This is a genomic window from Streptomyces sp. NPDC101165 (assembly GCF_044768135.1).
In the GTDB taxonomy this organism is placed as follows: domain Bacteria; phylum Actinomycetota; class Actinomycetes; order Streptomycetales; family Streptomycetaceae; genus Streptomyces.
In genome coordinates this window covers 54,024-111,694 of sequence record NZ_JBIWPG010000001.1, presented here as the reverse complement: position 1 = coordinate 111,694, position 57,671 = coordinate 54,024, and the positions used below count along the sequence as shown (strand labels likewise).

Sequence of the window (57,671 nt, the reverse complement as noted above, 5' to 3'; positions counted from 1 at the left end):
GGCGTCGCTGATGACGTTCGGATGCAGCAGGGAGTGGTACAGCGCCGTGTAGAAGGTGGTGCGTTCGGCGTCGGTCCCGCCGCCGACCCGGACCGCGCCCAGCCGGTCGCGCCAGGCCCGCCGCGCCGCGTCCGCGACGGCGTCGAAGGAGCGGCCCGCCGGGTTCTCCGCGGCGAGGTTCGCCGCGGCGCCCGCCTGGCTGACGTAGGAGATGCCGACCTTGACGTTCACCGGGCCGGTGCCGGGCGCGAACTGCACATACCCTCCGGATCCCTTGCCCGCGACCGGCCGGCCCCCGTGCGAGAAGCCGCCCGTGCCGCCGGAGGCGTGCAGGGAGCCGGGGCTCAGTTTGTCGTCCTGCCAGGTGCCGGTGGCCGTGAAGGCCCGGTCGAAGCGGGCGGTGAAGTACAGGGTGTAGTAGGAGCGTTGGCCCTCGGGGTCGAGGTAGCCGCAGAAGTTCCCGGAGGTGACGGAGCCGGAGACGGTGCGGGTCGCCGGGTCGACGGTGACCGTCGAGTCCGCGGAGCCCACCTCGGAGTTGGCGGTGCGCACGAGCAGCGAGGCGGGCTTGTCCGCCGGGTAGGTGAAGCGGGCCGAGCCGGTGCGGGTGGTCGCGGTGAGGTCGGCGGTGACGCCGGAGGCGAGGCCCACCTTGTAGTGACCGGGCTCGGCGGTCTCGTCGGAGTGGCGGAAGTCCGCTGCGTAGACGGCGTCCTTGGTGTCGCTCGCCGGGGAGGAGGTGACCTCGCCCGCGTACGGGAAGAGCGGGATGTCGCCGCTGCCGCCCGCGCAGCCGGTGCCGGACATGTGCGTCAGGCTGAAGCCGCGGATGCGGGTGGCGTCGTACTGGTAGCCGCCGGGCGCGGCGGTGCGGGTGGCGTCGCCTCTGGTGTTCTCCGGGCTGAAGGAGAACATGCCGAACGGCACGACGGCGCCCGGGAAGACGTTGCCGCCGTTCCTGGTGCCGATCAGCGGATCGACGTACGGGGTCGGGTCCTTGACGAGGCCGGGGGGAGCTGCGGTCGCCGCGAGGGCGGGGGTGGCGCCGCCGGTCGCGAGCACCGCGGCCAGCAGCAGGGACGTGGGACGGAATCGCATGACGCGGCCCTTCCTGACGGACGGGTCGCGCACCACAGGTCGCACAAGCCGCAGGGACAGTAACGTGCGCCACCGGTAACACGGAAGACCGCGTACGCCCCGGCAGACGCACGCCTGGATCACTCGGTCGGGCTACCCCAAGTACCTTGACATCGTTGTCGGTTGAGGCGGTAGAGTCATGTACAGACCATAAGACAACGTTGTCGCGCCCCACACGGCAGAGGCCCGCCCACGGCCTCGCCACCACAAGCCAGCACCACCCGGGCAGGGACTCACCCCCCTCGCCTGCCCGGCTCGCGGACCCGGTGTGCACGGCCACCGGGTCCGCCCAGAGCGACTCGACCGACCCGACAGGGAAGAACCGCGGAGTCGCCACCGCCGGAGCCCTGGACGACGTAGCCGAAGGTCATGCCCTGCCCCGGACTCGGCGAACCGGTCTCCGTGCTGTCCGAGCGCTGCCAGACCCTGGAGGTGATGTGCCGCCCCACCGCGAACCAGAAGGAGGGCCCTGCCACGGGCGGGGCGCGGTAATCGCGGCGCTTCGGGAGGCGCGCGTCTATTGTCATAGGCATGACGCACCTACCTCCGGGTGCTCTCAGTCGTACCGTAGGAAGACAGGGCGGGAGCGTCCGCGCGATCCGGGCGGGTTCCGGTCCACCCGGGCCGCGCCAGGGCCCTCGGGACCTCTGGGAGCGCTCCCACCCCTTGCGCGTGAAGCTAGCGCGCACGGGGTCAGGTGTAAACGCCTGCCGCAGGCGCTGCGACACACGGACCGGCATACCGGCCGGAATGTGATGTCCATCGCTTGGACCAGCCATAGTCACCCGGAAAGGCCGGTGCTAGAAATATCGCATGTGGGACCTTTTCGCCCGATTCAGGCACCTCTCAAGGCGTGCGATGGTCGGCAAGAGCCCCCGTAGCGTCGCCGGGCAGGTCTTCGTCCTCCAGGTGGCGCTGGTGGTGGTGCTCGTGGTGTGCGCCGTCATCGCCCTTGTCCTGCAGTCGGAGCGTGACACCAGCACGGAGGCCAAGCGGCGGTCCATCGCCGTCGCGCAGACCTTCGCGCACTCGCCCGGCGTCCTCCAGGCCCTGCAGACCGCCGAACCGTCGAAGGTGCTCCAACCGCTCACCGAGGCGGGGCGCAAGAGCGCGGGCGTCGACTTCATCGTCGTCATGGACACCAAGGGGATCCGCTACACCCACCCCATTCCGAGCAAGATCGGCCATAGGTTCGTGGGCCGGATCGGACCGTCCCTGGCCGGGAAGGTCTACACCGAGAGCGTCCACGGCCCGCTCGGCCACGAGGTACAGGCGACCGTGCCGATAAAGGACGACCACGGCAAGGTGGTCGCCCTCGTCTCCGCCGGCCTGAAGGTCAAGAACGTGACCAGCGAGGTGAACCGGCAGCTGCCGATCATCCTGGCCGCCGGGGCCGGAGCACTCGCGGTGTCGACCGGCGGGACGGCCCTGGTGGGCAGGCGACTGCGGCGGCAGACCCACAGCCTGGCTCCGGCCGAGATGACCCGGATGTACGAGCACCACGACACAGTGCTGCACTCGGTGCGGGAAGGCGTGCTGATCGTCGCGGACGACGGGCATCTGCTGCTGGCCAACGACGAGGCCAGGCGGCTGCTGGAGCTGCCCCCCGAGGCCGAGGGGCGCAACGTGCGGGAGCTGTCGGCCCTCGACTCGGAGATGGTGGAGCTGCTGGTCTCCGGGCGCGAGGCCACCGACGAGGTGCACTTCGCCGGCGGATGGCTGCTGGCGGTCAACCAGCGGCCGACGGACCGCGCGGGAGGCCCCAGGGGAACCGTGGTGACGCTCCGGGACTCCACCGAACTGCAGGCGGTGTCCGGCAGGGCGGAGGCCGCCCGGGAGCGGCTGGAGCTGCTGTACGACGCGGGACTGGGCATCGGCACCACCCTCGACGTGGTCCGTACGGCCGAGGAGCTGGCGCAGCTCGCCGTCCCGCGCTTCGCCGACTTCGTCACCGTGGACGTGGCCGACGCCGTGCTGCACGGAGAGGAGCCGGCCCGCACGGCGACGGACATGCGGCGCGTCGCCGTGAACGGCATCCGGGACGACCACCCGCTCTACGAGAAGGGCCGGCTGATCGACTTCCTGCCCTCCACCCCGCAGGCGCGCGGCTACGGCGCCGGCCGCTCCGAGCTGGTGACCGACCTGTCGGCCGCGCCGGGCTGGCAGGCGCAGGACCCGAAGCGGGCCCGGCAGATCATCGACTTCGGCATCCACACGCTCATCGCCGCGCCGATCAAGTCCCGCGGTTCCGTGCTGGGCATGGTCAACTTCTGGCGGTCCAAGCGGGACGCCTTCGACGAGGAGGAGCTGTCGCTCGCCGAGGAGCTGGTGGCCCGGGCCGCGGTCAGCATCGACAACGCCCGCCGGTACGCCCGCGAGCACGCCCTGGCGGTCACCCTCCAGCGCAGCCTGCTGCCGCGGGCGCTGCCCGAGCAGAGCGCCCTGGAGGTCGGCTACCGCTACCTCCCGGCCCAGTCGGGTGTGAGCGGCGACTGGTTCGACGTGATCCCGCTGCCGGGGAGCCGGGTGGCGCTGGCCGTGGGAGACGTGGTCGGGCACGGTCTGCACGCGGCCGCGACGATGGGCCGGCTGCGGACCGCGGTGCACAACTTCTCCACGCTCGACCTGCCGCCCGACGAGCTGCTCAGCCATCTGGACGATCTGGTGGGCCGCATCGACCAGGACGAGTCGTCGTGCGCGGAGTCGGCCGGGGAGATCGTCGGCGCCACCTGTCTGTACGCGATCTACGACCCGGTGACGCGGCGCTGTGTCATGTCGCGGGCCGGGCACCTGGCGCCCGCGCTGGTCCACCCGGACGGCAGCGTCACCTTCCCCGACCTGCCGGGCGGGCCGCCGCTGGGCCTCGGCGGCATGCCGTTCCGGACGGCCGAGCTGGAGCTGGCCGAGGGCACCCAGCTCGTCCTCTACACCGACGGGCTCATCGAGGACCGTACGCGCGACCTGGACGTGGGCATGGAGCTGCTGCGCCGGGCGCTGGCGGGGCACCCCGACCGGACGCCGGAGGACAGCTGTCAGGCGGTGCTCGACGAGCTGCTGCCCGAGCGGCCCAAGGACGATGTCGCCCTGCTCATCGCGCGCACCCGGGCGCTGCCGCCCGACAACGTGGCCGACTGGGACGTGCCGCGCGACCCGGCCGCCGTCTCGGGGATGCGTGGCGCCGTATCCGAGAAGCTGGAGGAGTGGGGCCTGGCCGAGCTGGGCTTCGGCATGGAACTGGTGCTGAGCGAGCTGATCACCAACGCCATCCGCTACGGCTCCGACCCGATCCATGTCCGGCTGATCCGTGACCGCACCCTGGTCTGCGAGGTGGCCGACGGCAGCAGCACCTCGCCGCATCTGCGCTACGCCGCCATCACCGACGAGGGCGGCCGTGGCCTGTTCCTGGTCTCGCAGATGACCGAGCGCTGGGGCACCCGGTACACGCCCCAGGGCAAGGTGATCTGGGCCGAGGTGGCGCTGCCGGACTTCACGGAGCTCTTTGAGGAGTGAGGGGCTCGGCGCAGAGCGGCCGAGCGGGCGCGGGGAGTTCGACCGTGAACTCGGTCCGGCCCGGGGCGCTGGTCACACTGATGCCGCCGCCGTGTGCCGCGGTGATCCCCGCGGCGATCGCGAGCCCGAGGCCCGAGCCGCCCTGGGAGCCGGGCGCCCGGGAGCGTGAGGTGTCGGCCCGGGTGAAGCGTTCGAAGACGGTCGGGAGCAGATCGGGCGGGATTCCGGGGCCGTCGTCGCGGACGCGGATCAGGTGGCGGCCGGCGGTGGACTCGACGGTGGCGGTGACGGTCGTACCGGGCGGGGTGTGCGTGCGCGCGTTGGCCAGCAGGTGGGCCACCACCTGGTGCAGCCGGGCCACGTCGCCGGTGACCGGCGCCGGGGTGTCCGGTCCCAGTTCCAGCCGCCAGACGTGATCGGCGCCGGCCGCCCGGGCATCCCACACGGCCTCGGCGACCACGGCGGCGAGGTCCACCTCGGCGGTCTGCAGCGGGCGTCCCTCGTCGAGGCGGGCGAGCAGCAGCAGGTCCTCGACCAGGTCCGTCATGCGGGCCGACTCGGCGAGGACGCGGCGCCAGGCGAGGTCGGGGGCGACACGGTTCATCAGCTCCGCGTACCCGGCGATGGAGGTGAGCGGGGTGCGCAGTTCATGGCTGGCGTCGGCGACGAAGCGGCGCATGCGGTCCTCGCCGCGCCGGCGCTCGGCGAGCGAGACCTCGACGTGGTCGATCATCCGGTTGAGGGCGGCGCCGACCTGGCCGGCCTCGCTGCCCGGGTCGGTGTCGCGTGCGGGCACCCGGGGCAGTGCGGTGACGTGGCCGTGGCCGAGCGGGACCCGGGAGACCTCCACGGCGGTGGCGGCGACCCGGTCGAGCGGGCGCAGCTGCCTGCGGATGACGACCGCGCAGACGCCGCCGGCGAGCGCGAGTCCGGTGGCCCCGACGATCGCCTCGATCTCGACCAGCCGGCCGAGCGTGGCCCGGACGTCGTCCATGGGCAGGCCGGTGAGGACGCGGATGCCGCTCGCGTCGAGGGCGGTGACGCGGTAGGTGCCGAGTCCGGGCACCGTCCGGGTGTGCACCGAGCCGTCGGCCCGGATGCCGGTGAGGGCGGCGCGCTGGGCGGAGCTGAGGGTGCGCGGGGCCGCGTCCCGGGTGACGACCGCGGCGGAGACGAGGTGCCCGGCCGCGTCCGGCCGGGCGGCGAGCAGCCCCTCGGTGTGGCCGCCCTCGCGGAGGAAGGCGAGGTCGGCGGGGAGTCCGGGGTGGAGTGCGGCACCGCCCACGCTGCGTTCGGCGGCGGCGTTCACCCGGTCGTCCAGGGTGCCCATGAGATAGGCGCGCTGGGCGAGGACGGTGGTGAGGGCGAGCGCGGCGCACACACCCACGAGGGTGACGGTGATGAGGACCAGCAGGCGTGTGCGCAGCGAGCGGGCCCACGGGCGGCGGCTCATGTACCGATCCTGTCCCGGTTCGCTGGGGGAAGCCTGTGTTCCGTCTGAGGGTGGGTGATGACCTTCGTGACGCCCTTCGCCGTGGCCGGCCGGGGCACGGCGAAGGGCCGCACCCCCGTCACCGGGGATGCGGCCCTGTACCGCCGTGCGCTGCCGCTTACTTGCGGATCAGGTTGCGCAGCACGTACTGCATGATGCCGCCGTTGCGGTAGTAGTCGGCCTCACCGGGGGTGTCGATGCGGACGACCGCGTCGAACTCGACGCCCGTGTCGGTGGTGACCTTGACCGTGCGCGGCGTGGTGCCGTTGTTGAGCTCCTCGACACCGGTGAAGGAGAAGGTCTCCTCGCCGGTCAGACCAAGGGACTCGGCGGACTGGCCCTCCGGGAACTGCAGCGGCAGGACGCCCATGCCGATGAGGTTCGAGCGGTGGATGCGCTCGTACGACTCGGCGATGACGGCCTTGACCCCCAGCAGCGCGGTGCCCTTGGCGGCCCAGTCGCGGGACGAGCCGGAGCCGTACTCCTTGCCGGCCAGGATGGCCAGCGGGATGCCCTGCTCGATGTAGTTGCGGGAGGCGTCGTAGATGAACGACACCGGGCCGTCGGCCTGGGTGAAGTCGCGGGTGTAGCCGCCCTCGGTGCCCGGCGCGATCTGGTTGCGCAGGCGGATGTTGGCGAACGTACCGCGGATCATGACCTCGTGGTTGCCTCGGCGGGAGCCGTAGGAGTTGAAGTCACGACGCTCGACACCGTGCTCGGTCAGGTACTTGCCCGCCGGGGTGTCGGCCTTGATGGCGCCGGCCGGGGAGATGTGGTCGGTGGTGACCGAGTCGCCCAGCTTGGCGAGCACGCGGGCACCGGAGATGTCGCTGACCGGGGCCGGCTCCATGCCCATGCCCTCGAAGTACGGGGGCTTGCGGACGTAGGTCGACTCGGTGTCCCACTCGAAGGTGTTGCCGGTCGGGACCGGGAGGGCCTGCCACTGGGCGTCGCCCGCGAAGACGTCCTGGTAGGACTTGTTGAACATGTCCTCGCCGATGGCGTTGGCCACGACGTCGTTGACCTCGGCCTCGGTCGGCCAGATGTCGGTCAGGTAGACCGGGTTGCCGTCCTGGTCGGTGCCGAGGGCGTCCTTGGTGATGTCCACCTTCATGGAGCCCGCGAGGGCGTACGCGACGACCAGCGGCGGGGAGGCCAGGTAGTTCATCTTGACGTCGGGGTTGATCCGGCCCTCGAAGTTCCGGTTGCCGGAGAGGACCGAGGTGACGGCGAGGTCGTGGTCGTTGACGGCCTTGGAGACCTCCTCCGGCAGCGGGCCGGAGTTGCCGATGCAGGTGGTGCAGCCGTAGCCGACGAGGTTGAAGCCGACCTTGTCGAGGTACGGGGTGAGGCCCGCCTTGTCGAAGTAGTCGGTGACGACCTTCGAGCCCGGGGCGAGGGTGGTCTTGACCCACGGCTTGCGGGTCAGGCCCTTCTCGACCGCCTTCTTGGCCACCAGGGCGGCGGCGACCATGACGTACGGGTTCGAGGTGTTGGTGCAGGAGGTGATGGCCGCGACCGTCACCGCACCGTGGTCGATGGTGTAGGTCGTGCCGTCGGGGGCCGTGACCTGGACCGGGTTGGACGGCGCGCCGTTCGGGTGGACGGCCGGGGCGTCGGAGGCCGGGAAGGACTCCTGGCCCGCCTCGTCGGCGGTGGTGACGTAGTTCAGGACGTCGGTCTTGAACTGCTCGGCCGCGTTGGCGAGGACGATGCGGTCCTGCGGGCGCTTCGGGCCGGCGATGGACGGGACGACCGTCGACAGGTCCAGCTCGAGCTTCTCGGAGAAGTCCGGCTCGGCCTTCGGGTCCAGCCAGAGGCCCTGCTGCTTGGCGTACGCCTCGACGAGCGCGACCTGCTGCTCGGGGCGGCCGGTCAGGCGCAGGTAGTTCAGGGTCTCGTCGTCGATCGGGAAGATCGCGGCGGTGGAGCCGAACTCCGGCGACATGTTGCCGATGGTGGCGCGATTGGCCAGGGAGGTGGCGGCCACACCCTCGCCGTAGAACTCGACGAACTTGCCGACCACACCGTGCTTGCGGAGCATCTCGGTGATGGTGAGCACGAGGTCGGTGGCGGTGGTGCCGGGCGTGAGCTCACCGGTGAGCTTGAAGCCCACGACGCGCGGGATGAGCATGGAGACCGGCTGGCCGAGCATCGCGGCCTCGGCCTCGATGCCGCCGACGCCCCAGCCCAGCACACCGAGGCCGTTGACCATCGTGGTGTGCGAGTCGGTGCCGACCAGGGTGTCCGGGTAGGCCTGCCCGTTGCGCACCATGACGGTACGCGCGAGGTGCTCGATGTTGACCTGGTGGACGATGCCGGTGCCCGGCGGGACGACCTTGAACTCGTCGAAGGCGGTCTGGCCCCAGCGCAGGAACTGGTAGCGCTCCTTGTTGCGGCCGTACTCCAGCTCGACGTTCTGCTTGAAGGCGTCGTTCGTGCCGAACTTGTCGGCGATGACGGAGTGGTCGATGACCAGCTCGGCCGGCGCCAGCGGGTTGATCTTCGCCGGGTCGCCGCCCAGCTCCTTCACGGCCTCACGCATGGTCGCGAGGTCCACGACACAGGGCACGCCGGTGAAGTCCTGCATGATCACGCGGGCCGGCGTGAACTGGATCTCCTGCGAGGGCTGGGCCTGCGAGTCCCAGCTGCCGAGGGCGCGGATGTGGTCGGCGGTGATGTTCGCGCCGTCCTCCGTGCGGAGCAGGTTCTCCAGCAGGACCTTCAGGCTGTAGGGAAGGCGAGCGGAGCCCTCGACCTTGTCCAGCCGGAAGATCTCGTACGACTCGTCGCCCACCTGCAGCGTGCTGCGGGCGTCGAAGCTGTTCGCCGACACGACAGTCTCCTTCATTGATGTGCGCGTACCACCGCAATCCTGCCGCCACGTCGTCTTGGCCGATCCGCTAAGGTAAGGCTAAGTTAGGTCACCCTTACTGGGGTGGCGGCTGCGGTGCGCCTCGGCAGATATCTCGATGTCGAGATAACTCTAGTACATGGGGGCTGGCTGGTCATGTCCGGCCGGGCCCGGCCCTGCCGTTTTTCGGTGGCGTCGACCACAGGGCGATGGGCGAAGATCGCCACATGCCACTCGATACCGCACTGATCGGCCACTGGGACAGCTCCCCCTTCGACTACGGAGTGATGGAGGCGTCGGAGCTGGCGTTCCTCGACGGCGGGCGGGGCACCGGCACGCTGGCCAACGCCCTCGGGGAGGACGTCACGGAGTTCGCGTGGCACTGCCCGGAGCCGGGAGTGCTGGAGGTGCACGACGAGCACGGCGGCGTCGAGCGGGTCCGTTACGTCGTCGCGCCCGCCGTGCCGGTGCACGCGACGGACCCCGTGCCGACGGTCCGCTTCGAACCGGCACTGCTCTTCGCCCGGGAGTACGCGAGGATTTGTGCTGCAACCGTGTGATTGTGAGCAATACCAGGACAGTGGACAAGTACCGGGCGAATCCCCCACATAGTCCCATATAACCCGCATCTTCGCTGGTCATTGACGTCCCGTCACCCGAATGGGCCCCCCAACAGGCGCCATCTCATATCTGAGATAGCCTCAACCTCATGGCAGACGACTACCTCGTACGCATCGGCAAGCTCATCCGTGACGCCCGGCAACACCGTGGCTGGACACAGACGCAGCTCGCGGAGGCCCTCGGCACCAGCCAGAGCGCGGTCAATCGCATCGAGCGCGGGAACCAGAACATCAGCCTTGAGATGATCGCCCGCATCGGTGAGGCCCTCGACAGCGAGATCGTGTCCCTGGGCTACGCGGGTCCGATGCACCTGCGGGTGGTCGGCGGCCGTCGGCTCTCCGGCGCCATCGACGTGAAGACCAGCAAGAACGCGTGCGTCGCCCTGCTGTGCGCCTCGCTGCTGAACAAGGGGCGCACGGTGCTGCGCCGGGTGGCCCGGATCGAGGAGGTGTACCGCCTGCTGGAGGTGCTCAACTCCATCGGCGTGCGCACCCGCTGGATCAACGACGGGGTCGACCTGGAACTGGTGCCGCCGGCCGAGCTGGAGATGGCGGCGATCGACGCGGAGGCGGCCGTCCGCACCCGCTCGATCATCATGTTCCTGGGCCCGCTGCTGCACCGCATGGACGCCTTCAAGCTGCCGTACGCCGGTGGTTGCGACCTCGGCACGCGGACCATCGAGCCGCACATGATCGCGCTGCGGCGGTTCGGTCTGGACATCGCGGCCACCGAGGGTCAGTACCACGCGCAGGTCGACCGGACGGTCCGCCCCGACCGTCCGATCGTGCTGACCGAGCGCGGCGACACCGTGACCGAGAACGCGCTGCTGGCCGCCGCCCGGCACGACGGCGTGACGGTCATCCGCAACGCCTCCTCCAACTACATGGTCCAGGACCTCTGCTTCTTCCTGGAGGCGCTGGGCGTCAAGGTCGAGGGCATCGGCACCACCACGCTCACCGTCCACGGCGTGCCGAACATCGACGTCGACGTCGACTACTCCCCCTCCGAGGACCCGGTCGAGGCGATGAGCCTGCTGGCCGCCGCGGTCGTCACGGAGTCGGAACTGACCGTCCGCCGCGTCCCCATCGAATTCCTGGAGATCGAGCTCGCGGTCCTGGAGGAGATGGGCCTCGACCACGACCGCAGCCCCGAGTACTTCGCGGACAACGGCCGCACCCGGCTGGTGGACCTCACCGTCCGGCCCTCCAAGCTGGAGGCGCCCATCGACAAGATCCACCCCATGCCCTTCCCGGGCCTGAACATCGACAACGTCCCCTTCTTCGCGGCCATCGCGGCGGTCGCGCAGGGACAGACGCTGATCCACGACTGGGTCTACGACAACCGCGCGATCTACCTGACCGACCTCAACCGCCTCGGCGGCCGTCTGCAGTTGCTCGACCCGCACCGGGTCCTGGTCGAGGGCCCGACCCGCTGGCGCGCCGCCGAGATGATGTGCCCGCCCGCGCTGCGGCCCGCCGTGGTCGTCCTGCTGGCGATGATGGCGGCGGAGGGCACCTCCGTGCTGCGCAACGTGTACGTCATCAACCGGGGTTACGAGGACCTCGCCGAGCGCCTGAACTCGATCGGGGCGCAGATCGAGATCTTCCGGGACATCTGAGCGCGCTTCGGCGGAACGCCGCCGCACCTTGGCCGACCTGCGTGAGTGCGGGCCTTGCCGGGGTGCGGCGGCGCCTGTGGGACTTGCCGGGATCTTGGACCTGACCCGGAGCGCTCCCGCTCGGACCGGTCTACACGGCGATGTGTCACGGCTACACCGACGCCGAGTACACCCGTATCCGCGCGAACCTCGCCGGAGCACTCGCACGCGAAAGCCCCTGCAACTCCGCGCTGATGCTTGCCGCTTGGAAGTCAGAGGCCTGGCTCTTACTCTTCCCGGACGCCTGCCCCGCCGCCCACTCCAACCGGAAGGTGCCCGCGCAGCTCCAGGGCCGCGACAACCGAGGCGGCGGCGCCCGCCCCCCCTGCTCGTACGCCCCGATCATCGACGGCGAGTACCCCCTCCGCGACCCGAACTCGGCGCGCTCCAGTCCTGCCCGTAATCGGAACCGCTTCAGTTGCCGGCCGAACATCCGGATGGGCTCAGGCGGCTCACCCTCGCCCCTAGAGGCAGAAGCCTTGGCCGCCGCCCCGCTCCACGCACGAAGGCCCGTGCAGCCACCGGTGCCGCCCGAGATGGTCGCCGGCATCGCCTGGCAGGAGGTCGAAGGCGACCCCGGCTGGCTCGACGACGTAGCCTTCGAAGGACGGCAGATCCTTCCCGGACAAGAGGACCCCGACGACACTTCGATGGGTCCGCTGTCCATCCAGGTGCGCCGCGCCGCCGAGGTGCTCGGCTACGACCCGCACCACCTCACCGACATCCAGCGGGACGTCGTCGTGGGCGCCGTCAAGGACCCGTCGAAGAACATTTTCATCGCCTCGGAGTACCTGGCCCAGCTCAAGGCGGAGAGCGGTTTCGCCGACGTACCGCCGGAGCAGATGACCCGAGCCCAAATGCAGGAACTGGCCGCCCGCTACAACGGCGGACCCTACTACGAGGACCCGGACGCCCAGGGTTACGGTCGGGGCTTCGACAGGAAATTGGACGACGCGAAAGAGGCGCTGCGGTGAGCTCAGGCGCAGATGCGACCACCGAGGTAAGCGAGAGTCGACGGCCAGGGGTCTCCAGCCGGATCGGCACCGGTGTGTGCGCGGTCGTCCTCGCCCTTGCAACCTTGGTCACCGGCTACGTCGTGCTCACGGCTTTCATGGTCGAGCCAGACGGCCCCTGGGACCGACAGGCCGTCACCAACTCTCATGTCGCGGCCGTCGTCGGCTTGGCCTTCTGCTGTGTGATGGCACTGCTGACGTGGGTATTCGTCAAGGGCGCGTGGCTCCGCAGGTGGTGGTACGCCGTCCCCTTGTTGCTGGCAATCGCCGCACTGCTGCGGCTGACCGTGTTGGCGCCCAATCTCTGATCACACGTCTCTGACGAATCAGCGGCCCCCTCGCCACGCGGACCGTGACCTGCGATGACACGGTGGTCGTCGTGACGCCTCCCCGCCAGACTCTGCTGCTCAGCCGACGAAGAACCCCGGTGGCACTGACTCGCCTACATCAAAAACGGATCCCGTACGAGTGCCAGTTCACTATGGTGCGGTCGCCGCGGCCATGAACATGGGCAGGGCCAGGAAGAGGCGGTCGGCCGCGGCCCGCGCGCGCTGTTCTTCGAGCCAGGTGTCCGCCTGGCCGCGAGTGACGGCGGCGGTGGAGCAGGCGCCTTCGGCGAGCCCGGTGAGAAGGGGCAACGCCGCCGGTCCGTTGAGGATGCCGGTGTGCACCTCGACCGTCACGTCGGTGAAGCCGGCGTCCAGGAGCAGGGTGCGGTACCGGCGGGCTGCGCGGGGGGCGATGGTCAGGTCTGCGCGGGCGTGCACGATGGTGCGGGTGAGGGACGGATCGGCGGAGTCGACGACGATGGTGTCCCAGTCCTGGCCGACCAGCACGATCCGCCCTCCGGGCGCGAGAACCCTGCCTGCCTCCGCCAGTGCCCGCTCCGGCTCGGCCAGTTCATGGAACACCTTGTCGGCCCGGTACCCGTCCACCGAGGCACCGGCCAGCGGCAGTGCATACGCCTGCGCCACCCGGAAGTCCGCGTCGGGCCACCGGCCGTGCGCGATGGCGATCATCCGCTCGCTCGCGTCCACGCCGACGGCCTGCACGCCGCGTCCGGCCAGCTCCGCGACCGCACGTCCGGCACCGCAGCCCACGTCCACCGCGGATGTTCCCGGTTCGGCGCCGAGCAAGTCGTAGGACCGGGCCCGCAGTTCGCCTGCGCCCGGCAGCCGGTCGGCGGCGTCGAGCAGCGCGACGAGGCCGTCCGTCGCCTGGTGTGTCTGGTCCGTCTTCCTGGTCATGCGCGCCAGACTGCGACTTAATGTCGGCATGAAGTCAAGCGAACACAGGACGTCTCGCGGCAGCGAGCTCGAAGCGATGAGCATCGGTGCCCTCGCGCGACGCTTCGGTCTGGCCACGCACGTCCTGCGGCACTGGGAGGCGATGGGGCTGCTCACGCCCGCACGCGACGCCGCCGGCCGCCGCCGCTACGGGAGCGCCGACCTCACGCGCGTCGCGGTCATCCTGCGTGCCAAGGAGGCAGGGCTCTCCCTCGACACCATCCGCACGCTGACCGGCGCTGCCGACCCCGCCGAGCGCCGGGACATCCTGCGTGCGGAGGCCGAGGCGCTTCGCTCCCGTATCGCGGCCGCGCAGGCATCCCTCGAACTGGTCGAGTGCGCCCTCGGCTGCGGACAGGAGGATTTCACCCGCTGCGCCCACTTCCGGCAGATGGTGGCAGATCGGATCGGCAGGCACGACGCGATCCACATCCCCGTTCCGTGACGGGGCGCCGTAGCCCGGTCGGCGGGCGGTTGTCAGTGGCCGGTGTCACGCTGGGGGCACACAGGATCCACGGAAGGCGGCCATCGCGATGATCACCACGGACTTCGCCCCCGGTTCCCCCTGTTGGCTCGACCTCGGCGCTCCCGACGTCCCTGCCGCCGCGGCCTTCTACGGCGCCGTGCTCGGGTGGGAGTACGAGTCCATGGGCGAGGGGGAGGACATGGAAGGCGGCATGTTCCGGAGGGACGGCAAGGTCGTCGCCGGGCTCGGCAAGCTCACCGAGGAGGGGGCGCGCTCCGCCTGGATGATCTACTACAGCGTCACCGACGCGGACGCCACGACCCAGGCCGTGGAGCGTGCGGGCGTCACGGTGCGGGTGGCCCCGACGGACCTCGGCGACTGGGGCCGGATGGCGCAGTACAGCGACCCCCTGGGGGGCCAGTTCGCCGTCTGGCAGCCCGGGACGGACAAGGGCGTCGAGCTGGTGGACCAGCCGGGCTCACTGTCCTGGACCGAGCTGTTCACGAGCGACGCCGCGGCCGCGAAGGAGTTCTACGGCGGTGTCTTCGGCTGGCAGTTCAGCGACATGAAGCTGCCCGGCGACCCGGGCACGTACTCTCTCATCACCCCCGCCGGGCTTCCCGAGGACCGCATGCAGGGCGGCCTCATGGAGCTCCCCGCGGAGCATCTCGGCCTGGCGCAGGGACGGCCGTACTGGCACCCGGTCTTCCATGTGGCCGACTGTGACACCGCGGTCGCCGCGGTCACCGAGAACGGCGGCAGCGTGCAGATGGGGCCCGAGGACGTGGCGGGCATCGGCAGGCTGGCCATCTGTCTGGACCCGTCGAACGCCGACTTCGTGGTGCTCACCCCGGCCCGGAGCTGAGCCGCAGCAAGGAGGCGTCCGATGGTCTACGACGAGGGGCTGGCCGAGCGGATCCGCGAGCAGCTCGGTGCTGACCCCGACATCGCCGAGAAGCGCATGTTCGGCGGGATCGCGTTCCTGTACCGGGGCAACATGGCCGTCGGCGTGACCGGCGACGACCTCATGGTCCGGGTCGGCCCGGACGCCACCGACGTGGCCCTGGCCCGGCCGGGGGCTCGGCTCTTCGACATGACGGGCCGGCCGATGCGCGGCTGGGTCGCGGGCTCGGCCGTCGCGGAGGACGACGTCCTGGGCGAGTGGATCGACGAGGGACGCGCCTTCGCGGCAGGCCTGCCGCCCAAGTAGGGGTGCGAGTCGTTTCACCGGGAGGCCGGTGGGGTGGCCCGGGTTCAGCAGGCCCGGGCGAGGAGGTCGGCGACGGCTTCGAGGGCCTCCTGCCAACCCTTCAGCCCCATCACGCCACGGGTGTAGCTGTTCTGGTAGTCGATCAGGATCAGCGTGGCGTCGGCCGGCGAGGCCGGGGTCTGGTCGAGTCCGTTGAGTTCACGCGGGCTCGACACGACGCCGACGGAGTACCGGAGCCGGTTCCGGCACTCCGTCCAGTACGCGGGCACGTCACCCGGCCGGCACCGGGACCCGGTCCCGCCACGGGATCCGGGTGGCGGCCAGGGTGACGATCAGGGCCGAGGCCGCGACCGTGGCCATGCCCAGGGTCAGACCGCCCGCGACCGCGACGAAGCCGATCACGGCCGGGCCGGCCAGCAGTCCCGTCGTCCCCATCGCGGCGACCAGGGACAGCGCGTCCGAGCCGCGTTCGGCGGCGGCGACGTACACGCACGGCGTCACGGCGGCCGCGCCGAGTCCGACGCAGGCGAACCCGAGCAGGGTGGGCACCACCCCGCCCGCCGGCAGGGCCAGGGCCAGGCCGAGGCCGGCCACGGCGCTGCCGGTGCGCACCACGCGTCCGTCGCCCCAGCGGCTGCGCCAGCGGTCCGCGCGCACCCGGGCGAGCAGCATCATGACCGAGACGACGGCGATGCCCAGCGGCGCCACCGTCGAGGAGGCCTTGACGACGTCCCGCATGTAGAGGGTCGACCAGTCGTTCATGGCGCCCTCGGTGATGGTGCCGAACGCCATGGCGCAGCCCATCAGCAGGGTCTTTCCGGACGGCAGGGTCAGGTGTGCGCGCTGTTTCGGTGCCGTCTCCGGGTCGGCGGGCCCGGATTCCGGGTGCGGGAGGAGGCCGGGGCGCGCGTAGCCCAGCAGGAGCAGCAACAGCGCCGCGGCCACCGCGAAGTGGGCCGGAACGGACGCCGTCGCGGCGGTGATGCCGGAGGCCAGCAGGGCGGCGGCGAGCAGGCCCGCGCTGAACGTGGCGTGCAGCTGGGACATGGCGGTGCGGCCGTACGCCGTCTCCAGGGCGGCGCCCTGGGCGTTCATGGCGACGTTCAGGCAGCCGACGGCGACACCGTCACCGCAGATGACCAGCAGGGCGAGCGGGTAGTTCGGCACCACCGAGAGGGCCGCCAGCAGCGCCACCAGGCACAGCGCGGAGGCGAGGGACAGCCGCCGGGAGCCGAGCCTGCGCATCAGGACGGCGACGAGCGGGAAGGAGGCCGCCGCGCCCGCGCCGCAGGCCATCAACAGCAGCCCCAGTTCCCCGGCGCCCAGGTCCAGTCTGGTCTTCAGGGCGGGCAGCCGGGCGGCCCAGGTGGCGTACTGGAGGCCGAGGAAGCAGAACAGCGCCGCGATCGCCCACTTGGCACGGCGGAAGTCGGAGTACTCCATCAGCTCGCCTCCTGGTACGCGGCCACCCGGGCCGACATGTACACCGCGTCGCTGCCGTAGCTCGACGGCAGCCGGGCCTCGCGGTGCGCCCGGTAGCCGTTGGCCCGCCAGAAGGGCTCCTTGCCACCGACCGCGATCAGCGACATGGTCCGGAAGCCGCGGGCGCCGGCCGCGTCCGTCAGGTGGCGCACCAGCCGGCTGCCCAGCCCCCTGCGCCGCAGCGGCGCGCTGACGACGAGGTCGTGCAGGTGGAGGTTGGCCGAGTGATGGGTCACGGGCTCCGGCCGGGTCAGGTCCGGGTAGCGGAACATCGGGTACGGCAGGGCCAGGACGTAGCCCGCGATCCGGCCGTCGAGGTCCAGGACGAAGCAGGTGCCCGCCGCGGCCCGGGACCGCAACGCGGCCTCGCCCTCCGTCAGCGCGGTGTCCGCGTACGCCGCGGCCTCCAGGGCGGCGACCTGGGGCCAGTCGGTCTCGGTGATGTCCCGTACGAGGTCTCTCATCTCAGTGTCGTCCTTCCGGGCCGCGGGTGCAGACGCACGGCAGCGGGCGGATGCCGTTGAAGCCCTGGGTCGTGTAGCTGGTGGCGTAGGCGCCGGCGGACAGGATCCAGACCGGGTCGCCGGAGGCGAGATCCCGGGGGACGCGCACCGGGTGCCGGCCGCCGCCGTAGGCGTCGTCGCTGTCGCAGGTCGGCCCCGCGACGACGGCACAGACGTACTCGCCGTCGCCCTCCGAGTCGTCCTCGTCGGCCTGGCCGGGAAAGACCAGCCGGTAGCTCAACTGGTCCATCTCGTAGAGGCCGTTGAACTTTCCGACGCTCAGGTACAGCCAGCGGGCGTGCGTCCCGTCCGGCTGCGCTCGCCCCGTCAGCCGGTACACATGGGCGCGGACCGCACCATGGTCGGCGACCAGGTGCCGCCCCGGTTCCAGGACGAAGCCGAGCGGGGCGGCGGTGAGGCCGCTCAGGCGCTCCATGCCCTCCCGGATCACGGTGAAGATCTTGTCGAGGGGCGGGTCGAGGGGGTTGCCGTGGCGGTCGAGGTAGCCGAGCGCGGGCAGGCCGCCACCGAGGTTGACGTGGTCCGGTACGACCCCACGCCCCTCCAGTGTCACCAGCACCTCGGCGATGGAGTCGAGGGCCTGTTGCCAGGCCTCGCCCGTCAGCTGCTGCGAGCCGACGTGCACGGACAGGCCGGCCGGCACGAGTCCGCACGCGCGAGCCGTGGTGAGAACCTCGACGGCGTCCTCGGCCGAGCAGCCGAACTTGCGGCTCAGGCCCCACAGGGCGCCGTCCCCGCTGGTGGCGAGGCGGCAGAACACCCGGGCGCCGGGGGCGTGTTCGGCGATGGCCCGGACGTCCTGCACGCTGTCGGTGGCGAAGGTGCGCACGCCGAGCCGGTGGGCCGCGGCGATGTCCGTGTCGGACTTGACGGTGTTGCCGTAGTGGATCCGGTCCACGGGCACGCCGGTGTGCAGGGCCTGGACGATCTCGGCGGGGCCGGCCGCGTCGAAGCCGGCGCCGCGGTCCGCGAGGCACCGCAGCACCTCGTCCACGGGGCAGGCCTTCAGGGCGAAACGGACCTGGACGCCCGGCAGTTCGGCCAGCAGCCGGTCGTACTGGGCCTCGATGCCGTCGAGGTCGTAGACGATGCGGTCCGCCGGGGCGGCGGCCAGTGCGGCGGCCAGCCGCGAGCTGATCTCCACGCTCACCAGCCCTCGTGTCCGGCCGCCTCGACCAGCTGCGGCCAGGCTTCGGTCATCAGGGCGAAGTCCTCGATGTCCCGGCGGGCCTCGGCCAGCAACTGCAGGCGGCGCCCGGCCAGTAGCTCGGCGAACTCCTCGTAGCGGCCGCCCAGTTTGCGGTAGGCGGTGTCGACGCGGTCCAGGCGCCACACGTTCTCGGCGTGGTCCAGGGCGGCGCTCTCACGCAGGAACTCCACGATCCGGTCGGCCCGTACGTGCTGCCGGTCGTCGAGGAGCCGGGCGCCCTCGGCGGCCATCCGGTCGTAGACGTGGTGGAAGTAGTGCATCGACAGCAGGAACTTCACGAACCGGGTCTGGTAGGCCAGGAAGCCCGCGTCGGTACGGCGTTCGGGGGTGTAGAAGTTCTCGATGTGCCGGTTGTGCAGGATGCCGGGGAGCGTGGCGTCGTGGACGAGGTGGATGAGGAAGTAGTCGCTGCCGATGGTGTCGGTGGCCGGGGGCAGCGGAATCCGCTCGTACACGTCGCGGTGGAAGGCGATGTTGCACATGTCGACCCGCATCGGGTCCACGAGGGTCAGTGTGGCGTGGTCGCCGGCGAAAGGGGCGGTGCCCGCTCCGGTGAAGGACTCCTCGACCAGCTGCCGCCGGTCCTCCGGTGACGAGTCGGCGGGCGCCCACAGGCCGACCACGTCGTGGTAGACGCCCTCGTCCAGGCGCCGTATCTCCGCTATGTCGACGGAGAGTTCACCGATGAAGGAGGCACCGGCCAGCGACACCGGACGCTCCGTGTGCGCCGGGTCGAGGTCCGTGCGGGTGACGGAGGACGAGGCCTGCGCGGCGGGCCTGCCCAGCCACGGGAGTTCGTGGTGGACGGGGAAGACCTGCTCTGCGTCCAGGAGTTGGTAGGTGCTGTCGGAGTCCCTGCGGTGCACCGAGTGACAGCCGAGGGCGGAGGCCAGCAGGAAGGCGCGGTCGGTGCAGGAGCCGTAGGAGACACCGGCGGGGAGCAGGAGTGCGAGCACCCGGTCCGGGTCGGGCACGCCGGCCCGCCGGATCACCCGGCGCAGGAAGTCGCGCTGCGGGTCCTCGCCGAGGTGGTGCACGGTGACGTTCGCCGCCGGGGGCAGTGCCGCCGCGACGCGGGCGTGCTCGGCGCGGGTGTAGTCGTCCGAGGAGTCGAGGATCAGGAGCTGGACGTCCGCGCCGAACCGCTCGGCGGCGTAGGCGGCTTCCCGGTGGATCGCGGTGATGGTGGCGGAGCAGGCCCGGTTGGTGGGCAGGCACAGGCAGATCCGGTTCACCGCGCCGCCCAGGGGTCGAGGCCCAGCAGCTTGCGGCCCAGGTCGTCCAGTTCGGCGGGGCCGTACCGGAGCGCCTCCGGCCTGCGCGCGTCGCCGAGCAGGGTGCCGTTCCAGTCGGGGGTGCCGAGCGTGCGCCAGGACTCGACGCGCGACCTCCGCAGCTCCCTGTGCTCCTCCAGGGCGGGCATCATCGACAGGTACTGGACGGCCCGGACAGCGCCCGCGGAGTGGTTCGGTGCCACGCCGTGCGCCAGCAGCCCGTTGAAGATCAGCAGGTCGCCGGCCTGGAGGTCGGGGCGGACCACGGGGAACGCGGCGCGGTCGACCGCGGGCCGGATCGGGTCGCGGCCGGCCGGCTGGGCGATGCGCCACTCCTCGAAGCGGTGGAACAGCTCCGGTGCGCACTGGAAGCCGCCGAGTTCGGGCCGGGTGTCGCCCAGGGCGATGATGCCCTGGACCCGCTGCGGCAGCACGGCGAGGGTGGTGTCGACGTCCCAGTGCAGCTCGATGTCGAAGCCCTCGTCGGTCGGCTCGATCAGGGAGCGCGAACGGGTGCGGATGTTGGGCGGGTTGAGGTTGAGCCGGTCCAGGGTGACCCACAGCTCCTCGCAGTCCCACACGTCCACGAAGGCGTCGTAGACGCGCTGCGCCTGGCGGCTGTCCCAGATCAGCTGGTGGTGGTACGCCTCCACGAAGCCGTAGATGAACAGGTGCTGGTCGAGTTCGGAGCGGAACTCCGGTTCCTCGTACCAGGTTTCGGGGCGGTCGGGGTCGAGGCCCTGGAAGTCCCAGGCGAATTCGAGCAGGCTCTTCGCCTCGCCGGGGGTGATGGCCTCCCGGACGACGACATAGCCGTACGTCTGCCAGAAGGCGAAGTCCTCCTCGGACAGCACCCGCAGGGGGCGGGACTTCTCGAGGTCGCGCAGGGGGGTCGGGGCGAGGTACGTCTCGCCGTCCGCGCTGAAGTAGGGGCGGCCGGACGCCGCTCGGTGGAGGTAGGGGGTGGGCTTGTGCATGCCGTCACTCCGTGGTGATCGAACTGAAGCGCCCTCCCAAGCTGGACTAGACCAATTGGGGGTGTCAACGATTACCGGTCGGTACCCCCGTCAAAGTGCCGCCCAACTGCCGCCCGAATGCCGCCGGTTGGACAAAGCAGAGGCCGACACCGGTGAGGCTTCCGGTGCCGGCCTGAGCGGGTGACGTGTGAGGTTCAGCCTCTGACGACCGCCTCCGCCGCCGCGATCCCGCAGACGCGGGCCGCGCCGTGGGTGGCGATGTGCAGGGCGCCGCGCGGCGGGGCCTGCGGTACGCCCATCTCGACCACGACGGTGTCCGGCCGGGCCGTGAGCAGCGTGTCGAGGGCGGATCCCATCCAGGCGTGCCGGTGCTCGTCGCGGACCACGGCGACGACCCGGCGCCCGGCCGCGGCCGCGAGCGCCTCCCGGCCCGCGTCGGGCCCGCTGGAGGAGCCGGCGGTGCTGCCCGGCAGCAGCCGCAGCAGCTCGGCGGCCACGCCCCAGGGAGTCTCGTCGCCGACGGCGATGTTCGGGGCCGGGTTGAACCGGGCGACATGGACGGGCTCGGTGACCGGCGCGGCCGAGCCGTGACGGCTCACCGTGAGGGCTCGGCGGGCAGCGACGAGCCCGATCTCCGGTTCGGGTACGACGGTTTCGGCGTCCTTCTTGGTCTCGGCCGTCCATCGCGCCAGCGCCCGCACCCGGGCGGCCGCGTCGGCCAGGCGCTCCTCGGGCAGCTCGCCGGAGCGTACGGCGGCCACGAGCGCGTCCCGCAGCTTCAGCACGGTCGTCTCGTCGCACAGGCCGCCGCCGACGCAGATCGCGTCCGCGCCCGCCGCGATCGCGAGGACCACGCCGTGCTCCAGGCCGTACGTCCCGGAGATGGCGCGCATCTCCATGCCGTCCGTGACGATCAGGCCCTGGTAGCCGAGTTCGCCGCGGAGCAGCTCGGTGAGGATGCGCCGGGAGAGGGTGCCGGGGCGGTCCGGGTCGAGGGCGGGGACGAGGATGTGCGCGCTCATCACGGCCCGGGTGCCGGCCGCGATGGCGGCGCGGAAGGGCGGCAGTTCGCGTGCGTACAGCGTCTCCGCGTCCACGTCGATCCGCGGGACCGCGTGGTGGGAGTCGACGTTGGTGTCGCCGTGCCCCGGGAAGTGCTTGGTGCACGCGGCGACGCCGGTGGACTGCAGGCCCTCGACCCAGGCGGCGGTGTGCCGGGCCACCAGCGCGGTGTCCGCGCCGAAGGCCCGCACGCCGATGACGGGGTTGTCGGGGTTGGCGTTGACGTCGGCGGACGGCGCCCAGTCGAAGTTGACGCCGCAGGCGGCCAGCCGCCGGCCCAGCTCCCGGGCCACGCCCCGGGTGAGGCCCGGGTCGTCGACGGCACCGAGGGCGTGGTTGCCGGGGAAGGAGGAGCCGGTGCGCACGTCCAGGCGGGTGACGTCGCCGCTCTCCTCGTCGATGGCGACCAGCAGGTCGTCCCGCTCGGCGCGCAGCTCGGCGGTGAGTGCGGTGACCTGCTCCTCGGTGACGACGTTGCGCCCGAACAGGGCGACGGAGGCGAGTCCTTCGCCGAGGCGGCGGCGCACCCAGTCCGGCGTGGTGGTGCCGTCGAATCCCGGCTGCAGCACCGCGAGGGCGTCCCGGGTGAGGGTGTCTGAGCCAGTGGCGAGCGTTGTCATCGGCGGTGTCATCCCTTCACGGCGCCGTCGGTCAGACCGCTGACGGCCTTGCGTTGCAGGAAGATGAAGAGGATCAGGATGGGCAGCGCGAACAGGGACGAGGCGGCCATCGTGGCGCCCCAGTCGTCGCCGAAGGCGGTCTGGAACTGGGAGAGCCAGAGCGGCAGGGTCTGCTTCTCGATGTCCTTGTTGAGGATCAGGACCAGCGGGAACTCGTTCCAGGCGGTGATGAAGCCGAACAGCGAGGTGGCCATCAGACCGGGCGCCAGCAGCGGGAAGATGACCTTGACGAAGGCCTGGGTCCGGGTGCAGCCGTCGACCATCGCCGACTCCTCGAGCTCCTTCGGCACGGCGGCCACATAGCCGCGCAGCGTCAGGATGGTCAGCGGCAGCACCATGATCGCGTAGAAGACGGTGAGCGGGACCAGGCTGTCGAGCATGTCGTTGTCGCGGACCAGCATGTAGATGGCGATGACCATGACCTCCCAGGGCGCCATCTGCGCCAGCATGAAGGTCACGATGAAGCCGCGCCGGCCCTTGAACCGCATCCGGGCGAGTGCGAAGGCGGCGAACAGGGCGATGACGAGCGACAGCAGTACCGCGCTGACCGTGACGGTGACCGAGTTGAGGACCAGGGTCCAGAAGTGGTCGGCGTCCACGGCCTTGCCGAAGTGACCGAGCGTGAGGTTCGTCGGGAACCACACCGGGTTCTCGGAGATGATGTCGCCGGTCGGCTTGAAGGCCGTCGCGAACATCCAGTAGACGGGGAACACGAAGCCGACGAAGAGGATGACGGCGGTCGCGTTGGGCCAGATACGGCCGAAGACCGAGCGCTTCACAGCTCGTCCTCCTCTTGCTTGAGCACCATGCGCAGGTAGTACGAGGTGATGACGAGCAGCACCAGGACGGTCAGGAAGGAGATCGCCGCGCCGACGCCGAAGTGCTGGTTGCCGACGCCCTCGACGAAGGCGTAGATCGGCAGGGTCTCGGTGAGGTGGTCGGGGCCGCCCTCGTTGATCGCGAAGATCTGCGGGAACGCCTTGAAGACCCAGATGACTTCGAGGAACGTCGTGGCGTACAGGAAGGGCCGCAGGAACGGGAAGGTCACCGAGGTGAAGCCCTTCCAGGCTCCGGCGCCGTCCAGGGACGCGGCCTCGTACAGCTCCCTGGGGATCGTGGTGGTGGCGGCGTACAGGTTGATCGCCACGAACGGGATCGACTGCCAGACGATCAGCAGCGTGATCACGGAGAAGGTGGAGAACTGGGAGCCGAACCAGTTGTAGTCGGCCATGGAGTGCCAGCCGAGCTTGTCCAGAACCCAGTTGACGACGCCGAAGCGCTGGGCGAACAGCCACTGGTAGACGGTGGTGGCCGCGATGACGGGCATGGCCCAGGCGAGGACGAGGCCCAGCATGAGCAGCAGCCGCATCTTCGTGCCGAGCCGGGCCAGCAGCAGCCCGACCAGGGTGCCGACCAGCATGATCAGGACGACGTTGACCGCGGTGAAGACCACCGACCGCTCGACGACGTGCCAGAAGTCCGAACCGCTCAGGACCTCCTTGTAGTTGTCGCCGCCGTTCCACTCGGTGAGGTGCTGGATGAGCTGCCGCGGGTTGAGGTTCTGGAACGACAGCATGCCGTTCTTCACCAGGGGCCAGCCGAGCAGGATCAGTGTGGCCAGCAGCGCGGGCAGCAGGAGCAGATAGGGGGCGGCGGCACCGCGCCGGGACGGGGACCCGGAGCCGTGGTCCTCGCTCCTCGGCGGCCCTGGTGTCCGGGCCTTGCGGACAGCGGGCTCCCCGGCCGTGTCCGTGCCTTCGGTCTGCACTGACATGAGTTGCCATCTCTTCCGTGGCGGTACCGGCCTTGCCGGCCGTACGAACGACTGAGCCGGGGGCGTCCGCCGACGCCCCCGGCGCGGGTCATCAGTTCTGCTGGGCCAGGCGCTTGTTGATCTCGCCCTCGACCTGCTTGGCGGCGTCCGCCGGGGACTTACCGTTCAGCACCGCGGTCATGTAGGACTTGATCGGGTTCGGGGTGTTCTCCACCGCGGCCCACTCGGGGATCAGCGGCGTGGTGCCACCGACCGAGGCACCGGGCGCGGCGGCCTCGGCGACGGCGTTGCCCTTGAGGTTGGTCTCCAGGGACTGCTTGTTCGGGATGACGCCGTTGAGCTTGGCCAGCTCGCCCTCGAACTCGTCGGACAGGGCGACCTTCAGGAACTCCTTGGCCAGGGCCTGCTTCTTGCTGCCCTCGGCGACGGCGAGGTTGGAACCGCCGAGGAAGACGCCCTCGGGCTTGTCGGCCGTGGCGCCCGGGATGGTGAAGTAGCCGAGGTCCTTCTCGATGGCCTTGTTGGCCTGGACCGCGGTGCCGGCCTCCCAGCCCATGCCGATGAAGGCGCCGGTCTTGCCCTTGGCGAACACCTGGGCCTGCTGCGGGGTGGCCTCGTCCTTGTCCTTGGGGGCCTTGGAGTAGGAGGCGTACTTCTTGTAGGTCTCCATGGCCGCGGCGACCTTCGGGTCGCCCAGGTTGGAGACGTACTTGTCGCCGTCCTTCTTCACCAGGTCGGCGCCCTGGCCGATGGTCAGGCCGTCGAAGAAGTACCAGTTCTGGCCCGGCATGTAGAGCGGCTCGGCGTCGGTCTTCTTGCCGATGGTGTCCAGATCCTTGAAGAACTCGGCCTGGGTCTTCGGAGTGTCCTTGATGCCGGCCTTCGCCCAGATCTTCTTGTTGTAGATGACGACGCGGTTCGCGAAGTACCACGGGGCGGCGTACTGCTTGCCGTCGTACACGGAGGACGCGGAGACCGACGGGGTCCAGTCCGAGCCGATCTCCTGCTTGAGGTCGCCCAGTTCGGCGAGGCCGCCGGTGGCGGCGTAGGCCGGGGTCTGGGTGTTGCCGACCTCGATGACGTCCGGCGGGTTGGACTCGGAGAGGGCGGTGGTGATCTTCTGCTGGATCCCGTCCCACTTCTGGATCTCGAACTTCAGCTTGGCGCCGGTCTTCTTCTCGAAGGCGGCCTGCACGTCCTTGGACCACTGCGGCGGAGCCGAGCCGTCCATCGTCCAGACCGTCAGGGTCTGGCCCTTGAAGCTGTCAGGACCCGCGTTCTTGCCCGTGTCCTTCCCGTCGTCGCCGCCGCACGCCGAGACGGAGACCATCATGCCCGCGATCACGATCGCGGCAGCAAGCTTGCGCTTCACGCCACCCTCCTCAGGGATGCCACTTATCCCCCCACGCCCTCGGCGGTGACCTGCGTACGACGCTGTTGCACGTAGGGCTCGGGACCTGGCCACTAATGGTGTAGACCAGTACGGTGGAGCTTGGCCTAGACCTTTTGAGGTGTCAAGGGTGGTTCAGGAAGGCGATCCGGCCGTTACGAGAAAGTCACCGGAGCGCGTCCGTCCCCTTTTGCGCGGACCGTCGGCGGCGCGCCTGCTGGACTAGACCTCCCGCACTGGTTGGACTAGACCATAGGGCAGTTGGTCGCTATAACGGGAGCCCACCCACACAGCCGGGAAGGCAGGCATGGCCACCGACGTCAGCAGCGCCCAGCACCCCACGGGGGCGCCCGGCCGCGCCGCGCGCGTGCCGAAGTACTACCGGATCAAGCAGCAGGTGCTGGAGATGACGCAGGCGCTGGAGCCCGGCTCCGCCATGCCCGCGGAGCGCCTGCTCGCCGTCCGGCTCGGCACCTCGCGCACCACCGTCCGGCAGGCGCTGCAGGAACTGGTCGGGGAGGGACGGCTCGACCGCATCCAGGGCAAGGGCACCTTCGTCGCCCAGCCCAAGCTGTACCGGACCCTCCAGCTCACCTCGCACACGGAGGACATGCGCGCCCAGGGCCTGGAGCCCGCCTCGCACATGCTGGACATCGGCGAGGTCGCGGCGGACGCCAAGCTGTCCGGTCTCCTCGGCATCGAGGTCGGCGAGCGCGTCCTGCGCATCGAGCGGCTGCGGCTCGCCAGCGGCGACCCCATGGCGATCGAGACGACCCATCTGTCGGCACGGCGCTTTCCCGGGCTGCGGCAGTCGCTGGCCACGTACCCGTCGCTGTACACGGCCCTCGCCGAGGTGTTCGGTGTCCATCTCGCCGAGGCCGACGAGACGATCGAGACCTCGCTGTCGACCCCGCGCGAGGCCCAGTTGCTCGCCACCGACGTGGGCCTGCCGATGCTGCTGCTGTCCCGGCACTCCCGGGACGCCGAGGGCAGACCGGTGGAGTGGGTGCGCTCGGTGTACCGGGGCTCCCGCTACAAGTTCGTCGCGGCCCTGCGCCGGCCGGCACGCTGATGAGCCCGCTGCACGCCGCGGCCGCCCCGGACAGTCTGGGTGCCGCGCTGGTCCGGGCCCGTGAGGAGGCCTGCCTCACCCAGGGGGAGCTGGCCGAGCGGTCGGGGCTGAGCGTGCGGGCCATCCGCAACCTGGAGACCGGTCACACCGCCCGCCCCCGCAGGCAGTCGCTGCTGCTCCTCGCCGAGGCGCTCGGGCTCCCGTCCCGCGAGGCGGGGCGGTTACTCCGGCTGCCCCGCGCCGGGTCCCCGCCCGGTCCCCCGGGCGCGGCCGTACCGGCGGAACTGCCCGCCGCCCCCCGCCGCCGGCTCGTCGGGCGGGACGCGCTGACGGCGGACCTGACGGCCCGGCTCGCCCGGACCGAGCCCGGTCACGGCCGGCCCGTCGTGGTCGTCGGACCGCCCGGAGCCGGGAAGACCTCGCTGGTCCTGCGGGCCGCCCACGAGGTGCGCGGCCGGTTCCCGGACGGACAGGTCTTCGTCGACCTGCACCGTGCCTCCTCCCTCCCCTTCACCTCGGACGTGCTCGTCCGCCGCATCCTGCGCTCCCTCGGGGGCGCTCCCGCCCCCGAGAACCCGGATGAGGCGCGCGCCCGACTGCGGGACGCGCTCAGCAGACGGCGGGTGCTCGTGGTCCTCGACAACGTCGACAGCGAGGCGCAGGTACGGCCGCTGCTCGTGGACGACGGCAGCAGTGCGGTCCTGGTGGCCGCACGGCGTGAACTGTCCGCGCTGCCCGACGGGTTCCACCGCCGGATCGGCGCCCTGGACCGGCAGGACGCCCGGCGGATGCTGGCGGACCTGGTGGGCACCGCCCGCATCCGCGCCGAACAGCCGGCGGCCCGGAGCGTCGTGGAGTCCTGCGCGGGGCTGCCCCTGGCCCTGCACATCGCCGGCCTGTGGCTCACGGCGCGCCCGCACCGGTCCCTCGGCGACCTCGCGGACCGGCTGGCGGACGAGCGCGAACGGCTGCGCTCGCTGCACGTCGGCGACCTGTCCCTGCACACCAGCGTGACCGCGTACTACCGGCCGCTGTCACCTCCGTTACGGACCGCTCTCGGTCAACTGGCCGATATCCAGGGAGATTTCGACGTACAGGAGATGACGACCCGGGTGACACCGTCCCGGCGGCTCGCCGTGGACCTGCTGGAGGAGCTGCTGCACCGCCAGCTGGTCCAGGCCGGCGAGCCGGACCGGAACGGGCAGATCCGTTACCGCGTGTACGACGCCGTACGCCTGTACGTGGCGCGCGGCGCCGTACTGCCACGGGAACGGCACCTGCACTGCCTGTAGCGGCTCAACCTCTACGGAACCACGGGGTGTTCGGGCGGGACTCGCGGACCACTGTGTCGGGGTGGCCGGCACCGTCCGAGATGGAGATCGTCCGGTACTGCTGCTCGTGGAAGACCCAGCACCACGTCTGGCCGCCCACCCGGAACCTACCCGGGACGAACAGGAATCCCTCGACTTTCCCGACGCCCTGCAGTGAGACCCACTTGGTCAGCTCGCGGTCGGTGCGCTCCATGACGTCGGTGTGCTTGCCGCCGTCGGCGATGGAGATCAGCCGGTAGCGCTGGCCCTGCGGGGTGGTGTGGAAGAGCCAGTACCAGGACTTGCCGTCGGCCGTGTCGGTCCGGCGCTGGTCGGGCACCGGCAGCACCGCGTCGACCCGGGTGACCCCGCCGAAGGAGTTCCAGAGGGACAGTCGCTGGTCGTCGCCGATCCTGCGGTTGGTGTGACGGGCGTCGTGGGCGATGTTGATGCGGCGGTAGACCTGGGTGCCGTTCTTGGTGTGGAACAGCCAGTAGCTGCTCTCGCCGTTGAGGCCCTGCTCGTCCGGGACGGGCAGGATCGCGTCGACCTGGTCCACGCCGGCCAGGGCGGGCCAGGAGGACAGGTCGATGCCCGAGTCCATGACCGTCCCGGTGCGGTCGTCCTTTCCCGTGGTCAGCTGTTCCACCTCGGGGCCGCCGGTGCCGGCGACACGGACGGTGCGCCCGGAGAAGGTCCAGTAGCGGCCCTCGACGTCCGGCCAGGGCAGGATCTCGTCCATCGGACCGGGCTGTCCGCCGGTGCCGGGCTTCGTCTGGTTGCCGCCGGGGGAGGTCGCGCCCTCCAGGCGGCCCCGGCTGAGTCCGCGCAGGGTGGTGAGGGAGGGGCTGAAGGCGTAGACCGAGCCCTCCGTGGTCACGAACGGCTTGAAGCTCAGGATGGTGGTCTTCCGGTCGCCGTTGATGTTCGAGTGGCTCTCGAAGGCGATCTCGCCGGTGGTGACTCCGGGGAGCGCGCCGCTGACCATCGGGTCCGGGCCGGGCTTGGGGTCGCGCTCGTGCGGGAAGTTCGGGTCGTTGATCCAGTCGGTCTGGATGAACTCGAACTGCTGGCGCAGGTCGGACTGGTAGCAGACGAAGACCAGGCCGCGGGACTCGTCGGGGCCGCCGCCGTCCTCGTTGGCCGGGTCGAAGGGGGCACCGTAGGGGATGCCGCGCCGGATGATGCGCCGAAGGTCCATGAACTTCTCTTCGACCAGCTTGCCCTTGTCGACCAGGCCGTCGCGCGGGGCGGTCTTGCGCAGGTGGGAGAAGAGCGGGGTGGTGATGCCGTGGGGGTCGTCCTTGAAGCTGAGGTCGTTGTCGGGTTCGGTACCCGGCGCGGGCGCGGCGTCGGGGTACTTCGCGATCGAGGCTCCGCAGCGCCAGCGGCCCACCAGGCGGGCGGCGAGCCACTCGCTCTTGGTGTTCTCGTCCACCACCTTGGCTTCCCGCAGCTTCGCCAGCTCGGAGTTGACCTGCGCCCACCAGCCGGGGACGTCCTGGCCGAGCCGTCGTACGACCTGGAAGGAGCCGTACTTCATCCAGTCGGGCACGCCCTTGGGCAGGGGTGTGTCCTGGTCGGCGCCGAGGACGAACTGGCCGGCCGGGATCATCCGGGCGCCCTCGGCCTCCTCCGGGCTGTCGAAGCCCACCACGAACGGTTCGCTGACGCCGTCCTTGAAGCCGAAGTGCTCCTTGCCCTTGCGCTTGTCGGGCAGCGTGGCGCCGGACTGCGGGTGGACGATCAGGACTCCGGCGCGAGAGGCGGCCTCCGTCTGGCGGGTGACCTCGGTGTCGTGGTCGCCCCTTTGGTCAGCCGCAATGGTCAGCACGGCGTGGATGGGGGGCTTCTGCTCGGAGCCGAAGATCCATCTCTTCGGATCGTTGCACCCCGTGTCGCCGAGCGCCTCGGCGCGGACGGCGGACCCCTGGACGAACGCCTGGACGGTGGTGCCCGTGGGCACCTTGTCGAACACCTTGTCGTTGCCGGTGAGGAACTGGATGCCCGGATAGGTGAGGCTGAGGCCGACCCAGGTGGCCTTGAGGTTCTTCGGGTCGTCGCCCTGGGAGTTGACGCGGGCGTCGTGGAACTTCTGGTTGAACTGGGCGACCTGCTCGGTGGTGGCGATGGAGGGGATCAGCTCTGCCAGCCAGTTCCGGGCGGCGGTCATGTCGCCGAACTGGAGGAAGAGCAGGGTCATGTGGTCCTTCTTGAACCCGGCGAGGATGTCGCCCTGGATCTCGGTGCTGTCGCGCAGCGGTAGCGGGGTGGTCATGGAACTCCCTTGCTGGATGAGGACGGTGGGGACGGTCCGGGTTCCCGGGCGGCGCGTGGCCGGCGCCGCCCGGGCCTCCGGAGGCAGGGGCGGACAGGGGGTACGGGGGCGTCAGGCGCCGGGCCGCAGCTGCACCCACTTGGCGATGCTGGGCACCCCGCGCTCGTCGAGCAGGAACAGCAGGTAGTAGCCGGGCGGCGCGTCCTTGACCGACGGCGGGGTCTTCAGCACGAGCTTGTTGCCGGCACTGCTGGTGATGGGCAGCTCGATGCGGCGCTGGCTGGTGTCCACCGAGTGGGTGGAGGTGATGGGCGCCATCAGGACGGCCTTCTCGGCCAGTTCGGGCGTGCCGGTGCTGATCCGGAGGCTGCTGTCGTAGCCCACGGTGGGGTTCGTCACGTCCGTCAGGGTCGGCCGCTGGCCGCCCTGGTGGAGATACGGCGGCTCGTAGATCTCGATGGTGCCGTTCATCCCGGACTTGATGTCCTTGTTGTTGGCGATCTCCTGCAGCTCGTCGCCGGTGATCATGATGCGGCCGTCGGGCAGGATGACGGCGTTGGAGTGGTAGCCGCGCGGCAGCCGCTGGCTGGGGCCGGTCCGCCACTTGCCGTCGAAGCCGCGGATCTCGGTCTGCCGCCACTTGTCGTCGGCGTTGGGGTTGTAGTCGCCGTTGCCGTAGTTGCGGATGTCGTAGCCGCCGTTGACGGTGAACAGCCGGCCGTCGGGGAAGATCAGCGTGTCGTCCTGGGTGCGGCCGAAGGCGCGGGCGCTGTCCTCGGTCCAGCGGCCGCCGGAGAACTTGTACGTCATCGGGTCGTTGCGGTCACCGCCGAGGATCAGGACGGAGTCCGGCCCGTTGCCGGGGGTGTTGTTCGGCAGGGCCACCGCGGAGCCGTAGTTGCGCATGCCGCCGCCGGGGCGGGCGCGCAGCGGCTGCTCGGTCTCGGTCTGCGGGTCGAAGACGTACTGCTCGTTGTAGGTGCGCCCGAAGCCGTAGATCTTGCCGTCCCGCAGCGAGAACAGGTGCGGGTAGTCGGTCGAGTACTCGGCCTTGACCGGCCACTTGTCGAGTGCCTGGTCGTTCGGGGTGGTCGACGAGTCGTACGACACCGCGGTGTTCTTGGCCGGGAAGCGCTCGATCGACTGGGAGAGCTTGCCCCAGCCGATGTCGCCGTGGCCGGAGGTGATGAACTGCCGGCCGTCGGCGCCGGTGACGACCGACGGGTACCAGCGGCCCTCGGCCATGTCCTTCTGCTGGTGCCAGGTCTCGGTCCAGGGGTCGAAGACCAGGGCGAGGTGGGCGCCGGTGCCGTGGTTGCCGCCGAGGTTGCCGCCGAAGATGCCGACCATGCCGTTGGGCAGGTATGAGTGTCCGGCGCAGAAGATCGGGGCGGGGCGCGGTTCGTCCGTGCCGTCGTCCATGTTCAGGACGGGCGGTGGTACGGCCTTGAAGGTGCCGCTTCCCTCCCCGTTCTCGGGCGGGGTCCAGACGTAGGCGCGGCCTGCGTTGTCACGGCCGATGACCTCGGTGGGCGCCGTCTCCTTGTTCGGGCTGTCCTCGACGGCCTCGAAGGAGAACAGCAGGACCTTGCCGTTGGGGAGCAGTGCGACGTGGTCGCCGTAGTCCGGGCTGTCGATGTACTGGGCGAACTTCCCGGACGTCGCCGCGTCGAACGCCGCGTTGGCCGCCGTCTGCGAGTTGGTGTGCTCGTTCAGGCTGCGGTTGCGCATCGGCTGTGGGTAGCCGCGGTCGACGGCGCGCAGGCCGATGCGGTCCCGGGCCAGGCTCTCGGCGCGGGCCCGGCCGAGGGCCTTGACCTCCTCGGGGCGGACTTCCTTCGCGATCTGTTCGCGGGAGATGTGCACGGGCCCCGGCCCGTGGTCGAAGTCGTGCGTGGCGGACGGGGTGGAGCCGAGCGCTGCGGGTGCGGTGACGGACAGAACGAGCGCGGCACAGCCGGCCGCGAACGTCCACCTCCCCTTGCGGGGGATCCCTCTGCGGGACATGGGACTCCTCGTGGGAACACGCGGCGCCGCGGGCGGCATGAGGCAGCATGGGGCGACCACGTAGAGTAACGGAATGCGCTTACTCAATCACACACTGTAGCGATTCGGGGCCGCCTGCTCGAAAGATTGACCGTTTTACCCCGTTGGGCGGTAACGCTGCGTGTTTAGCACGGACCGGTGGAAGGCAGCGGGCTCCAATGAGCCGAACCCGTCCCCTTAGCTCTTCCGAGGAGTCTCACCATGCCTGGAACACGCACGCCCCTCGCCGTGACCGCTGGCGTCCTGACCCTGCTCTTCTGTGCCGCCGCACCGACCGCCGCGGAACCGCAGCCCCCGCAGCACACGGCCGCGCCCGTCATCCACGGCGGTGCCGACGGCAGCCGTCACGAGGTGTTCTGCCCCGGGATGCAGCACGTCGAGAGCGGTGGTTACGTCCTCACCGCCAAGTCAGGCACCAAGCTCTCCGAGGTACCGGCCGACGTCATCGAGAACCGGCCGAACGACCACGCCACCGGCTGGATCCTCGCCGTGCGCAAGACGACGCGGCGGTACCTCGCCTACGGCGTGCTGGGGCAGGAGGCCGGCCCGGCCGACCTGACGATCCACCTCGTGTGCACCGACGAGACGATGTCGCACGGCGCCTGACGCACCGTGCGGCGGCGCTGTCAGTCCAGGAACGCCGTCTCGATCCAGCGGCGTACCGCCCGCGGGCGCATCCGGTGCAGGCGGTCGACCGTGTCGGCCACCTGCTGGGAGCCGCCGAGCGACAGGAACTTCTCCCGCACCAGGTCGGCATGGCCCGCCCGGGTCTCCGGACCGGCGGCGCCCACTGGGATCAGCCGGGTGCGGGAGACCGTACGGCCGTCCGTCAGCCGTACGGTGACCCGGGCGCCGGTGGCCTTGGTGGACCGGGAGAAGTCCCGGTCGTCGGCCTGCAACGCGCCGATCAGGTCCACGAGTTCGTCGCCGCCGAAGCCGCGCAGCCACGGCACGGCCAGCTCCCCCGCCTCCCGCACGGCCTCGCCGAACGGTGCGTCGGACAGGAACAGTTCGCGGGTCATCTCCGTGTCGTGCTCCAGCCGGATCCGCTTCGCCAGTGCCCAGCGGTCGGGGTCGTCCAGATGCGGTGCGGAGAAGTCGTCCACCGAGAACTCGCCGGTGAGCAGGGTGGTGGCCACGGGATAGGGCACGTCAAGGACCAGCGCGCCCAGCGGTGAGCCGGGCCCGGTGACGTACTGGGCGGCCCGCTCCCCCGCGAACAGCGTGTACAGGGAGGCCTCGACGACCACTTCGGCCACGTCCTGCGGCCTGACCGGGCCGAGTTCCCGGTGGATCTCGACGGCGCAGTCCACCGCGGCGTCGATGCCGGGCCCGCCGGGGTGCATCTTGAACGACAGCGTGTCGGTGTGCCAGCGGCGGCCCAGCCCCTTCGCCACCGCCTGCGGCAGCGGCACCGTCGCGAACCGGGCCAGGAAGCCGTCGCTGTGCTCCATGATGTCGGGCGCCCCGCGCAGCCCCGCGTACGCCGCGTCGCAGGCGTCCATCGCGGTGCGCACCGGCGTGAAGGTGTTGAACAGCCGGGCGTCACTGGCGAGGAAGGCCCGCATCAGCGGCCAGTTGGGCATCGCGAAGGCCAGCCCGAAGGAGTTCTCGAAGAGGGAGGCGGAGGCCCGGTCGCAGTGCAGTCGGCCCGCGACCGCGCCGGCCAGGTGGGTGTGCACGGCGCTCTGGCCGCGCAGCGGGCCGAGGGTCGCGGAGGCGGTGATGCGGGCCGCGCACTCGTTGGCCACGACCACCGCGGTGAGCAGCGAGAGCCCGTCCAGCCGGCGGGCGTAGGCGAAGGCGAGCGGGACCGCGACCGTGGAGTTGGACAGGTGCCCGGCGTACGCGGTGTCGTCCAGGTTCAGCCAGGAGCCGAGCGCGGCGAAGACGCCGGCGGCCTGCCGCGGGTCGCGCTGCATGGGGTGCCCGAAGGCGGCCACCAGCTTTCTGCCGAGGGGGTGCTGGAGACCGGCCCGGATGGAGGCGATCTGCGACAGCACCTGGCTCGCGGCGAGCTTCAGCACCCGGCACGGGATGTGCTGCGGGCGCAGGGTCGCGGCCCAGTGCGAGAGTTCGCGCAACGGGGTGTCGGCGGGCGCGCGGCCGCGGCCGGCTCGGGGCAGGGTGTGTGCCTGCTCGGCCCAGTCGGCGCACAGTGCCCGGGCGACGCTCTCCCCGAGGACAGCGGTCATGAGGCGGCTACCTTCCAAGACGTGCGTGCGTCACGGGTGGGAATACGACCGCGGGAGCACCGTCGCCCCGGTGCTCCCGCGGTGTTGGGGGTGGTGCTCAGGCGGCCGGGACCTTGTCGAGGAAGCCGTAGACGGCCTTGATCCTGCCCTCGGCGTCGGTGACGATCACGTCGAAGCCGATCGCGATCGGCTCGGCACCCGGCTCGGTCACCAGGCCCCACTGGAAGCGGGCCTGGTCGTGGTGAGTGTCGACGGTGCCGTGCAGCTCGAAGGCGAGGCCCTTGAACTGGTCGCGGGCACCGGCCACCACGGCCCCGAAGCCCTCGTGACCCTCGACCGCCGCGAGCGGGTCGATGTACGGGGCGTCGGCGGTGAACAGCTCGGCGATGGCCGCGGCGCGCTTGTCGGCGTCCGCCTCGTTCCAGATGTCGAGGTAACGGGAGACGGTGGTGGTCAGGTCGCTCATGCGGGCGTTCTCCTCTGTGACTTGCTTGACTTGTTCTTCTGACAGGTGGCTTCGTACGGGCTTCAGGGGGTGGCCGGAGCCCAGACCGGGAGTGCTCCCGGGAGCACCTCGAAGGTGGCCGAGGCGCCGATGCCGTGCTGGTACTCGCCGTCGTGCTCCAGCGGCAGCCGGAGGCCGTCGGTGCGCTCGACGGTGATCGTGCGGCCGCGTGCGTACACGGTCGCCGGGTGGTCCATGTGCGCGGCCTTCAGGGTCAGTTCGGGCACGTCGGCCGCGGCGATCCCGCTGCCGATGACACAGACGTCGAGCAGTCCGTCGTCGAGCAGCGAGTCCGGCAGCACCTGGAACCGGCCGCCGCGGTACCGGCCGCCGCCGACGTTGGCGAGGACCGTGGGGCCCTCGTGCACGACCCGGCCGTCGACGGTGACCCGGCCCGGGTACGGCGGGTAGCCGTCGGCCGTGTCCGCGAAGGCGCGGGCGTAGCGCTCCCGACCGGTCAGGGGCAGCCCGCGGGCGGTGATCAGCGCGTCGGCGATCACGCCCGAACAGGCACCCAGATAGACGTAGTTGCGGGTCTGTGCGAGGCGGGCCAGGTCCAGGCGGCGCAGCCGGGCACTGCCGCCGATGCCGTTGTCGGTCAGGACCGCCTTCAGGGACTCGCTCCAGGGCCGCTCGCCCCAGAGCATCTTGTAGCCGGAGTTGCCCGTGCCGCCGGGCACCACCGCGAGGGTGGCGTTGCCGGTGACGGGCACCAGTCCCTGTACGGCCTCCCGGACGGTGCCGTCGCCGCCGATGACGACGATCAGGTCGGGTGCCCCGGTGGGCCGCTGCAGCGCCCGGCGCACGGTGACGGTGGCGTCGCCCGGTCCGGTGGTGAGGTGCACCTCTGCGCGCTCCAGGCAGGACGCGCACAACTGGCGTACCTCCTCGACCAGTTCGGGCGAGTGGCTGCCGGAAGCGGGGTTGCCCAGGACGAGGGCCCGGGTGGGAGCCGGGGCTGCGGTGTCTGCCATGAGGGGCGTACTCCTTCGTCGGACGGCACCCGCGGACCGGGCCGGCTGTGCGCCCGGCGTCGCGGCGATCTCCACTCTGCCGAGGGGCGCTGTCACGGGGCTGACACGGCGCTGACGCGGCTCGCAGGGGCGGGAACGCGAGCGTCCGGCCCCTGGGTCCTGTCGCAGGGGCCGGACGCGGTGGGAGCGACGGGTGTCACTCCTTGACGAACGCCAGCAGGTCGGCGTTGAGCCGGTCCGCGTGGGTCGCGAACATGCCGTGTGCAGCGCCCTCGTAGGTGATCAGCCTGCTGTCGGGTATCAGTTCGGCGGTCCGTGGGCCGCACAGCGGGTACGGCGCCGCCAGGTCGGCGGTCCCGTGGATCACCAGGGTGGGCACCGGGACCGCGGCCGTCTCCGCGCGCTGGTCGGTGGTGAACAGCGTGCGGTAGATCTCGATGCCGGCTCTCGGCGAGGTGTTGAGACACATGCCGATCAGCCAGCCGGCGAGCTGCTCGGAGAGCGGCAGGTTGTCCGGGTCCGGCTCCGGGCCCGCGAAGAACGGCCAGGTGAGCGCCTCCAGCCAGGCGGCCCGGTCGGTCCGGATGGCCTGTTCCACCTGGTCGAAGAGACCGGGTTCCAGTCCGTCGGGGTTGTCCGGGGCGCGCAGCAGGAACGGCGTCGTCGAGGCGACCAGGGCCAGCCGGGCCACCCGTTCGGTGCCGTACCGGGACAGGTAGCGCACGCACTCCCCGCCGCCCACCGCGTAGCCGGCCAGCACGGCGTCCCTCAGGTCGAGGTGGTCGAGCAGATCGGCGAGGTCGCCGGCCAGGGTGTCGTAGTCGTATCCGGTCCAGGGGATGTCCGAACGGCCGCTGCCGCGCCGATCGTAGGTGATGCAGCGCAGTCCGTTCCCGGCGAGGAACGGCGCCTGGAACTCCCACATGCGCGAGTCCGCCATGGCCGCGCCGAGCAGGACGACGGGCCGTCCGTCGCCCCAGTCGCTGTAGTGCAGCCGGGTCCCGTCCCGGGTGGTGAGGTACGGCATCCCTTCTTGCCTCCTTCCTTCGTGCGGTCGGGGTGCCGGGCGCTCACTTCCGGGCGGCGCGGCCCGGGGCCGCGAGCACCAGCAGGGAGGCGAGGAGGCCCAGACAGACGAGCGGGATCAGGGTGACGGCGAACGCGTGCGGATAGGCGTCGGCCTTGCCGCCGGCGTCCGCGAGGGCGGGGAAGAAGACCGTGCCGGCGATCGCCACGCCGATGGCGGCCCCGCCCTCCTGAGCGGTGTTGAGCAGCCCCGAGGCGGCGGCCGCGTGTTCGGGGACCGCGCCGCCCAGCACCAGGTTGGTCAGCGGACCGGTGGTCAGGCCCATGCCGAGGCCGGCGACCAGCAGGACGGGCAGCAGCCACAGCACATGGCCGCTCAGGTCCAGGCCGCGTGCCGTCAGCGCGATCGCGGTGTAGCCGACGGCCAGGACGAGCGGGCCGACGGCGACCCGGCGGGCGGTCACCGAGACGGCGAACCGGGCCGAGACGATGGAGGCGCCGAAGTAGCCCGCGCCCAGCGCCAGGAACATCAGCCCGGACTGCAACGGGGTCAGGCCGCGGCCCAGTTGCAGATAGAGGGCGAGGGTGAAGAAGAAGGAGCCCATGGCGAGGAAGTAGACGACCGTCGCGACCAGGCCGACCGAGAACAGCCGGGAGCGGAACATCCCCGGCTCGATCAGCGGACCGCGCCCGGCGGCGGACCTGCGGCGCAGGTGCATGACGGTCACGGCCAGCAGCACGGCCGCCCCGGCGAGCGACTCCCACACCCACACCGGCCAGTCCCGCTCCTGTCCTTCGAGCAGCGCGAACACCAGCAGGCCCAGGGTGACCGTGACCAGCAGGGCACCGGCCAGGTCGAGCCGGGTGCCGCCCCGGCCGCGGGACTCGGGGATCGTACGGCGGACGAAGGCGAGGGAGAGCAGGCACAGCGGGACGTTGATCAGGAAGATCGTGCGCCAGCTCAGGCCGGCCACGTCCACCGAGATCAGCGCGCCGCCGATGAACTGGCCGAAGACTCCGGCGAGTCCGATGACCAGGCCGTAGACGTTGAAGGCGCGGTCGCGGGCCTCGCCCGTGTACACGGTGCCGATGATGCCCAGCACCTGCGGCACCAGCAGCGCGGCGGACGCGCCCTGGGCGATCCGGGCCACGACGAGCACGGTCACCGAGGGCGCGAAGCTGCACGCGGCCGAGGCCACCATGAACAGCACCATGCCGAGGGCGAACATCCGGCGGCGGCCGTAGAGGTCACCGAGGCGGCCGCCGGTGATCAGGCCCGAGGTGAAGGCCACGCCGTAGCCGACGACGATCATCTGGGCCTGTGCGGCGGTGGCGTCGAGGTCGGCCTTGATGGCGGGGACGGCCACGTTGGCGATGAAGAAGTCCAGCACCGTGATGAACGTCCCGACGAGGACCACCAGGAGGGCACCGGCGGAGGGGGCGGCAGCCGGTGTGCCCACGGAGGTCGTGCGCTCGCGCCCCTCCACCGCGACGTCGGGGGTTAATTCAGAAGTCATGACGACTCCGTTTCCTTGAGCGTGCGTTGTGGGTTGTGCGGTGCACCGGGGGATGTCTCCGGTCACCAGGTCACGGGCAGATGGGTCACCCCGTGGAAGACGGTGCCGCGGCGGAACAGCGTGCGCGGGTCGGCCGCGAGGCGGAGGTTCGGGAAGCGGCGCAGCAGGGAGCGCAGGGCCAGCTCCATCTCGAGCCGGGCCAGCGGTGCACCCTGGCAGTAGTGCGGGCCGAAGCCCCACTGCAGATGGCCGCTGGTGTCGCGGTGCGGGTCGATGCGGTGCGGGCAGGCGAAGACGGACTCGTCGTGGTTGGCGGCGGGCACCGAGATGACGACGGCGTCGCCCTTCTCGATCGCCACGCCGCCCAGCTCCATGTCCTCGATCGCGAGGCGGACCATGGCGTCCTGGGAGATCGACCAGTAACGCATCGACTCCTCGATGAAGTTGGGGACGAGCGCGCCGTCGTCGGCGGCGACCTGGACCCGCAGCTCGTCGTCGCGCAGCAGGGCGAGGACGTTCAGGGCGATCTGGTTGGTGGTGGTCTCGTGGCCCGCGACCAGTACGAGGCGGGCGATGCCGACGAGTTCGTCCAGGGTGAGGGCGCCGGTCGCGTGGTGGTTGACGGCGAGCCTGCTGATCAGGTCGTCCCCGGGGTCGGTGAGCTTGCGCAGCGCCAGCTTGGCGAGGTACTCCGACATCTCGACGAACGCGGCCTGGGAGACGGTCGGGTCCTCCTGGGAGATGACGACGCGGGTCTTCTCGATGAAGAACGGGGAGTCCTCCTCCGGGACACCCAGTAATCGCGCGATGACGAGGGTCGGCAGCGCCCGGGAGAAGACGGCGTGCAGGTCGGCCGGCTGGGGCTGGGCGGCCAGCTCGTCCAGCAGCTCGTCCACGAGCCGCTGGACCGGCTCGCGCAGCCGCTTGACGCGGCGGTAGGTGAACTCGGTCTGGATCATGCCGCGCAGCCGCGCGTGCTCGGGGTCGTCCAGGCGGAGGAACGAGCTGGGGTTGCCCCCGGGCGGCACCTGGATGCGCACGGGGGCGCCGGGTAACGTCTCGTCGGCGCTCAGCCGGGGGTCGGACAGGGCCTGGCGCACGTCGCCGTACCTGGTCACCAGCCAGGCCAGTCGTGACTGGGCTGCTCCCGCCGGGATGCGCACCACGCAGGGGGGTGCCTGGCGCAACTCGGCCAGCACGGGCGGCGGGTTGCCGTCCTCGGTGCGGGCGAAGGGCCAGTCCAGGATGTCGGTGTGGTCCGCGAGTGACATGTTCGTCCTCCGTGATCGGGGGGCAAAGGTGATCCTCGGCACCGACTCTCTTTCTACGTGGGGCACGGTGAAGGGGGCTCGGGCGGCGCACGGAAGAGGAATCTTTACCTCCGAGTTGTGCGCGGACGCCGAACGCCACCTTCGCGCAGTGCCCTGACGCGGCGCTGACACAGCGCTGACACGGGTCCCCGCAAGGGCCCGTGTGAGTCGGTGGTGAGTAATGACTTTGCCAAGGAGGACTGACCCGAAGCTGATCAGGGACTGACGAGGGTGGGCCGCAGGCGGGCGGGCGGCAGTGTGGGGGGCGGGGCCGTGGTGGGGGCACGGCCCTCCTGTCACCCCGGGTGAGCGGCCGTCACCAGGTGACGGGGAGTTCCTCCAGGCCGTACACGAGGGTGTTCTCGCGGAAGCGCACGTCGTCGACGGGGACGGCCAGGCGGAGTCCGGGGAAGCGGGCGAAGAGGAGGCTCAGGCAGACCTCCAGTTCCATGCGGGCCAGCGAGGCGCCGGGGCACAGGTGTGCGCCGAAGCCGAAGGCGAGGTGACCGGAGGCGTTGCGGTGGATGTCGAGACGGCCCGGGTCGGGGTAGACCGACTCGTCGTGGTTGGCGCCGGGGATCGCCACGATCACGCCCTCCCCCTTGTGGATGAGCGCACCACCCAGTTCGACGTCGGCCACCGCGGCCCGCACCTGGTTGTCCTGCGAGATGGACCAGTAGCGCAGCAGTTCCTCGACCGCCGGCTTGAACAGGGCCGGGTCAGCCCGGAGTTCGGCCAGCTGGGCCGGATCGCGCAGCAGGCTGAGGATGCTCAGGCTGATCTGGTGGGCCGAGGTCTCGTGCCCGGCGACCAGGAAGAACCGGGCCATGGCGACGAGTTCCTGGTGGCTCAGCTCGCCGGTCGCCACATAGCGGGTGACCAGCCGGCTGATCAGGTCGTCCTGCGGCTCGGCGGTGCGCTGCACGGCCAGCCGATCCAGGAACCGGGTCATTTCCACGAACGCGCCGTACGTCTCCTCGGGCGTCGCGTCCTGGGAGAGGATGACCTGGCTCTGCTCGGTGAACGTCGCCTCGTCCTCCTCCGGGACCCCGAGCATGCGGGCGATCACCAGCGACGGCAGCCGGACGGCGAAGTTCTCCACCAGGTCGACCGGGTTCGGGCCCTGCTCCAGCTCGTCCAGCAGCTTCCCGACGAGGAGTTCGACCTCGGGTCGCAGGGCGCGGGTGCGGCGGGCGGTGAACTCGGTCATCGCCATCCGGCGCAGCCGGCCGTGCTCAGGGTCGTCCATGCGGTTGAACGACATCACGCCGGGCTCCGGCGGCAGCTGGATCCGGATCGGGAAACCGGGCTGCTGGTCGTCGGCGCTGAAGCGGTTGTCGTTGAGCACCTGCCGGACATCCGCGTGCCGGGTGACCAGCCACGCCTCGCCGCCGCGTATGCGCACGCGCACCGGTGGCTCCTTGCGCAGGCCCGCGTAGGCGTCCGGTGGCGCGTACGGGCAGGAGCGGGCCATCGGCCACTCGGGGAGCTGCTGCTCGCATTCGGACATGGGGATTCCCTCCGTTGGCTGGTTTCCAGTAGGTGTCCAGCGTTGGGAGACATCCTGATGAGCAGCCCTGACAGGGATCTGATGGATTACTGACGCGTTTTCAACCAGTAAATGACTGGTTTCCGCTTGGCAAAAAGGGAAGGTTGCATTCTGAACATTCGCTGGTGGAGAGGCTTCCGGGAACACGGAAACGGGGGCCGGCGAGAACTCGCCGGCCCCCGTCGGGGGACTGTTTTCAGCTGTCGGTCAGGCGGCCTCGGGCGCGCTTGCGGCATCCGCCTGCCGTGCCCGTGGCAGCAGCTGCACCAGCGCCGCCACCAGGACGCAGAACCCGGCCTGCACCAGCAGGCTGGTGCCGAAGGCGTGGGCGTAGGAGTGAGCGTCGATCCGGTGCCCGGCCACGCTGAAGAAGACCACACCGATCACCGCGATGCCGATGGCGTTGCCCATCTCCTGGGCGGTGGAGAAGACACCGGACGCGGCGGCCGCGTGGTGCGGGGCCACCCCCTCCAGGACCAGCGAGGTGAGCGGGGCGACGACGAAGCCCATGCCGATCCCGCCGAGCACCATGGCCGGGATGCACCAGGCCACGGAACCGCTGCCGTCCAGGTGCCACACGGTCTCGGCCAGCGCCAGGTCACCCGCCGCCAGCAGCAGGGCGCCCAGGGCCAGCACCTGCTTGCCCAGCTTGGCCGCGATCTTCGGCGCCTGCACCGAGCCGACGAAGAAGCCGAGGCCGAGCGGGATGAACAGCAGCCCGGACCGCAGCGCGGACTGGCCGCGGCCCTCCTGCAGATACAGCGCGAGGACCAGGAAGAAGGAAGCCATCGCGGCGAAGAACACCAGCAGGGAGACCACGCCCACACCGAACGCGCGGTCCTCGAAGAGGCTCGGGTTGACCAGCGGCGACCTGCCGCGGGCCGCCTTGCGGCGCTGGGTGTACCAGAAGGCGCCCAGCAGCGGTACGGCGGCCACCAGGCACTCCCAGGTCCAGGTGGGCCAGCCCTGCTCGCGGCCCTCGACCAGCGGCAGCACGACGGCGGTGAGCCCGGCGGTCACCAGGACCACACCGGTCAGGTCGAGGCCCGTGCGGCCGTCGGCGCGGGACTCGGGCACCAGCTTCGGGGTCAGCAGCAGGACGACGGCGCCGATGGGCACGTTGATCAGGAAGATGGTCCGCCAGTCCCAGCCGAACACGTCCGCCTTGATCAGCAGGCCGCCGATCAGCTGCCCGAAGACGGCCGAGGCGCCGAGCGTCAGGCCGTAGGCGTTGAACGCGGCGACCCGGGCCTTGCCCGTGTACGTCGTGGTCAGGATGCCGAGGACCTGCGGGATCACCAGCGCGGCCGCGGCGCCCTGCAGCGCGCGCGCAGCGATCAGCTCGCCCATGTTCGGCGCGATGCCGCAGGCCAGTGAGGCCAGCGTGAACAGGGCCAGGCCGATGGAGAAGATCCGCCGGCGGCCGTAGAGGTCGCCGAGCCGGCCGCCGGTGATCAGCATGGCCGACAGACCGATGTTGAACGTGGCGGCGACCAGCTGGATCTCGGCCGCGCTGGCGTGCATCCCGTGTTGCAGCGAGGGGATGGCCACGTTGACGATGAAGAAGTCGAGGTTGGTGATGAACAGGCCGGCCAGCACGACCAGAAGCGCGCCCCAGGCGGGTGCTCCGACGGTCTCCTCGATGTCCGGTGGCGGTGCGGCGGAGGCCGCGCTGCCGGTCAGTTCCGCTTCGGTGGTCATGGACGACCCTCCCTAGGTCGTTTCGTGCTGGTTGATTGCGGGCCGCGGAGGTCCGCGACGCACTGCGGGGCGCGGGACAGCACCCGGAACACAGTCATCGGGTCACTGTCCCGCGCCCCGCTGACACGGCGCTGACGCGGTCTCCGGGCTCAGTTCTTGCCCTGGCCCGCGGCCTTGGCCACGGTCCGCTGCAGCCGGTGCGCGAAGTGCGCGGTGACGGCCTGGGCGTGCGTGTCGATGTAGAAGTGGCCGCCCTCGTACTCGTTGTGGCCGAGGTAGGCGGGGGTGCGCCCGGCCCAGTGGGTCATGGCGTCCGGGGCCTCCTGCAGCGGGTCGCTGCGGCCGCCGTAGGAGGCGAGCGGGCAGGTGACACCGGCGCCGTCGTCCTCGTAGTCCCCGGCGACCCTGAGGTCGGCGCGGAGTGCGGGCACGACGAGCGCGAGCATCTCGGGGTTGTCGTAGATCTCGGCCGGGAACGAGCCCAACTTCTTGATCCACTCGACCAGTTCGGGCTCCGGCATCCGGCTCTGCTCCTCCGTCGGCTGGAAGAAGCCCACGGGCGACCAGCCGGACATGCCGACCATCACCGGAGCCGGCCCGCCCTCCGCCTCCATCTTGATCGCCAGCCGGAACGCCAGCTGCGCGCCGAGGCAGTGGCCGAAGAAGGCGAACGGCCGCTCGTCCAGGTCGCCCAGGACCGCCTCGTGCAGGGCGTCGAGCAGCGGCCAGAAGTTCTCGTAGGTCTGCTCCTCCCGGCGGTTGTGGCGGCCGGGCAGGGTCACCGCCTGGGCCGCGATGTCCGGGGGCAGCAGGCTCTCCCAGTCACGGTAGATGATGGCGCCGCTGCCCGCGTGGGGCAGCAGGAACAGCCGGATGGAGGCGTCGGGCGAGGGATCCACGGGGTGGAACCAGTTTCCCTCGGTGGACATCTGGCTGCCGACGGTGCCGATGGCGGTGGTCACGACTGCGTACTCCCAACGGTGGTGGACGGACCGAGGGCGCGTACCGCGGGCAGCAGCACCTCGGCGATCTCCTTCAACTGCGGCTCGGGGTCCAGGGATCCGATCCGTACGACCAGATGCCGGGCGCCGGCGCGGACGTATCCGCCGAGCCACTCGGCGCACTTCTCTGCGCTGCCCCATGCGTAGGCCTGGATGCTCTGCATCTGCTCCAGGGAGCGGCCGTAGTAGTGGCTGATGTAGTGCTCCAGTTCGGCCTTGGCCGCGCTCTCACTGGAGTTGACCGTGACCGTGGCGTACAGCGCGGGGACGACCGCGTCGGCTCCCCGGCCCGCCTCCTCGGCGAGTTCGGCGATACGACGGCGGGCGCGTGCGTAGGCGTCGACGTCCGGGAGGAAGGGCAGCCAGCCGTCGTAGCGGGTGGCCACGCGGGCCAGGACCTTGGGGGTGTCGCTGCCCGCCAGCCACAGCGGCGGGCCGCCGGGGACCGCGGGCGAGGGGAGCCGGTCCAGGTTCTCCGCCTGCCAGAACTTGCCCTGGAACTCGGCGGGTTCGCCCTCCTCGCCCGACCGCCACGCCGTCCGCCACAGGGCGGTGATCTCGTCCAGGCGGCCGACGCGCCCCTGGAAGGAGGCGCCGACCGAGGCGAACTCCTCCTCGGTCTCGGGCATGGGGAAACCCGAACCGAGGCCGAGGATCAGCCGGTCGGCGGCGACATGGCTGAGGCTCGCGATCACGTTGGCGCCGATGAGGGGGTGGCGCAGGGCCGGGGTGAGCGCCGCGGTGCCGACCGCGATGCGCGTGGTCGCTGCCGCTGCGGCCGAGAGTACGACGAGGGGGTCCAGGCGGGGGCGCGCGGTGAGGGAGTCTCCGGCCCACAGGGAGTCGAAGCCGAGCGCTTCCGCGGTTTTGGCGAAGTCGAGCAACGGGGCTGCTGCGTAAGTGCCGTTGATGGCCTGCTCACGGGTGGGGAGGAGGATGCCGATCTGCAAAGGGGGGTTCGCGTCGTCTGCGGGCTGCGGGCTCGTCGTGGTTCCTCGCGCAGTTCCCCGCGCCCCTGGGGAGTTGCTCTCCTCGGCGTTGGAAGGCATGCGTCAATTTCCTTTCCGAAGCTGATCGGTGTGGTCAGACGACCGTTGCCTTCAGTGCGTCCCGGGTCGGCGCCCCCAGTTGCTCCCTCACCGCGCGGCGCAGGATCTTGCCCGACGGGTTACGCGGGAGTGACTCGGCGAAGTGGTACGTGCCCGGGATCTTGTAGTCGGCGATGCGGCCCCGCAGGGACAGCAGGAGTTCTCGGGGTGTGGCGGTCGCGCCGGGCCTGAGGACCACCACCGCGTGCACGCTCTCGCCCCAGCGGTCGTCGGGGAGGCCGACGACGGCCGCGTCCGCGACGGCCGGGTGCGCGGCGAGCGCCTTCTCGACCTCGGCCGGGTAGATGTTCTGCCCGGCGACGATGATCGTGTCGTTGATGCGGTCGCACAGGTGGAGATAGCCGTCCTCGTCGAGGTAGCCGGCGTCGCCCATGTGCAGCCACTCCCCCACCAGGGTGCGGGCGGTGGCCTCGGGCAGGTTCCAGTAGCCGAGCATCCGGGAGGGTGCGCGGACGCAGATCTGGCCGATGGCGCCGGCGGGGAGGGTCTCGCCGTCGGGGCCGATCACCTTGACCTCGTTGCCGGGGCAGGGCCTGCCGACCGAGGTGAGGACCGTGCTGCCGGGGTGGTGCGCATCCGGCGGGAGACAGACCGCGACGCTGCCGGTCTCGGTGCTGGCGTAGATCTGCGCGAACTCGCAGCGGTAGGTCTCCAGGCACTGCTTGAGCAGCGTCTCGGACATGGGGGCGGCGCCATAGGCGATCTTGCGCAGGGAGGCGAAGGCCTCGGGGCCCGCGCCGCGTTCGGCCGCCATCGCCTGGAGCATGGCCGGGGCGGCGAAGGTGGTGGTGACCCCGTGGCTGCGGATGAGCCGGACCGCCTCCTGCGGGTCGAACTGCGGCATGATCACGTTCGTGCCGCCGGCGTTGAACGTGTGCAGGAACCAGCCGATGCCGGCCACGCCGAAGCCCGGCAGGGAGATCAGGGCGACGTCCTCGGGCAGCCAGTCGATCCAGTCCACGCCCCGCTCGCGGCTCGCGTGCGGCAGCGTGAAGAAGCTGCGGTGGGCGAGGACCGCGCCCTTGGGCAGACCGGTGGTGCCGCTGGTGTAGATCTGGACGACCGCGTCGTCCGGGCCGGTGCCGGGCGCCGGGTCGGTGTCGGGCTGGTCGGCGGCCCAGGCCGACAGGCCCGCGCCGCGGGCGGGTTCGCCGTCGGCGTCGGTGCCGTCGACCCGGATCACCCTGCGCAGTGCGCGCAGCTGGTGGCGGACGGTGGCGACGGTGTCCCAGAACTCGTCGTCGACGAAGATCAGGGCGGCGCCGGAGTCACGCAGGATGTGGTCGACCTCGTGCGGGGTGAGCCGCCAGTTGACCGGCACCAGGACCGCGCCGGCCTTGGCGCAGGCGATCATCACCAGGTAGTAGTTGGCCGACTCGCGGCCCAGGTAGGCGACCCGGTCGCCGCGCCTGACCCCGCTGGTGTGCAGGGCGTGCGCGGCGCGGTTGCTGTCGCGGTGGAGCTTCTCGTAGGTGGTGACGCGGCCCTCGCAGATGATCGCCGGGTGGTCCGGACGGCTTCCGGCGTGGGCCCGGGAGGAGTGGTGGAGCGTCCAGCGCTCCCTCGGTATGTCAGTCATGGTGGGTTCCCGTCCCTGGGGGGCGTCCCCTGTCGAGGACGCCCCCCAGCTCTGTCACGCTGCCGGTACCGGACCGAGCTGACCGTCGACGAACTGGGCCAGCGCACGGACCGTGGGGTGGTCCTGGGTGAGGGAGGCCGGCAGGGGCAGCCGGAACGCCTGCTCCAGTGCGGCCTTGACCTGCTGGGCCATCAGGGAGTCCAGGCCCAGCGACACGAACTCGGTGGACACGTCCAGCTCGTCGCCCTCCTCCAGGTGCAGGACGACGCCGACCTTCTCGCGGACCACGCCGGTGACGGCGGCCAGGCGTTCGGCCGCGGGCAGCGCGGCCAGTGCCGTGAGGTCGAGGCCGGTGCCGTCGTCGTCGGGGGTCTGCCGGGCGAGCCGGTCGTAGAACAGGTCGCCGGTGACGCTGCCCGCCACATAGCGGTCCCAGTCGAACTCGCCCACGATCCGCTGGGTGCGCGGCCGCCCCCACAGCCGGGCCAGGGTGTCCAGGGCCCGGGTCGGGGAGAAGAAGCGGACGCCGCTGCGCTCGATCTCCTGGCTGAGGTGCTCCTCCAGGCGGGCCGACATGCCGACCCGGGCCCAGGCGCCCCAGTTGACCGAGAGACCCGGCACCCCGCGCCGGCTGCGCCACTCGGCGAGTGCGTCGAGCCCGGCGCTGGCGGCGGCGTAGTGGCCCTGGGTCGCGCCGCCGAGGACGGAGGCGATGGAGGAGTAGGTGACGAAGAACTCCAGCTCGGGGAAGGACTCCTCGGCCGCCTCGTGCAGCAGCCAGCCGCCGTACGCCTTCGCCGCCAGCTGGGCGTCGATCGACTCCCAGGTCAGCTCGGAGATCAGCTTCTTGTCGTAGGAGCCGGCCGCGTGCACGATCCCGCCGAGCGGGTACGGGCCCGCCGCGAGGTGCCGCACCAGGCGCTGGACGTCCTCCGAGCGAGAGACGTCGGCGCGTACGACGTCGATCTCGGCGTCGGCGGCCAGGTCCGCGAGGACCGGTGAGGCCTCCTCGGTGGCCCGGCCGCTGCGGCTGACCAGGGTCAGGTGCCGGGCGCCGAGCGCGACCAGCTTGCGGGCGGTGACCAGGCCGAGGCCGCCGAGACCGCCGGTGACCAGGTAGGTGCGGTCGGCGCGGAGCCCGGCCGGCCCCTCGTCGACCTGGTCGGTCTGCTCCTGCGCCGGGTCCTCGGGAAGCGTCACCCAGGCGCGTCCGGCGGGGTCGGACAGGGCGGTGCGCAGGGCCTCGCCGGTCTCGTCCAGCCGGAAGCGGGACGCGGTGTCGTCGGAGCCGGTGGCGTGGACGACGGCCACCGCGGGCACGGTGAGCGTGGAACGGAAGGTGCCGTCGTGCCGGACGAGGACCTCGTCGCCGGCTGTGAAGCCGGTGCCGTCGGCGGCGGCGAAGACCGCGCCACGGGCCAACTGGCCCAGCAACGGCGGCGGTTCCTCCACGCCCGCCTCCTCCTCCGCGCGTTCGGCGCGTCCCGTGTCCAGAGCGGTGCGGGCGTCCTCGGCGGTCAGACCGACGGCGTGCACGCGGACCTGGACCTCCCCGGCCTCGGGCGCCCGCTCGGTGACCGAGACCAGCGCCAGGTCGGACAGGTCACCGGAGTCGGGGGCCCGCAGTTCGAAGCCGCCGGTCCAGGTGAGGGTCGAGTCACCGGCGAGCAGCCGGCGCACATACCGGCGGCCGGGGCGGTGGGCGACCTGGTACTCGCCGGGCGGCTCGCTGCGCCACTCGTCCGCGAGCGGGGCGAGGCCACTGCCCGGGGCGAGGTCCACCAGCGTCGTCCGGTACTGCGGGTACTCGGTCAGCAGCACCCGCCCGAAGCCCCACAGGGTGGCGGCGCCGAGGTGTCCGCCGTCGCCGGCCGGGTCTCCGGGGAGCCACTGCGCGCCCTCGGTGACCAGCCACAGCCGGGGCGGCCGCGTGGCACCGGAGGCGTCCAACGCGCCTACCAGAGTGAGGAGTTCGCGGTAGTTGTCCTCGCACTCCACCCGCAGCCTGCCGTCGGACATCGGCGCCGGGCGCTGCCGCCAGATCCGGCAGACGTCGGTGACGGTGGGGTCCTCCAGGGCGGCCTTGAGGTCGGTCAGGTCGGGCAGCCAGGTGACCTTCAGACCGGGCTCGGCGGCGAGTTCGGCGGCGCGGACCGCGGACGGGTCGAGCAGGACGACGTGCCGGGCCGGTGCGTGCTCCTTGGCGGGCAGTGCCCGGCGCACCCAGTCGGGGCGGTGCAGGAACTGACGGCGGCCACCGCGGCCCTCGGGCCGGGCCATGCGGACACCGAGCAGCTCGGCGACCGGATCGCCGTTCTCCAGCAGCAGCACGTCGGCCAGGCGCCGGTCCTGCTCGCCGCGGACCCGGGCGAGAACACGCAGGTTCTCGCCGCGCGGCTTGCGGAAGTGCCGTACGGAGGCGATCTCGCGCGGCACGAACACCGGGCCCTCGGGGTCGAGGACGACCAGGGCCTGCACCGCGGCCTCCAGCAGTTCCGCCGGGACGTGCTCGACGGCGGTGGCGTCGCGGCCGGTCAGCTCGCCGGTGACCAGGCCGTCGCCGTGCCGGGCGGCGCGCAGCAGCAGCCGCATCCGGGGTCCCTGCGGGCGGCCGACGGAGGCGAGGTCGGTGTAGATGTCCTCGTCGTCGATCTGCTGTCCGGCCGGGGCCAGCGTGGCGTCCAGCTCGGCCAGCTCCGAGACGGGGACCAGAGGTTCGCGCTCGGCGGCGACGACGGCGGTGGCGTGCAGGTTCTCCTCGCCGCCGACGACCGTGAACACCTCGACCTCGGCGCCGCCGCCCGGGCGCGGCCGCCAGCGGGTGGTCAGCGCGGTCAGCGTCTCGGCGGGCAGCTCCAGCGGGGCGAGCAGCCTCAGGTCGCGGACGGCGGAGCGGGCGTGACCCTGGACCGCGTCCTGCACGGCGAGCAGCAGGTCCACATAGGCGCCGGCGGGCAGGACGGTACGGCCGCCGTCGGCGAGGTCGGCGAGCGCGCCGAGTTCCTCGGTGGTGAACTCCGCGTTGAACTCCCTTACTCCGCTGGCGAACCGCTCCTCGATGCCGAGCAGCAGGTGCCGGGCGGTGCCGTTCGCGGCCGCCCTGCGGGGCGTGGCGGTGGGCAGCCAGTAGCGCTTGCGCTGGAAGGCGTACGTCGGCAGGTCCACGCGTGCGGGCACGGGGTGACCGGCGTGGTAGTCGGTCCAGGAGACGCCGAGGCCTGCCGCGTAGTAGTCGGCGAGTGCGGTGAGGGTGGTCGAGGTGGTGGTGTCGCGGCGGCGCAGGCTGGCCAGCCACAGGTGGTCCTCGACGGTGACCCCGCGCCGGGCGAGCGCGGTGAGCCCGGCCTGCGGGCCGATCTCGATCAGGGCGTGCCGGCCGCGCTTGGCGACGGCCCGGATGCCGTCGAGGAAGCGGACGGGTTCGCCGATGTGCCGCACCCAGTAGTCGGGGTCGCCGATCTCGCGGAACCGGGCGAGGCGTCCGGTGACGTTGGAGATGAGGCTGATCTTCGGCTCGTGGAAGGTGATGCCGTCGAGGGCGGCGCGGAAGTCGTCGTAGACCTCGGCCATCAGCGGGGAGTGGAAGGCGTGCGAGACCTTGAGGCGGTCGACGCGGACGCCCCTGTCCTCCAGGATGCCCACGACCTCGTCCAGTGCGGCGGTGGCACCGGAGATCACCGTCTGGTCGGGGGCGTTGACTCCGGCCAGGGCCAGGTCGGTGCGGCCCTCCAGCAGGGGGACGACCTCCTCGACGGGGGCGGCGACGGCGGCCATGCCGCCCTCGGTGCGCACGGCCTGCATCAGCCGGGCCCGGGCGGCGACCAGCGTGACCGCATCGGCCAGGCTGAACAGGCCGGCCACGGCGGCGGCGACGACCTCGCCGATGCTGTGCCCGATGAGCACGTTCGGGCGCACGCCCCAGGCCATCCACTGCTGGGCGAGGGCGTACTCCAGGGTGAACAGGGCGGGCTGGGTGTACTCGGTGCGGTCGATCGCCTCGGGGTCGGCGGCGGTGCCGAGCAGCAGCTCGCGCACCGAGCGGCCGAGGTGTTCGGCGAACAGCAGGTCGCACGCGTCGACCTGGGCGCGGAAGACGGGGAGGGCCGCGTAGAGGGCGGCGCCCATACCGGCGTACTGGGAGCCCTGGCCGGTGAACATGAACGCGGTCTTGCGGATGCCGGAGGGCCCCTCGTGCTCGGCCTCGGCGGCCTGGTCCAGGAGCCGGGCGAGCGCGGCGCGGTCGGCGACGGGCGCGGCGACGCGGTAGGGGTGGTGGGCCCGGGTGGTGTTGGCGCTGTGGCAGAGCGCCGGCAGGGGCCGCTCGTCGACCAACTCTCGGTATTCGGCGGCCAGTTCGCGCAGCGCAGCGGCGTTCTTCGCGGACAGGGTGAACACCGGTGCGGCCCCGCCCTCGGAGAGCTGCTCGGCCGGCTCGGGGGCCTGCTCCAGCACGACCGCGCCGATGGTGCCGGCGAAGCCGAAGCTGTTGACGACCCCGCGCCGGACCTCGGCCTCCCAGGGCTCGCAGGCCGTCGGGACCCGAACCGGGTAGAGGTCCCAGGGGATGCGTCCCGAGGGGGTGTTGAGGTTGATGTGCGGGTAGATCGTGCCCGCGCGCAGCTGGAGGACGGTCTTGATGACACCGACGATGCCGGAGGCGGGCTCCATGTGACCGAGGTTGGTCTTCACCGAACCGACCAGCACCGGCCGGTCCTTGGTGTGGGAGTCGACGAACACGTCGCCGATGGCACCGAACTCGATGGGGTCGCCGAGCGGGGTGCCGGTGCCGTGCGCCTCGACGTACTGGATGTCCTCGGGCGCGAGGTGGGCGGCGGCCAGCGCGCTGCGGATGACCTTCTCCTGGGCGGGGCCGTTGGGCACGGTCAGACCGGCGCTGTCGCCGTCCTGGCCGACGGCGGTGCCGCGTACCAGGGCGAGGATCCGGTCGCCGTCCCGCTCGGCGTCGGCGAGCCGCTTGAGGACGACGATGCCGCAGCCCTCGGCGCGCGCGTAGCCGTCGGCGGCCTCGTCGAAGGTCTTGCACTGCCCGTCCGGGGAGAGCATCTGCGCGTTGGAGAACATCACCGGGATGCGCGGGTGGTGCAGGGCGTTGACGCCGCCGCACAGCGCGATGTCGGTCTCGCCGGCGCGCAGTGCCTGCACCGCGAGGTGCAGTCCGACCAGCGAGGACGAGCAGGCGGTGTCGACGCTCATGCTCGGGCCGCGCCAGCCGAGGAAGTAGGAGAGGCGGCCGGACAGCGGGAACATGGTGATGCCGGACGCCAGATGGCCGTCCAGCTCCTCGTAGGGCAGTGAGTCCAGTTCGAGTGCGTAGTCGATGGAGCTGGCGCCGATGTACACGCCGCCGTTGCCGCGGCGCAGCGGTGCCGGGTCGATGCCCGCGTGCTCCAGGGCCTGCCAGGCGGTCTCCAGCAGCAGCCGCTGCTGGGGGTCCATGTACCGGGCTTCCTTCGGGGAGATGTTGAAGAAGCCGGCGTCGAAGAGGTCGATGCGGTCCAGGAACCCGCCGCCCGAGGCGCGGATCTTGCCCTTGTCGTCGGGGCCCTCGGGCGTGAACGCGTCGACGTCCCAGCGGTCCCGGGGGATCGGTCCGATCCCGCTGCGGCCCTCCCGCAGGAAGGCGTCGAACTCGTCGGGCGAGCCGCTGCCGCCGGGGAACCGCAGACCGATTCCGACGATCGCGACCGGCTCGGGCGCCTGCTCTGATTCCGTACGCGGCATGGAGCGACTCCTCAAGCTTCCTGGATGGCCTGGGTCAGGTGGTCCACGAGGTGGGCGATCGTCGGCTCGTTGAAGAGCACGTTGACGTTGATCGACAGGTCCAGGAGCTGCTCCAGGCTCTGTCGTATCTCGGTCAGCCGCAGCGAGGTGAGGCCGAGATCGAAATAGCTGATGTCGAGGGGGAGATCCTCGGAATCGTCCATGAGAAGTACTGCCTTGAATTTCACCAGGACGATTGACTCGATTTCTTCGGCGAGTTCACTGCGCGGCAGATCGCGCAACCGCTGGATCGTGCTGTCGACAGGTGGCATGCGGCCATGCAAGCAAGGCCGGCTGACGCCCCGCTGACAGCTCCGAGAGCGCTCCCGTGGCTTGATCGGCGCGGTCAGTCACGTGTCAGCGCGGGGTCAGATTCCGCTGTCAGGCTCGCATTGCTTCAAGAAATCCACACGCCATATCCGAAAGGCTGAAGATGCTTCGCGAAGCCGCGCAGGAGGAGAGTGCTGAGGCACCTTCCGGATTGAAGAGTTACGACCTCTACATCGCGGGCAAGGACGTCGCCGGGGACGGGTGGGTCTACACCGTCAGCGGGCGGTCCCTGCTGGAAGACGTGTTCACCAGCGTGACCCTGAAGCGCTCGCTGGAACAGGACCCCGAATCCGACGCGGCCAAGCACCCCTATGTCGTCGGGCGCTGCGCGATCGCGGACGACTCCGCCATCGACCTGGCCACCCAGGCGGCCGCCGCGGCCGCCCCCGACTGGGCGGCCGTACCGCTGGAGCGGCGGATGCAGCTGGGCACCCGCTTCCGCGAGGAACTGATCAAGCACCAGGACGAGTTCCTGCGCATGCTGGTCGCCGAGTCCCACCCCGTGAAGCTGGCCCGCTGGGAGCTGAGCTGCCTGCTGCAGATCTACGCCCCGGGCTCCCTGCGCTGGTACCTGAAGCAGATGCGGGTCGAGAAGGAGTACAACGGCCGCAAGCTGATCCTGCACCGTCAGCCGGACGGCGTGGTCGCCTTCAACCCGCCGCAGAACGCCCCGCTGCCCAGCACCGCCCTGTGCGTGCTGGCCCTCATGGCCGGCAACGCCGTGGTGGTGCGGGCGCCCCGCAGCATCGCGCTGTCCACCATGTGGCTGCTGCGCGACATCGTCGCCCCGCTGCTGGAGGAGATCGACGCGCCGGCCGGTGTGCTCAACGCGGTGTGCTCCAACCCGAAGCAGACCATGGACCGCTGGATCGCCGACCCGCTGATCAACGACATCTTCTACATCGGCGGCAGCCAGGAGGGTCTGCGCTTCGAGCAGCAGTGCGTGGCGCACGGCAAGAAGCCGATCCTCGAACTCGCCGGCAACGACGGCATCGTGGTCTGGAAGGACGCCGACGTGAAGTGGGCGGCCGAGGCCATCACCGAGTCGTTCTACGGCTCCGGGCAGATCTGCATGGTGCCCAACTACGTGCTGGTCCACCCCGAGATCGCCGAGGCGCTGATCGCGGAGGTCAAGGAGCAGGTCAAGGGCATCAGGCCGGGCCTGCCCGAGGAGGAGGACGTGCTGCTGTCGCCGGTGCGGCGCAGCGAGCGGTTCTTCCGGCTGCTGCGGCAGGCGATGGACAACGGCGCCGAGCTGGTCACCGGCGGCAACCGCACCGAGGTCGACGGCACGGTGTCCGAGACGGGTGTCTTCCTGCAGCCGACGGTGGTGCGGGTGGACGGCCTGGACCGGGCCCGGACCTTCGACGTGGTCCGCGAGGAGACGTTCTTCCCGCTGATCCCGATCGTGGTCGCCGAACGCGACAACGACGACGCTCTCCTCGAGGCATTCCTGCAGTTCGTCAACAGCAACGACTACGGGCTGCGCAACTCCCTGTGGTCGCGCTCGGACCACGTCATCGAGACCTTCGTGCGCCGCGTGGTCAACGGCGGCCTGCTCAAGGTCAACGACTCCCACATCGGCTTCCTGCCGTACCTGCCCAGCCACGGCGGCACCGGCCGCACCGGCGGCGCCTTCGGCGAGGCCAACTACCCGATGCTCAAGACCTCCCACGTCCAGGGAGTCAGCATCGCCCGCGACGTGAGCCCGTACGACGCGGTCTTCGGCGCCTGACCACACCCAGTCCTGCGGAGGTTTCCCGTGCGTTCCCTCGATGCTGCCCGGACCGTCTGCGAGCGGTTCCACCCCGGACTGCTCAAGGAGCTGGAGCAGATTCCGTATGCCGAGCGGGAGCGGCCCGGCAGCCCGGTGATCGACCTGTTCCGTATCCACGGCGGAGTCGGTCTGCTGATACCCGAGGCCTACGGCGGCCACGGCGCCGCCCCGCTCGAGGCGCTGCGGGTCCAGCTCGCCCTCGGCGCGCTCTCGCCGTCGCTGGTCGCGGCCGTGTCCATGCACCACTTCACCGCCGCCATGCTGTACTCGCTGGCGGTCAAGTCGGGCCGGCTCACCGCCGCGCAGACCGAGCTGCTGCACCGGATCGTGCCGGACCAGCAGGTGCTGGCGTCCGGCTGGGCCGAGGGCCGTACCGCGCAGAACATCCTGAAGCCGGCCGTGACCGCGCGTCCGGTCGAGGGCGGGTTCCTGCTGTCCGGTTCGAAGAAGCCGTGCAGCCTCTCCCTTTCGATGAGCCTGCTCACCGCGTCCATCGCCATCCACGGCGAGGAGGGCGGCGAGCCGGAGCTGGCGCTCGCCCTGGTGCCGTCCGACGCGCCCGGCATGTCCGTGCACCCGTTCTGGGGCAACGACCTGCTGGCCGGCGCGGAGAGCGACGAGGTGCGCCTGGAGGACGTGTTCGTCCCGGCCGAGATGGTCGTCCGGGCCGGCGCCGACGACCCCACCCGCCTCGACGACCTGCAGTCGGCCGGGTTCGTCTGGTTCGAGATGCTGATCTCCGCCGGGTACGCGGGCTCCGCCGCCGCGCTGGTGGAGCAGGTGCTGGAACGACAGCGGGGCAGCGTCGAGGAGCGAGCGGCTCTCGCCGTAGACATGGAGGCAGCCCTCGCCCTGTTGGAGGGCGTGGCCCGCGGGACCGGTCCCGAGCCCGGTGACGAGGAGTCGGTGGCGCGGGTGCTTGTTGCCCGTTACGCCGTGCAGAACGCGCTGCCGGGCATCGTGGCCCGTGCGCTGGAGCTGCTCGGGGGGCTGGACTTCATCAGCTGCGCTGCAAGTGCGCAGATCGCTGCCGCTACTCGGGCGTTGGCCTTTCATCCGCCGTCTCGTATCGCTGCCGCGGAGCCGCTGCTTGCCTATTTCGGCGGGGGGCCGCTGGTTCTGGCGTAGAGCTCGGGCGATAGAGCCGAGTGGGCGACTGCGGGCCGTCAGCGGCTGGTCGCGCAGTTCCCCGCGCCCCTTTGGGGCGCTCCTCCCCACCCAACCCTTTGGAGTGAGCGACACGTGACCGTCATTCAGGAATCGCCCGGAGCGCCGGCGGCGTCGGCCGTCGTCGACGAGGCGGAGATTCTCCACCTGTACCGGGCCCATCTCAGCAAGGGCCGGGCCACGCTTGCCGAGTTGTTCGGCAGTCACATGGAGGTGGCGTCGGAGGGCGCCTGGCTCACCACCAGCGACGGTGAGCGCTTCCTGAACGCGGGCGGCTACGGCGTGTTCATCATGGGCGCCCGGCACCCGATCGTCATGGAGGAGGTGGAGCGCCAGCTGCGCACCCACCCCACCGCGACCCGCATCCTGCTGGAGCCGACAGTGGCCCGCGCCGCCGAGGCCCTGGTCTCGGTGCTGCCGCCCGGACTGGACCGCGTGCACTTCGCGCTGTCCGGCGCGGAGGCGGTGGAGACCGGCCTGAAGCTGGCCCGCGCGGGCGGCTTCAAGCGCACCATCTCGATGCGTGGCGGCTACCACGGCAAGACGCTGGGCGCCCTGTCGGCGACCGCGAAGGACGTCTACCAGGCGCCGTTCCGCCCGCTCGTGCCCGACTTCCAGCACCTGCCGTTCGGCGACGCGGACGCCCTGGAGGCGGAACTGCGGGCGCATCCGGGCGAGGTGTGCGTGATCCTGGAGCCGGTGCAGGGCGAGGGCGGGGTGATCCTCCCGCCGAAGGGCTACCTCAAGCGGGTCGAGGAGCTGGTCCGCGAGTACGAGGGCTTCCTCATCCTCGACGAGGTGCAGTCCGGCTTCGGGCGGCTCGGCGAGTGGTGGGGCGCCGACATCGAGGGCGTCGTCCCGGACGTCCTGCTCACCGGCAAGGCGCTCGGCGGCGGGGTGATGCCGGTGTCGGCGGCCGTCGCCACCCGCAAGGCGTTCCGCCCCTTCGACAAGGACCCGTACGTCCACACCGCCACCTTCTCCGGCCAGCCGGTGCTGATGGCCGCGGTGCAGGGCGCGATCCGGGCCGTCAAGGAGGAGCGCCTGGTCACCCGGGCCATGGACCTCGGTGCCCGGCTGCTGCCGCGGATCGCGGAGGTCGCCCACCGCAACATCCCCGACCTGGTGGTGGACGTGCGCGGCCGGGGCCTGCTCATCGGCGTGGAGCTCGTGGAGGCCGGTCTGGCCGGCGAGCTGCTGATCGAACTGTTCAACCACGGCGTGGTCGCCAACCACTCCATGAACGGCAGCTCGGTGGTGCGGTTCACGCCGCCCGCCGTGCTGGACGACACCGACGTGGACTTCCTCGTCAACTCCTTCGACCTGGCCACCCGCGACCTCATCCGGGGCGCGGCCAAGATGCCGGAAGGCGGTAACTGATCGTGCGGCACGTCGAACTCGATGCCCTGATACCCGCGGAGCAGGCCGAAACGGTCCTGCACGCCGTACGGCGCTGGGAGAAGTACCCGGACCTCGCGCCCCACGTCAACACGACCACCGTGCACGCGTCCTACCCCGACCCGAAGGCCTCCTCCAGCTGGGAGCTGCACTTCCGCAGCGGCCTGCTGCGCTGGACCGAGGACGACACGGTGCTGCCGGAGAGCGGCGAGATCCGCTTCGAGCAGTCCGACGGCGACTTCGACTCCTTCTCGGGGACCTGGTCGGTCCGGCAGGACGGCGCCGACGTCACCGTCCGCTTCGACGCCGACTTCGACTTCGGCATCCCGAGCCTGGAGGGCATCCTCGACCCGATCGCCGAGCGGGTCATCAAGGAGACCGTCGCCTGGGCGCTGACCGGGCTGTACCCGGCCGTGCGGATCCAGGG

The 57,671-nt window shown here is 71.2% G+C and carries 44 protein-coding genes and 2 pseudogenes (2 of these 46 cut by a window edge); 16 read left to right on the top strand and 30 right to left on the bottom strand.

Translation table 11 applies throughout. The annotated features are described in order from the left end of the window. Window positions 1-1,098, bottom strand: partial view of a GH92 family glycosyl hydrolase gene (locus ACIRVH_RS00500; RefSeq protein WP_403947012.1) — the start only. It extends 2,169 nt beyond the left edge of the window; only the first 1,098 of its 3,267 coding nucleotides appear in the window; the start codon lies at window positions 1,096-1,098; its stop codon lies beyond the left edge, outside the window. A gap of 408 nt (window positions 1,099-1,506) precedes the next feature. Between ACIRVH_RS00500 and ACIRVH_RS00495 the strand changes: the two genes are divergently transcribed. Together ACIRVH_RS00495 and ACIRVH_RS00490 are read left to right on the top strand one after the other, a co-directional pair. After that, window positions 1,507-1,629, top strand: coding sequence for a hypothetical protein (locus tag ACIRVH_RS00495; RefSeq protein WP_403947010.1), 123 nt, complete (start codon window positions 1,507-1,509; stop codon window positions 1,627-1,629). 366 nt (window positions 1,630-1,995) lie between these two features. Further along, window positions 1,996-4,647 (top strand): SpoIIE family protein phosphatase, encoded by a 2,652-nt coding sequence (locus tag ACIRVH_RS00490; protein WP_403947008.1) that lies wholly within the window; start codon window positions 1,996-1,998, stop codon window positions 4,645-4,647. Here the strand turns inward: ACIRVH_RS00490 and ACIRVH_RS00485 are convergent. Then, window positions 4,625-6,100 (bottom strand): ATP-binding protein, encoded by a 1,476-nt coding sequence (locus tag ACIRVH_RS00485; protein ID WP_403947006.1) that lies wholly within the window; start codon window positions 6,098-6,100, stop codon window positions 4,625-4,627. The two genes, ACIRVH_RS00490 and ACIRVH_RS00485, sit on opposite strands and share 23 nt — an antisense overlap. 157 nt (window positions 6,101-6,257) lie before the next feature. Next, window positions 6,258-8,975: an aconitate hydratase AcnA gene (gene acnA / locus ACIRVH_RS00480; protein ID WP_403947004.1), complete on the bottom strand. Its 2,718-nt coding sequence runs from the start codon at window positions 8,973-8,975 to the stop codon at window positions 6,258-6,260. 245 nt (window positions 8,976-9,220) lie between these two features. On the opposite strand from acnA, the gene ACIRVH_RS00475 reads away from it, so the two are divergent. Further along, on the top strand, window positions 9,221-9,553 hold the full coding sequence (locus tag ACIRVH_RS00475) for a hypothetical protein (protein WP_403947002.1): 333 nt from the start codon (window positions 9,221-9,223) through the stop codon (window positions 9,551-9,553). Window positions 9,554-9,702: 149 nt separating this feature from the next. After that, on the top strand, window positions 9,703-11,232 hold the full coding sequence (locus ACIRVH_RS00470; protein WP_145884138.1) for a UDP-N-acetylglucosamine 1-carboxyvinyltransferase: 1,530 nt from the start codon (window positions 9,703-9,705) through the stop codon (window positions 11,230-11,232). A 340-nt stretch (window positions 11,233-11,572) separates the two neighbouring features. On the opposite strand, the pseudogene ACIRVH_RS00465 reads toward ACIRVH_RS00470, so the two are convergent. Beyond that, a pseudogene (locus ACIRVH_RS00465) lies at window positions 11,573-11,821 on the bottom strand (helix-turn-helix domain-containing protein); the annotation flags it as partial. Here ACIRVH_RS00465 and ACIRVH_RS00460 point away from each other — a divergent pair. Beyond that, complete coding sequence (locus tag ACIRVH_RS00460; RefSeq protein ID WP_403947825.1) at window positions 11,784-12,245, top strand: hypothetical protein; 462 nt, start codon at window positions 11,784-11,786, stop codon at window positions 12,243-12,245. The pseudogene ACIRVH_RS00465 and the gene ACIRVH_RS00460 sit on opposite strands and share 38 nt — an antisense overlap. After that, window positions 12,242-12,592 (top strand): hypothetical protein, encoded by a 351-nt coding sequence (locus tag ACIRVH_RS00455; RefSeq protein ID WP_403947000.1) that lies wholly within the window; start codon window positions 12,242-12,244, stop codon window positions 12,590-12,592. The genes ACIRVH_RS00460 and ACIRVH_RS00455 overlap by 4 nt, the downstream gene beginning before the upstream one ends. A gap of 171 nt (window positions 12,593-12,763) precedes the next feature. Here ACIRVH_RS00455 and ACIRVH_RS00450 read toward each other — a convergent pair whose 3' ends face one another. Next, a complete protein-coding gene (locus ACIRVH_RS00450) occupies window positions 12,764-13,531 on the bottom strand; it encodes a methyltransferase domain-containing protein (protein WP_403946998.1) in 768 nt (255 codons plus the stop codon). A 76-nt stretch (window positions 13,532-13,607) separates the two neighbouring features. Between ACIRVH_RS00450 and ACIRVH_RS00445 the strand changes: the two genes are divergently transcribed. The 3 genes from ACIRVH_RS00445 to ACIRVH_RS00435 all read left to right on the top strand — a co-directional run bounded on the left by ACIRVH_RS00445 (window position 13,608) and on the right by ACIRVH_RS00435 (window position 15,246). Further along, on the top strand, window positions 13,608-14,015 hold the full coding sequence (locus tag ACIRVH_RS00445) for a MerR family transcriptional regulator (RefSeq protein WP_403946996.1): 408 nt from the start codon (window positions 13,608-13,610) through the stop codon (window positions 14,013-14,015). A gap of 88 nt (window positions 14,016-14,103) precedes the next feature. After that, entirely contained in the window at window positions 14,104-14,901 is a 798-nt protein-coding gene (locus ACIRVH_RS00440; RefSeq protein WP_403946994.1) for a VOC family protein, read from the top strand. A gap of 21 nt (window positions 14,902-14,922) precedes the next feature. Continuing rightward, entirely contained in the window at window positions 14,923-15,246 is a 324-nt protein-coding gene (locus tag ACIRVH_RS00435) for a TfoX/Sxy family protein (protein WP_403946992.1), read from the top strand. A gap of 50 nt (window positions 15,247-15,296) precedes the next feature. On the opposite strand, the pseudogene ACIRVH_RS00430 reads toward ACIRVH_RS00435, so the two are convergent. The 10 genes and pseudogenes from ACIRVH_RS00430 to ACIRVH_RS00385 all read right to left on the bottom strand — a co-directional run. Continuing rightward, window positions 15,297-15,461: pseudogene (locus ACIRVH_RS00430) on the bottom strand (cysteine hydrolase); the annotation flags it as partial. A gap of 55 nt (window positions 15,462-15,516) precedes the next feature. Next, entirely contained in the window at window positions 15,517-16,689 is a 1,173-nt protein-coding gene (locus tag ACIRVH_RS00425) for an MFS transporter (RefSeq protein WP_403946990.1), read from the bottom strand. After that, window positions 16,689-17,192: a GNAT family N-acetyltransferase gene (locus ACIRVH_RS00420; RefSeq protein WP_403946988.1), complete on the bottom strand. Its 504-nt coding sequence runs from the start codon at window positions 17,190-17,192 to the stop codon at window positions 16,689-16,691. Before ACIRVH_RS00420 ends, ACIRVH_RS00425 begins: the two co-directional genes overlap by 1 nt. Window position 17,193: 1 nt before the next feature. Further along, complete coding sequence (locus ACIRVH_RS00415; protein ID WP_403946986.1) at window positions 17,194-18,402, bottom strand: type III PLP-dependent enzyme; 1,209 nt, start codon at window positions 18,400-18,402, stop codon at window positions 17,194-17,196. Next, window positions 18,399-19,697 (bottom strand): DUF6271 family protein, encoded by a 1,299-nt coding sequence (locus tag ACIRVH_RS00410; RefSeq protein WP_403946984.1) that lies wholly within the window; start codon window positions 19,695-19,697, stop codon window positions 18,399-18,401. Before ACIRVH_RS00410 ends, ACIRVH_RS00415 begins: the two co-directional genes overlap by 4 nt. Beyond that, window positions 19,694-20,713 (bottom strand): phytanoyl-CoA dioxygenase family protein, encoded by a 1,020-nt coding sequence (locus ACIRVH_RS00405; protein WP_403946982.1) that lies wholly within the window; start codon window positions 20,711-20,713, stop codon window positions 19,694-19,696. The genes ACIRVH_RS00410 and ACIRVH_RS00405 overlap by 4 nt, the downstream gene beginning before the upstream one ends. Window positions 20,714-20,907: 194 nt before the next feature. After that, window positions 20,908-22,395 (bottom strand): glycoside hydrolase family 3 protein, encoded by a 1,488-nt coding sequence (locus ACIRVH_RS00400; RefSeq protein WP_403946980.1) that lies wholly within the window; start codon window positions 22,393-22,395, stop codon window positions 20,908-20,910. Window positions 22,396-22,403: 8 nt separating this feature from the next. Beyond that, on the bottom strand, window positions 22,404-23,234 hold the full coding sequence (locus tag ACIRVH_RS00395; RefSeq protein ID WP_403946978.1) for a carbohydrate ABC transporter permease: 831 nt from the start codon (window positions 23,232-23,234) through the stop codon (window positions 22,404-22,406). Beyond that, window positions 23,231-24,229 carry a carbohydrate ABC transporter permease gene (locus tag ACIRVH_RS00390; protein ID WP_403946976.1) on the bottom strand — a complete coding sequence of 333 codons (999 nt, stop codon included), beginning with the start codon at window positions 24,227-24,229 and terminating at the stop codon, window positions 23,231-23,233. Before ACIRVH_RS00390 ends, ACIRVH_RS00395 begins: the two co-directional genes overlap by 4 nt. Before the next feature lie 91 nt (window positions 24,230-24,320). Next, window positions 24,321-25,601 (bottom strand): extracellular solute-binding protein, encoded by a 1,281-nt coding sequence (locus ACIRVH_RS00385; RefSeq protein ID WP_403946974.1) that lies wholly within the window; start codon window positions 25,599-25,601, stop codon window positions 24,321-24,323. Between the two features lie 325 nt (window positions 25,602-25,926). On the opposite strand from ACIRVH_RS00385, the gene ACIRVH_RS00380 reads away from it, so the two are divergent. Further along, on the top strand, window positions 25,927-26,691 hold the full coding sequence (locus ACIRVH_RS00380; RefSeq protein ID WP_393473889.1) for a GntR family transcriptional regulator: 765 nt from the start codon (window positions 25,927-25,929) through the stop codon (window positions 26,689-26,691). Beyond that, window positions 26,691-27,983, top strand: coding sequence for an NB-ARC domain-containing protein (locus ACIRVH_RS00375; RefSeq protein ID WP_403946972.1), 1,293 nt, complete (start codon window positions 26,691-26,693; stop codon window positions 27,981-27,983). Before ACIRVH_RS00380 ends, ACIRVH_RS00375 begins: the two co-directional genes overlap by 1 nt. Window positions 27,984-27,987: 4 nt before the next feature. On the opposite strand, the gene ACIRVH_RS00370 is transcribed toward ACIRVH_RS00375, so the two are convergent. Both ACIRVH_RS00370 and ACIRVH_RS00365 read right to left on the bottom strand, forming a co-directional pair. Beyond that, entirely contained in the window at window positions 27,988-30,279 is a 2,292-nt protein-coding gene (locus tag ACIRVH_RS00370; RefSeq protein WP_403946970.1) for a Dyp-type peroxidase, read from the bottom strand. 111 nt (window positions 30,280-30,390) lie between these two features. Next, window positions 30,391-32,286 carry a galactose oxidase-like domain-containing protein gene (locus ACIRVH_RS00365; RefSeq protein WP_403946968.1) on the bottom strand — a complete coding sequence of 632 codons (1,896 nt, stop codon included), beginning with the start codon at window positions 32,284-32,286 and terminating at the stop codon, window positions 30,391-30,393. Between the two features lie 240 nt (window positions 32,287-32,526). On the opposite strand from ACIRVH_RS00365, the gene ACIRVH_RS00360 reads away from it, so the two are divergent. Beyond that, window positions 32,527-32,931, top strand: coding sequence for a hypothetical protein (locus ACIRVH_RS00360; RefSeq protein ID WP_403946966.1), 405 nt, complete (start codon window positions 32,527-32,529; stop codon window positions 32,929-32,931). Window positions 32,932-32,951: 20 nt separating this feature from the next. Here ACIRVH_RS00360 and ACIRVH_RS00355 read toward each other — a convergent pair whose 3' ends face one another. The 13 genes from ACIRVH_RS00355 to ACIRVH_RS00295 form a co-directional block, all read right to left on the bottom strand. Then, on the bottom strand, window positions 32,952-34,520 hold the full coding sequence (locus tag ACIRVH_RS00355) for an MmgE/PrpD family protein (protein ID WP_403946964.1): 1,569 nt from the start codon (window positions 34,518-34,520) through the stop codon (window positions 32,952-32,954). A gap of 97 nt (window positions 34,521-34,617) precedes the next feature. Continuing rightward, window positions 34,618-34,986 carry a nuclear transport factor 2 family protein gene (locus ACIRVH_RS00350; protein ID WP_403946962.1) on the bottom strand — a complete coding sequence of 123 codons (369 nt, stop codon included), beginning with the start codon at window positions 34,984-34,986 and terminating at the stop codon, window positions 34,618-34,620. Window positions 34,987-35,048: 62 nt separating this feature from the next. Continuing rightward, a complete protein-coding gene (locus ACIRVH_RS00345; protein ID WP_403946960.1) occupies window positions 35,049-35,999 on the bottom strand; it encodes a diacylglycerol/lipid kinase family protein in 951 nt (316 codons plus the stop codon). 196 nt (window positions 36,000-36,195) lie between these two features. Next, window positions 36,196-37,026: an alpha/beta fold hydrolase gene (locus tag ACIRVH_RS00340; protein ID WP_403946958.1), complete on the bottom strand. Its 831-nt coding sequence runs from the start codon at window positions 37,024-37,026 to the stop codon at window positions 36,196-36,198. 43 nt (window positions 37,027-37,069) lie between these two features. Next, window positions 37,070-38,542 carry an MFS transporter gene (locus ACIRVH_RS00335; protein ID WP_403946956.1) on the bottom strand — a complete coding sequence of 491 codons (1,473 nt, stop codon included), beginning with the start codon at window positions 38,540-38,542 and terminating at the stop codon, window positions 37,070-37,072. Window positions 38,543-38,604: 62 nt separating this feature from the next. Then, entirely contained in the window at window positions 38,605-39,813 is a 1,209-nt protein-coding gene (locus ACIRVH_RS00330; RefSeq protein ID WP_403946954.1) for a cytochrome P450, read from the bottom strand. Between the two features lie 355 nt (window positions 39,814-40,168). Then, window positions 40,169-41,362 carry a cytochrome P450 gene (locus ACIRVH_RS00325; RefSeq protein ID WP_403946952.1) on the bottom strand — a complete coding sequence of 398 codons (1,194 nt, stop codon included), beginning with the start codon at window positions 41,360-41,362 and terminating at the stop codon, window positions 40,169-40,171. Between the two features lie 246 nt (window positions 41,363-41,608). Beyond that, a complete protein-coding gene (locus ACIRVH_RS00320) occupies window positions 41,609-43,102 on the bottom strand; it encodes an MFS transporter (protein ID WP_403946950.1) in 1,494 nt (497 codons plus the stop codon). Between the two features lie 149 nt (window positions 43,103-43,251). After that, window positions 43,252-44,031, bottom strand: coding sequence for a thioesterase II family protein (locus tag ACIRVH_RS00315; protein WP_403947772.1), 780 nt, complete (start codon window positions 44,029-44,031; stop codon window positions 43,252-43,254). A gap of 29 nt (window positions 44,032-44,060) precedes the next feature. Further along, complete coding sequence (locus ACIRVH_RS00310) at window positions 44,061-45,152, bottom strand: LLM class flavin-dependent oxidoreductase (RefSeq protein ID WP_403946948.1); 1,092 nt, start codon at window positions 45,150-45,152, stop codon at window positions 44,061-44,063. A 34-nt stretch (window positions 45,153-45,186) separates the two neighbouring features. Continuing rightward, window positions 45,187-46,791, bottom strand: a complete 1,605-nt coding sequence (locus ACIRVH_RS00305) for a fatty acid--CoA ligase (protein WP_403946946.1) — start codon at window positions 46,789-46,791, stop codon at window positions 45,187-45,189. A 54-nt stretch (window positions 46,792-46,845) separates the two neighbouring features. Next, on the bottom strand, window positions 46,846-52,533 hold the full coding sequence (locus tag ACIRVH_RS00300; RefSeq protein WP_403946944.1) for an SDR family oxidoreductase: 5,688 nt from the start codon (window positions 52,531-52,533) through the stop codon (window positions 46,846-46,848). An 11-nt stretch (window positions 52,534-52,544) separates the two neighbouring features. Next, window positions 52,545-52,844, bottom strand: coding sequence for an acyl carrier protein (locus ACIRVH_RS00295; protein WP_403946942.1), 300 nt, complete (start codon window positions 52,842-52,844; stop codon window positions 52,545-52,547). Window positions 52,845-53,005: 161 nt separating this feature from the next. Here ACIRVH_RS00295 and ACIRVH_RS00290 point away from each other — a divergent pair, with 161 nt between their 5' ends. From ACIRVH_RS00290 to ACIRVH_RS00275, 4 genes are all read left to right on the top strand, one after another. Continuing rightward, window positions 53,006-54,637, top strand: a complete 1,632-nt coding sequence (locus ACIRVH_RS00290; RefSeq protein WP_403946940.1) for an aldehyde dehydrogenase family protein — start codon at window positions 53,006-53,008, stop codon at window positions 54,635-54,637. Window positions 54,638-54,664: 27 nt separating this feature from the next. Then, window positions 54,665-55,807: an acyl-CoA dehydrogenase gene (locus ACIRVH_RS00285; RefSeq protein ID WP_403946938.1), complete on the top strand. Its 1,143-nt coding sequence runs from the start codon at window positions 54,665-54,667 to the stop codon at window positions 55,805-55,807. A gap of 114 nt (window positions 55,808-55,921) precedes the next feature. Next, a complete protein-coding gene (locus ACIRVH_RS00280; protein WP_403946936.1) occupies window positions 55,922-57,226 on the top strand; it encodes an aspartate aminotransferase family protein in 1,305 nt (434 codons plus the stop codon). Window positions 57,227-57,228: 2 nt separating this feature from the next. Further along, on the top strand, window positions 57,229-57,671 hold the 5' portion of the coding sequence (locus ACIRVH_RS00275) for a type II toxin-antitoxin system RatA family toxin (protein ID WP_403946934.1). The gene runs 43 nt beyond the window's last position; only the first 443 of its 486 coding nucleotides appear in the window; the start codon lies at window positions 57,229-57,231; its stop codon lies beyond the right edge, outside the window.

Excerpts from the sequence above, each read along its gene's own strand:
- ACIRVH_RS00495 (WP_403947010.1), top strand. The coding sequence starts at position 1,507 with ATGCCCTGCCCCGGACTCGGCGAACCGGTCTCCGTGCTGTCCGAGCGC.
- ACIRVH_RS00490 (WP_403947008.1), top strand. The coding sequence starts at position 1,996 with ATGGTCGGCAAGAGCCCCCGTAGCGTCGCCGGGCAGGTCTTCGTCCTC.
- ACIRVH_RS00485 (WP_403947006.1), bottom strand. The coding sequence starts at position 6,100 with ATGAGCCGCCGCCCGTGGGCCCGCTCGCTGCGCACACGCCTGCTGGTC.
- ACIRVH_RS00475 (WP_403947002.1), top strand. The coding sequence starts at position 9,221 with ATGCCACTCGATACCGCACTGATCGGCCACTGGGACAGCTCCCCCTTC.
- ACIRVH_RS00470 (WP_145884138.1), top strand. The coding sequence starts at position 9,703 with ATGGCAGACGACTACCTCGTACGCATCGGCAAGCTCATCCGTGACGCC.
- ACIRVH_RS00450 (WP_403946998.1), bottom strand. The coding sequence starts at position 13,531 with ATGACCAGGAAGACGGACCAGACACACCAGGCGACGGACGGCCTCGTC.
- ACIRVH_RS00445 (WP_403946996.1), top strand. The coding sequence starts at position 13,608 with ATGAGCATCGGTGCCCTCGCGCGACGCTTCGGTCTGGCCACGCACGTC.
- ACIRVH_RS00440 (WP_403946994.1), top strand. The coding sequence starts at position 14,104 with ATGATCACCACGGACTTCGCCCCCGGTTCCCCCTGTTGGCTCGACCTC.
- ACIRVH_RS00435 (WP_403946992.1), top strand. The coding sequence starts at position 14,923 with ATGGTCTACGACGAGGGGCTGGCCGAGCGGATCCGCGAGCAGCTCGGT.
- ACIRVH_RS00425 (WP_403946990.1), bottom strand. The coding sequence starts at position 16,689 with ATGGAGTACTCCGACTTCCGCCGTGCCAAGTGGGCGATCGCGGCGCTG.
- ACIRVH_RS00420 (WP_403946988.1), bottom strand. The coding sequence starts at position 17,192 with ATGAGAGACCTCGTACGGGACATCACCGAGACCGACTGGCCCCAGGTC.
- ACIRVH_RS00405 (WP_403946982.1), bottom strand. The coding sequence starts at position 20,713 with ATGCACAAGCCCACCCCCTACCTCCACCGAGCGGCGTCCGGCCGCCCC.
- ACIRVH_RS00400 (WP_403946980.1), bottom strand. The coding sequence starts at position 22,395 with ATGACAACGCTCGCCACTGGCTCAGACACCCTCACCCGGGACGCCCTC.
- ACIRVH_RS00390 (WP_403946976.1), bottom strand. The coding sequence starts at position 24,229 with ATGTCAGTGCAGACCGAAGGCACGGACACGGCCGGGGAGCCCGCTGTC.
- ACIRVH_RS00380 (WP_393473889.1), top strand. The coding sequence starts at position 25,927 with ATGGCCACCGACGTCAGCAGCGCCCAGCACCCCACGGGGGCGCCCGGC.
- ACIRVH_RS00375 (WP_403946972.1), top strand. The coding sequence starts at position 26,691 with ATGAGCCCGCTGCACGCCGCGGCCGCCCCGGACAGTCTGGGTGCCGCG.
- ACIRVH_RS00370 (WP_403946970.1), bottom strand. The coding sequence starts at position 30,279 with ATGACCACCCCGCTACCGCTGCGCGACAGCACCGAGATCCAGGGCGAC.
- ACIRVH_RS00365 (WP_403946968.1), bottom strand. The coding sequence starts at position 32,286 with ATGTCCCGCAGAGGGATCCCCCGCAAGGGGAGGTGGACGTTCGCGGCC.
- ACIRVH_RS00360 (WP_403946966.1), top strand. The coding sequence starts at position 32,527 with ATGCCTGGAACACGCACGCCCCTCGCCGTGACCGCTGGCGTCCTGACC.
- ACIRVH_RS00355 (WP_403946964.1), bottom strand. The coding sequence starts at position 34,520 with ATGACCGCTGTCCTCGGGGAGAGCGTCGCCCGGGCACTGTGCGCCGAC.
- ACIRVH_RS00350 (WP_403946962.1), bottom strand. The coding sequence starts at position 34,986 with ATGAGCGACCTGACCACCACCGTCTCCCGTTACCTCGACATCTGGAAC.
- ACIRVH_RS00345 (WP_403946960.1), bottom strand. The coding sequence starts at position 35,999 with ATGGCAGACACCGCAGCCCCGGCTCCCACCCGGGCCCTCGTCCTGGGC.
- ACIRVH_RS00340 (WP_403946958.1), bottom strand. The coding sequence starts at position 37,026 with ATGCCGTACCTCACCACCCGGGACGGGACCCGGCTGCACTACAGCGAC.
- ACIRVH_RS00335 (WP_403946956.1), bottom strand. The coding sequence starts at position 38,542 with ATGACTTCTGAATTAACCCCCGACGTCGCGGTGGAGGGGCGCGAGCGC.
- ACIRVH_RS00330 (WP_403946954.1), bottom strand. The coding sequence starts at position 39,813 with ATGTCACTCGCGGACCACACCGACATCCTGGACTGGCCCTTCGCCCGC.
- ACIRVH_RS00325 (WP_403946952.1), bottom strand. The coding sequence starts at position 41,362 with ATGTCCGAATGCGAGCAGCAGCTCCCCGAGTGGCCGATGGCCCGCTCC.
- ACIRVH_RS00320 (WP_403946950.1), bottom strand. The coding sequence starts at position 43,102 with ATGACCACCGAAGCGGAACTGACCGGCAGCGCGGCCTCCGCCGCACCG.
- ACIRVH_RS00315 (WP_403947772.1), bottom strand. The coding sequence starts at position 44,031 with ATGTCCACCGAGGGAAACTGGTTCCACCCCGTGGATCCCTCGCCCGAC.
- ACIRVH_RS00310 (WP_403946948.1), bottom strand. The coding sequence starts at position 45,152 with ATGCCTTCCAACGCCGAGGAGAGCAACTCCCCAGGGGCGCGGGGAACT.
- ACIRVH_RS00305 (WP_403946946.1), bottom strand. The coding sequence starts at position 46,791 with ATGACTGACATACCGAGGGAGCGCTGGACGCTCCACCACTCCTCCCGG.
- ACIRVH_RS00300 (WP_403946944.1), bottom strand. The coding sequence starts at position 52,533 with ATGCCGCGTACGGAATCAGAGCAGGCGCCCGAGCCGGTCGCGATCGTC.
- ACIRVH_RS00295 (WP_403946942.1), bottom strand. The coding sequence starts at position 52,844 with ATGCCACCTGTCGACAGCACGATCCAGCGGTTGCGCGATCTGCCGCGC.
- ACIRVH_RS00290 (WP_403946940.1), top strand. The coding sequence starts at position 53,006 with ATGCTTCGCGAAGCCGCGCAGGAGGAGAGTGCTGAGGCACCTTCCGGA.